This is a genomic window from Acidovorax sp. (genome assembly GCF_046314175.1).
In the GTDB taxonomy this organism is placed as follows: Bacteria; Pseudomonadota; Gammaproteobacteria; order Burkholderiales; family Burkholderiaceae_C; genus Acidovorax.
This window is the reverse complement of the sequence record NZ_JBKBXG010000045.1, coordinates 1-43,709: the sequence shown is the minus strand read 5'-3', so window position 1 is coordinate 43,709 and position 43,709 is coordinate 1. Positions and strand designations below refer to the sequence as shown.

36 protein-coding genes and 1 pseudogene are annotated in these 43,709 nt (G+C 65.2%); 22 read left to right on the top strand and 15 right to left on the bottom strand.

The features are described from left to right. The 11 genes and pseudogenes from ACK4OE_RS14310 to ACK4OE_RS14260 all read left to right on the top strand — a co-directional run. A pseudogene (locus ACK4OE_RS14310) lies at positions 1-554 on the top strand (acetyl-CoA C-acyltransferase); the annotation flags it as partial. 48 nt (positions 555-602) lie between these two features. Further along, a complete protein-coding gene (locus tag ACK4OE_RS14305) occupies positions 603-1,811 on the top strand; it encodes an acyl-CoA dehydrogenase family protein (protein ID WP_409885475.1) in 1,209 nt (402 codons plus the stop codon). A gap of 182 nt (positions 1,812-1,993) precedes the next feature. After that, positions 1,994-3,127 (top strand): acyl-CoA dehydrogenase family protein, encoded by a 1,134-nt coding sequence (locus ACK4OE_RS14300; protein ID WP_409885474.1) that lies wholly within the window; start codon positions 1,994-1,996, stop codon positions 3,125-3,127. Positions 3,128-3,131: 4 nt separating this feature from the next. Beyond that, positions 3,132-3,968 carry an oxepin-CoA hydrolase, alternative type gene (locus ACK4OE_RS14295; RefSeq protein WP_409885478.1) on the top strand — a complete coding sequence of 279 codons (837 nt, stop codon included), beginning with the start codon at positions 3,132-3,134 and terminating at the stop codon, positions 3,966-3,968. Beyond that, entirely contained in the window at positions 3,965-5,212 is a 1,248-nt protein-coding gene (locus ACK4OE_RS14290; protein WP_409885473.1) for a CaiB/BaiF CoA transferase family protein, read from the top strand. The genes ACK4OE_RS14295 and ACK4OE_RS14290 overlap by 4 nt, the downstream gene beginning before the upstream one ends. 78 nt (positions 5,213-5,290) lie before the next feature. After that, positions 5,291-6,298, top strand: coding sequence for a Bug family tripartite tricarboxylate transporter substrate binding protein (locus ACK4OE_RS14285; RefSeq protein WP_409885472.1), 1,008 nt, complete (start codon positions 5,291-5,293; stop codon positions 6,296-6,298). A gap of 184 nt (positions 6,299-6,482) precedes the next feature. Then, complete coding sequence (locus ACK4OE_RS14280; protein ID WP_409885471.1) at positions 6,483-7,505, top strand: Bug family tripartite tricarboxylate transporter substrate binding protein; 1,023 nt, start codon at positions 6,483-6,485, stop codon at positions 7,503-7,505. Positions 7,506-7,513: 8 nt separating this feature from the next. Then, positions 7,514-9,115, top strand: a complete 1,602-nt coding sequence (locus ACK4OE_RS14275; protein ID WP_409885470.1) for a class I adenylate-forming enzyme family protein — start codon at positions 7,514-7,516, stop codon at positions 9,113-9,115. Between the two features lie 32 nt (positions 9,116-9,147). Continuing rightward, the gene (locus ACK4OE_RS14270; protein ID WP_409885469.1) at positions 9,148-9,897 is read left to right on the top strand and encodes an electron transfer flavoprotein subunit beta/FixA family protein; all 750 of its coding nucleotides are present in this window, start codon (positions 9,148-9,150) and stop codon (positions 9,895-9,897) included. A gap of 12 nt (positions 9,898-9,909) precedes the next feature. Next, the gene (locus tag ACK4OE_RS14265; RefSeq protein ID WP_409885468.1) at positions 9,910-10,842 is read left to right on the top strand and encodes an electron transfer flavoprotein subunit alpha/FixB family protein; all 933 of its coding nucleotides are present in this window, start codon (positions 9,910-9,912) and stop codon (positions 10,840-10,842) included. Positions 10,843-10,967: 125 nt separating this feature from the next. Next, complete coding sequence (locus tag ACK4OE_RS14260) at positions 10,968-11,951, top strand: tripartite tricarboxylate transporter substrate binding protein (protein WP_409885467.1); 984 nt, start codon at positions 10,968-10,970, stop codon at positions 11,949-11,951. Between the two features lie 50 nt (positions 11,952-12,001). On the opposite strand, the gene ACK4OE_RS14255 is transcribed toward ACK4OE_RS14260, so the two are convergent. Then, complete coding sequence (locus tag ACK4OE_RS14255) at positions 12,002-12,847, bottom strand: MurR/RpiR family transcriptional regulator (protein ID WP_409885466.1); 846 nt, start codon at positions 12,845-12,847, stop codon at positions 12,002-12,004. A gap of 169 nt (positions 12,848-13,016) precedes the next feature. Here ACK4OE_RS14255 and tal point away from each other — a divergent pair, with 169 nt between their 5' ends. Beyond that, the gene (tal, locus tag ACK4OE_RS14250) at positions 13,017-13,967 is read left to right on the top strand and encodes a transaldolase (protein ID WP_409885465.1); all 951 of its coding nucleotides are present in this window, start codon (positions 13,017-13,019) and stop codon (positions 13,965-13,967) included. A gap of 72 nt (positions 13,968-14,039) precedes the next feature. On the opposite strand, the gene ACK4OE_RS14245 is transcribed toward tal, so the two are convergent. The 4 genes from ACK4OE_RS14245 to ACK4OE_RS14230 are packed head-to-tail and all read right to left on the bottom strand — an operon-like array spanning position 14,040 to position 21,053. Continuing rightward, positions 14,040-15,344 carry an NAD(P)/FAD-dependent oxidoreductase gene (locus tag ACK4OE_RS14245; protein WP_409885464.1) on the bottom strand — a complete coding sequence of 435 codons (1,305 nt, stop codon included), beginning with the start codon at positions 15,342-15,344 and terminating at the stop codon, positions 14,040-14,042. Continuing rightward, the gene (locus tag ACK4OE_RS14240; protein WP_409885463.1) at positions 15,341-16,849 is read right to left on the bottom strand and encodes a TolC family protein; all 1,509 of its coding nucleotides are present in this window, start codon (positions 16,847-16,849) and stop codon (positions 15,341-15,343) included. Before ACK4OE_RS14240 ends, ACK4OE_RS14245 begins: the two co-directional genes overlap by 4 nt. Positions 16,850-16,860: 11 nt before the next feature. Further along, positions 16,861-19,923 (bottom strand): efflux RND transporter permease subunit, encoded by a 3,063-nt coding sequence (locus tag ACK4OE_RS14235; RefSeq protein ID WP_409885462.1) that lies wholly within the window; start codon positions 19,921-19,923, stop codon positions 16,861-16,863. Next, positions 19,920-21,053, bottom strand: coding sequence for an efflux RND transporter periplasmic adaptor subunit (locus ACK4OE_RS14230; RefSeq protein WP_409885461.1), 1,134 nt, complete (start codon positions 21,051-21,053; stop codon positions 19,920-19,922). The genes ACK4OE_RS14235 and ACK4OE_RS14230 overlap by 4 nt, the downstream gene beginning before the upstream one ends. A gap of 416 nt (positions 21,054-21,469) precedes the next feature. Here ACK4OE_RS14230 and ACK4OE_RS14225 point away from each other — a divergent pair, with 416 nt between their 5' ends. Beyond that, on the top strand, positions 21,470-22,555 hold the full coding sequence (locus tag ACK4OE_RS14225) for an AraC family transcriptional regulator (protein ID WP_409885460.1): 1,086 nt from the start codon (positions 21,470-21,472) through the stop codon (positions 22,553-22,555). 41 nt (positions 22,556-22,596) lie between these two features. Here ACK4OE_RS14225 and ACK4OE_RS14220 read toward each other — a convergent pair whose 3' ends face one another. Continuing rightward, positions 22,597-24,003 carry a sensor histidine kinase gene (locus ACK4OE_RS14220; RefSeq protein ID WP_409885459.1) on the bottom strand — a complete coding sequence of 469 codons (1,407 nt, stop codon included), beginning with the start codon at positions 24,001-24,003 and terminating at the stop codon, positions 22,597-22,599. Between the two features lie 42 nt (positions 24,004-24,045). After that, the gene (locus ACK4OE_RS14215) at positions 24,046-24,765 is read right to left on the bottom strand and encodes a response regulator transcription factor (protein ID WP_409885458.1); all 720 of its coding nucleotides are present in this window, start codon (positions 24,763-24,765) and stop codon (positions 24,046-24,048) included. 158 nt (positions 24,766-24,923) lie between these two features. On the opposite strand from ACK4OE_RS14215, the gene ACK4OE_RS14210 reads away from it, so the two are divergent. The 6 genes from ACK4OE_RS14210 to glk all read left to right on the top strand — a co-directional run bounded on the left by ACK4OE_RS14210 (position 24,924) and on the right by glk (position 31,497). Then, positions 24,924-26,174 (top strand): ABC transporter substrate-binding protein, encoded by a 1,251-nt coding sequence (locus ACK4OE_RS14210; protein ID WP_409885457.1) that lies wholly within the window; start codon positions 24,924-24,926, stop codon positions 26,172-26,174. 99 nt (positions 26,175-26,273) lie between these two features. Further along, positions 26,274-27,395, top strand: coding sequence for a carbohydrate porin (locus ACK4OE_RS14205; protein WP_409885477.1), 1,122 nt, complete (start codon positions 26,274-26,276; stop codon positions 27,393-27,395). A gap of 112 nt (positions 27,396-27,507) precedes the next feature. Next, positions 27,508-28,389, top strand: coding sequence for a carbohydrate ABC transporter permease (locus ACK4OE_RS14200; RefSeq protein ID WP_409885456.1), 882 nt, complete (start codon positions 27,508-27,510; stop codon positions 28,387-28,389). Then, on the top strand, positions 28,379-29,248 hold the full coding sequence (locus ACK4OE_RS14195; protein ID WP_409885455.1) for a carbohydrate ABC transporter permease: 870 nt from the start codon (positions 28,379-28,381) through the stop codon (positions 29,246-29,248). Before ACK4OE_RS14200 ends, ACK4OE_RS14195 begins: the two co-directional genes overlap by 11 nt. Positions 29,249-29,263: 15 nt before the next feature. Then, complete coding sequence (locus tag ACK4OE_RS14190; protein ID WP_409885454.1) at positions 29,264-30,328, top strand: ABC transporter ATP-binding protein; 1,065 nt, start codon at positions 29,264-29,266, stop codon at positions 30,326-30,328. Positions 30,329-30,528: 200 nt separating this feature from the next. Then, on the top strand, positions 30,529-31,497 hold the full coding sequence (gene glk / locus ACK4OE_RS14185; protein ID WP_409885453.1) for a glucokinase: 969 nt from the start codon (positions 30,529-30,531) through the stop codon (positions 31,495-31,497). Between the two features lie 51 nt (positions 31,498-31,548). Here the strand turns inward: glk and ACK4OE_RS14180 are convergent, their stop codons facing one another. The 5 genes from ACK4OE_RS14180 to zwf form a co-directional block, all read right to left on the bottom strand. Further along, a complete protein-coding gene (locus tag ACK4OE_RS14180; RefSeq protein ID WP_409885452.1) occupies positions 31,549-32,481 on the bottom strand; it encodes a carbon-nitrogen hydrolase family protein in 933 nt (310 codons plus the stop codon). Positions 32,482-32,488: 7 nt separating this feature from the next. Continuing rightward, positions 32,489-33,151, bottom strand: a complete 663-nt coding sequence (locus ACK4OE_RS14175; protein ID WP_409885451.1) for a GNAT family N-acetyltransferase — start codon at positions 33,149-33,151, stop codon at positions 32,489-32,491. 117 nt (positions 33,152-33,268) lie between these two features. Continuing rightward, positions 33,269-33,733, bottom strand: a complete 465-nt coding sequence (locus ACK4OE_RS14170; RefSeq protein WP_409885450.1) for a universal stress protein — start codon at positions 33,731-33,733, stop codon at positions 33,269-33,271. 83 nt (positions 33,734-33,816) lie between these two features. After that, the gene (locus tag ACK4OE_RS14165) at positions 33,817-34,272 is read right to left on the bottom strand and encodes a hypothetical protein (protein ID WP_409885449.1); all 456 of its coding nucleotides are present in this window, start codon (positions 34,270-34,272) and stop codon (positions 33,817-33,819) included. Between the two features lie 59 nt (positions 34,273-34,331). Further along, positions 34,332-35,786 (bottom strand): glucose-6-phosphate dehydrogenase, encoded by a 1,455-nt coding sequence (zwf, locus tag ACK4OE_RS14160; protein WP_409885448.1) that lies wholly within the window; start codon positions 35,784-35,786, stop codon positions 34,332-34,334. 197 nt (positions 35,787-35,983) lie between these two features. On the opposite strand from zwf, the gene pgi reads away from it, so the two are divergent. Next, positions 35,984-37,543, top strand: coding sequence for a glucose-6-phosphate isomerase (pgi, locus tag ACK4OE_RS14155; protein WP_409885447.1), 1,560 nt, complete (start codon positions 35,984-35,986; stop codon positions 37,541-37,543). A gap of 97 nt (positions 37,544-37,640) precedes the next feature. Here the strand turns inward: pgi and ACK4OE_RS14150 are convergent, their stop codons facing one another. Then, a complete protein-coding gene (locus tag ACK4OE_RS14150) occupies positions 37,641-38,552 on the bottom strand; it encodes an SMP-30/gluconolactonase/LRE family protein (RefSeq protein ID WP_409885446.1) in 912 nt (303 codons plus the stop codon). 101 nt (positions 38,553-38,653) lie between these two features. Between ACK4OE_RS14150 and edd the strand changes: the two genes are divergently transcribed. Next, on the top strand, positions 38,654-40,423 hold the full coding sequence (gene edd / locus ACK4OE_RS14145; RefSeq protein ID WP_409885445.1) for a phosphogluconate dehydratase: 1,770 nt from the start codon (positions 38,654-38,656) through the stop codon (positions 40,421-40,423). Between the two features lie 38 nt (positions 40,424-40,461). Next, the gene (gene eda, locus ACK4OE_RS14140) at positions 40,462-41,091 is read left to right on the top strand and encodes a bifunctional 4-hydroxy-2-oxoglutarate aldolase/2-dehydro-3-deoxy-phosphogluconate aldolase (protein WP_409885444.1); all 630 of its coding nucleotides are present in this window, start codon (positions 40,462-40,464) and stop codon (positions 41,089-41,091) included. A gap of 178 nt (positions 41,092-41,269) precedes the next feature. Here the strand turns inward: eda and ACK4OE_RS14135 are convergent, their stop codons facing one another. Together ACK4OE_RS14135 and groEL are read right to left on the bottom strand one after the other, a co-directional pair. Then, on the bottom strand, positions 41,270-41,632 hold the full coding sequence (locus ACK4OE_RS14135) for a hypothetical protein (RefSeq protein WP_409885476.1): 363 nt from the start codon (positions 41,630-41,632) through the stop codon (positions 41,270-41,272). Positions 41,633-42,573: 941 nt separating this feature from the next. Then, a partial coding sequence (gene groEL, locus ACK4OE_RS14130; RefSeq protein WP_409885443.1) for a chaperonin GroEL occupies positions 42,574-43,709 on the bottom strand: 1,136 nt, incomplete at its 5' end.

Here is a 43,709-nt window from a genome sequence, read left to right as displayed (position 1 = left end):
GCGAAGTGACGGCCACGCACGACAACTGCAATCGCGCCAGCACCACGCTGGAAGGCCTTGCCAAGCTGGAGCCGGTGAAAGGTCCGGGCCAGTTCATCACCGCAGGCAACGCCTCGCAGCTCTCCGACGGCTCCAGCGCCTGCGTGCTCATGGAAGCGAAAGAAGCCGAGCGCCGGGGCCTGCAGCCCCTGGGCGCGTTCCGTGGCTTTGCGGTGGCCGGTTGCGAGCCCGACGAAATGGGCATTGGCCCCGTGTTTGCCGTGCCCAAGCTGCTGGCGCGCCACGGCCTCACGGTACAGGACATTGACCTGTGGGAGATGAACGAAGCCTTTGCCTCGCAGGCCCTGTACTGCCAGCGCCGCCTGGGCATTCCGTCCGAGCGGCTGAACGTGAACGGCGGAGCGATTGCCATTGGCCACCCCTTCGGCATGACCGGCGCGCGCCTGGTAGGCCACCTGCTGCTCGAAGGCCGCCGCCGCAAGGCCAAGTACGGCGTGGTGACCATGTGCATTGCCGGCGGCATGGGTGCGGCAGGCCTGTTTGAAATTTATTGAACCCAGGCCAAGCCACGCGACCGAACCCTGAACTGCAAGCGACCCGATATGGACCTGAATTTCACCCCCCAAGAAGAAGCCTTCCGCGCCGAGGTGCAGGCTTTCCTGAAAGCCAAGCTGCCCGAGCGCATCGCCACCAAGGTGAAGGCCGGGCAGCGCCTGACCAAGGCGGATCAGGACGAATGGCACGCCATCCTCAACGAACGCGGCTGGTTGGCCAACCACTGGCCCGAGGCCTACGGCGGCCCCGGCTGGGGCGCGGTCGAAAAGTTCATCTTCGACACCGAATGCGCGCTGGCCGGTGGCCCGCGCATCGTGCCCTTTGGCGTGAACATGCTGGGCCCGGTGCTCATCAAGTTTGGCAACGAGGCGCAAAAAAAATACTGGTTGCCGCGCATCCTGAGCGGCGAGGACTGGTGGTGCCAGGGCTACTCCGAACCCGGCGCGGGCTCGGACCTGGCCTCGGTCAAGACCACGGCAGTGCGAGTCACTGACGAAACAGGCGACCACTACATCGTCAACGGCCAGAAAACCTGGACCACCCAGGGCCAGCACGCCAACATGATCTTCTGCCTGGTGCGCACCGACCGCGAAGCCAAGGCCCAGTCGGGCATCAGCTTCTTGCTGGTGGACATGAACTCGCCCGGCGTGGAACTGCGCCCCATCCGCACGCTCGATGGCGACAAGGAAGTCAACGAGGTGTTCTTTACTGACGTGAAAGTGCCCGTGGAAAACCTGGTGGGCGAGGAAAACAAGGGCTGGACGTATGCCAAGTACCTGCTGACCTACGAGCGCACCGGCATCGCAGGCGTGGGCTTTTGCATTGCTGCGCTGGCCAAGCTCCAGGTGATCGCCGCCAAGGTGATGAAAAACGGCAAGCCGCTGGACCAGGACCCGCTGTTTGCCGCACGCATGGCCCAGGTCGAGATCGACCTGGAGAACATGAAGACCACCAACCTGCGCGTGATTGCCGCCGTGGCCGGTGGCGGCGTGCCGGGGGCCGAAAGCTCCATGCTCAAGATTCGCGGCACCGAGATCCGCCAGGAGATCCTGTCGCTCATCCGCCGCGCGATGGGCCCCTACGCGCTGCCCTTCATCGAAGAAGCGCAGTACGAAGGCTACGCCGACGAACCCGTGGGACCGAAGGAGGCCGCCACAGCCGCGGCCAACTACTTCAACTACCGCAAGCTGTCGATCTTCGGCGGCTCCAATGAAATCCAGAAGAACATCATTTCCAAGATGATTCTCGGCCTGTAGCAGTGAACAACCCCCTGAGCCGCTGCGCGTCTTCCCCCTTCTCTCGGCTTCGCCGGGAAGGGGGACACCGCCAGCGCGGCGGGGCGGCCCTTGCGCGGCGGCCGCTGGCCTGGGCGGCGCCAGTCGCGTCCACCCTGTACCTTGGCGAGCCGGCCAACAACTGATTCCAGAGGAACGTGGAAATGAATTTTGAACACACCGAAGACCGCCGCATGCTGGCGGACACCCTGAACCGCTTCGTGGCCGAACAATACGGCATTGAAAAACGCAACCACATCGCCTACGGCGACACCGGCATGGACCTGGCGCTGTGGGCGCGGTTTGCCGAGCTGGGCGCGATTGGCGCGCTGTTCCCCGAAGCCGATAGTGGCTTTGGCGGCGCGGGCTTTGACGTGGCCGTGGTGTTTGAGGCCCTGGGCGCAGGCCTGGTGGCCGAGCCGTTTGTGGGTGCGTTGATGGTGGGCCGTGCCCTGGGCCTGGCCGGCAGCGCTGCGCAAAAGGAGCACATCGCCAGCATCATCGACGGCAGCACCGTGGTGACCCTGGCGCACGAGGAGCCCGGCGCGCACTATGCGCTGAGCCGTGTCACCACCCGCGCCGTGCGCAATGCAGACGGCTGGCTGCTGACTGGCCACAAGGCCTTGGTGTTGCATGGCGACCAGGCCCAGCTGCTGCTGGTGAGCGCCCGCACCTCCGGCGCGGAAGATGACGAAGAGGGCATCTCGCTGTTTTTGGTACCGGCCGATGCCGCAGGCCTGAAGCGCCGTGGCATGGGGCGCATCGACGGCGGCCGCGTGGCCGAAGTCACGCTGCAGAACGTGCAGGTGGGCGCTGGTGCGCTGCTGGGCGCTGAAGGGCAGGGCTTTGCCGCGCTGGAGCACGCCGTGGGCTGGGGCATTCTGGCCGTGTGTGCCGAGGCGCTGGGCGCGATGGACGTTGCCAAGAAGCACACGCTCGAATACCTGCAGACGCGCAAGCAGTTTGGCGTGCCGATCGGCAGCTTCCAGGCCCTGCAGCACCGCATGGCCGATTTGCTGCTGGAAGTGGAGCAGGCCCGCTCGGCGGTCATCAACGCAGCGGCTGCGATGGACAGCACCGACCGCGCCGAGCGCGAGCGTGCGCTGTCCGCCGCCAAAGTCACTATGGGCCGCATCGGCGCGCTGGTGGCTGAAGAAAGCATCCAGCTGCACGGCGGCATTGGCATGACGTGGGAGCTGCCGCTGTCGCACTACGCCAAGCGCCTGGTCATGGTGGACCACCAGTTTGGCGACGAAGACCATCACCTTGCGCGGTTCATCGCGCTCGGTAGGGGTTGAGGCCATGGAGCAGTCGCTGCCTCTGCTGCAACGCCGTGAGGGCGCGGTGCTCGTGCTCTCTAACAACAACCCGGCTGCGCGCAATGCGCTGTCGCCCGCGTTCTACGCGGCGCTGACCGCAGCCCTGGCGCAGGCCGAGGCCGACCCCACCGTGGGCGCCATCGTGCTCACGGGCGAGGGCGGGTACTTTTGCGCGGGCGGCGACCTGCGCCAGCTGGCCAAGCGGCGTGAGCTGCCGGTGCAAGAGCGCCGCGCCAAGCTCGAAGGCCTGCACGACCTGATCCGCACGGTGCGGTACTGCCGCAAGCCGGTGATTGCTGCGGTGGAGGGCGCTGCGGCCGGTGCCGGGCTGTCGTTGGCGCTGGCCTGCGACATGCTGGTGGCCGCGCGCAATGCCGTTTTCTCGGTGGCATATGTGAAAGTGGGGCTTACGCCCGACGGCGGCGCCACGGCCTTCCTGGCCGAGTTCGTATCGCGTCAGGTGCTGACCGAGCTGTGCCTCACGGGCGAACGCATCTCCGGCGAGCGGCTCTATGCGCTGGGCCCCGTCAACCGTCTGGCTGAGCCGGGTGAGGCCCTGGCGCAGGCGGTGGCCCTGGCCGCGCTGGTGGCCACCGGGCCTGACACGGCCATGGCGAACATCAAGGCCCTGTGCCGCAGCGCCTATGCGCAGCCGCTCGCAGATCAGCTGGAGCTGGAAGCGCAGCTGATGGTGCAGTCGCAGGCCACCGAAGAATCCCGCGAAGGCATTGGTGCGTTCCTTGAAAAACGCCCGGCCGATTTCGCGCGCCTGCGCCAGGTCAAAGCATCTGGCGCAGGTAATCGAGACACTCAGCAATGACCACTACAAACCTCTATCCACCGCTGCCCGAGGGCATGGACTTTCCGCTCGAAGGCGTGCGCGTTCTCGATCTGTCGCGCGTGTTTGCCGGGCCGCTGTGCGGCCAGGTGCTGGCCGACTTTGGCGCCGACGTCATCAAGGTGGAGCACCCCGGCCGGGGCGACGACACCCGCGACTGGGGCATGCGCGTCGGCAAGACCGAGACCACCTACTACAACAGCATGAACCGCAATAAGCGGTCCATCACGGTGGACTTGCAGACGCCCGAAGGCGTGAAGATCATCCGCGACCTGCTGCCGCAGTGCGACGTGGTGGTTCAGAACTTCAAGACCGGCGGTGCTGAAAAGCTGGGCCTGGGTTATGAGCAGCTCAAGGCGATCAAGCCCGATCTCATCTATTGCTCGGTGGCGGGCTACGACAGCTCGGGCCCCGAGGCCAAGCGGCCCGGATATGACCTGGTGATCCAGGCCGAGGCAGGACTGATGGCCATCAACGGTGAGGCCAGCCAGCCGCCCCTGAAGTTTGGCGTGGCTGCGGTGGACATGATGACCGGCATGTATGCCGCCCAGGCTGTGCTGGCGGCGCTGTTTCGCCGATGCAAAACAGGCAAGGGCCGCCACATCGAGATGGCGTTGTACGACTGCGGCCTGATGATCACCGGCTACTACGGGCTCGACGCCATGCTGCTGGGCCACGACCCGCAGCGCTACGGTAACGCCCACCCTTCCATCGTGCCGTACGGCATGTACGACGCGGCCGATGGCCCGCTCATCATTGCCGTGGGCAACAACGCGCAGTTCGACAAGTTCTGCCGCCAGGTCATCGAGCGCCCCGACATCGTCGAAGACCCGCGCTTTGCCACCAATGTGGAGCGCGCCAAGAACCGGCTGGTGCTGAGCCCGATGCTCAAGGAACTCATTGCTGGCTTTGCGCGGGATGTGCTTCTGGAGCGCCTGGCCGCAGCTGGCATCCCGTGCGGCCGCGTGGCCGGCCTGCACGAGGCGCTGACCAGCGAGCGCACGCGCCGCGGCGGCCTGCTGCAAGAGATGCCGCACCCCGTGGCGGGCACGACGCATGTGTTTGCGCCGCCCTACCGGATGGACGGCCAGCGCCTGCCGATTCGCAACGCACCGCCCACGCTGGGCGCCGCCACCCGTGACGTGCTGCAGCAGCTGCTGCAACTGCCCGAGGCAGAACTGCAGGCGCTGCGCGACAAGGGCGTGCTCACGCTGCCACCGCTCTAAGTACTATAAAAATAATAGCTGTAGGCGCTTGTTAGATAAGCGCTGGAGCCAATTTTCAACCTCAACTAGGAGACAAGCATGAACTTCAACCACATTCCCCGCCGTCGCATGTTGCAAGGCCTGGCCGCCTTGGGCAGCACGGGCCTGCTGGGCTCGGCCCTGGCGCAGACGGGCAAGGAAGCCTGGCCCAGCAAGCCCATCAAGCTGATCGTGCCCTACCAGGCCGGGGGCGCCACCGACATCACCGCCCGCACGCTGGGCGAGAAGCTCTCGGCCCGCCTGGGCCAGCCCGTGCTGGTGGAGAACCGTGGCGGCGCTGGCGGCGTGACCGGCACCGACCAGGCGCTCAAGTCGCCGGCCGACGGTTACACGCTGCTGGTGTCGCTGGGCACCACGATGCTGATCAACCAGTACCTGTACGAGCGCCTGCCGTACCAGCCGGAAAAGGACCAGGCTCTCATCACGCAGATCGCTCTGGCGCCGGTGGTGCTGCTGGTGCACCCGCAGTTGCCCGTCAACAACGCTTCCGAACTGATGGCCTACATCGACCGCAACAAGGGCAAGATTGCCTACGGCTCGTGGGGCATGGGCTCGTATGCCCACCTGGCCGGCGCATGGCTGTCCGACAAGCACAAGGCCGACATGAACCATGTGGCCTACCGGGGCGAGGCTCCCATGCTGCAAGATCTGGTGGGCGGGCAGTTGCAAATGGCGTTTGCCAGCCTGCAGTCGGCCCGGCCGTACATCGACTCGGGCCGCCTCAAGCCGCTGGCCGTGACCGGAACCCAGCGCATGGACGCGCTGCCCAAGCTGGCCACCATGACCGAGCAGGGCATCAAGGACGAGGTGTTCCAGGTCACCGGCTGGCTGGGCATGAGCGCCCCTGCCAAGACGCCGCCCGAAGTCGTGGCCCGCCTGGGGGCCGAGCTGAAAGCCATCATTGCCATGCCCGACGTGCGTGAGCGGATCCAGCAGATGGGCTTCATCCCCGTGGGCAGCAGCCCCGAGCAGTTTGCCGTTCAGTTCAAAAAGGACGCGCCCGTGTGGGAGCGGGTGGTGAAGGTGTCTGGGGCGAAATTAGATTGACACCCCCCTGAGCCGCTTTGCGGCTTCACCCCCGCTCTCGCAACGCTGCGCATTGCGGGCAGGGGGACGCAGCCAGCGCGGCGGGGCGGCCCTTGCGCGGCTGCTCTCGCTTCGGCCGCGCCAGTTTCTGACGGCGTGGGCCTACGCAGCGCTAAAGATCACTGAAAGACAAGACGTTTCGGCCATGAACAAACCATTCCTTTTCCCTGCTGCTTTCTCCCGCCGCGCCGTGCTGTCCGCAGTTGCTGCAGTGTCGGTCATCGTCCTGCTGGGCACGGCCCCGGCACATGCCCAGGCCTGGCCCAGCAAGCCCATCAAGCCCATCAAGCTGGTGGTGCCCTTTCCGCCGGGCGGCCCCACCGACACCGCCTCGCGCATCGTGGGCCAGAAGCTGGCTGAGCGCCTGAAGCAGCCCGTGGTGGTGGAAAACCGCGCGGGTGCGTCGGGCTCGATTGCTGCGCTGCAGATCGCCAAGACGCCCGGCGACGGTTACACGCTGATGATGCTGGCCACGCCCACGCTGCTGGCGCCGCACCTGTACAAGAAGGCCGGCTACGACACCACCAAGGACTTGATGTCGGTGGCCACCGTGTACGACTTGCCCATCGTGGTAGTGGTCAACCCTGCGCAGATGCCCTCGGTGACCGACCTCCAGAAGCTCATCACCCACGCCAAGGCGCAGCCAGGCCGGCTCAACTACACCTCCTCGGGCGTGGGCAGCTTTGGTCACCTGAGCATGGAACTGCTCAAGCAGCTGGGCCAGTTCGAGATGGAGCACATCCCCTACAGGGGCGGCGTGCCCGCCATCACCGACACGCTGGGTGGCCAGGTGCCCATGATGTATGCCGACCTGGTGGCGGCGCTTCCCCACATCCAGACCGGCAAGCTGCGCGCCATTGCCGTGGGCTCGCCGCAGCGCGTGGGCGTGATCCCCAATGTGCCCACCATTGCGGAGCAGGGCTTCAAGGGCTTTGATGCCGTGTCGTGGGGCGGCCTGATGGCCCCGCCCGGCACACCCAAAGAGGTGGTTGATCGCATCAGCAAAGAGGTCAAGGCCATCCTTGCTGACAAGGAGGTGCAGGACAAACTGCTCAACGCTGGTGCCATTGCCAACTACCAGTCCCCCGACCAGATGGCCAAGCGCGTGATGGGCGACTACACCAAGTGGGGCAAAGTGATCAGCGACAAGGGCATCATCTTCGAGTAAGTTGTGCCATGACCAGCACCGCCATTCCCGCTTTTTCTGCCGCTCCCGCCGCTTCCGTCGCTGTCGCTCCTTTCCCGCCGTTCCGGCTCGTCTCTGACCTTCTGCGCGAAAACGCGCAGCTGCGCCCCCATGCCAGCGCGCTGACCGACGACGACACTGCGCTGCACTGGGCGGCGCTGGACGCGCTGGTGGACCGCGTGGCGGCTTCGCTGCAGCAGGGCGGCCTGCAGGCGGGCGATGTGGTAGCCGTGTGTGCCGCATCGTCCGTGCGCTATGCCGCCGTGTACCTGGGCGCGCTGCGCACTGGTGTGGTGGTGGCGCCGCTGGCCCCATCGGTCACGCCGGATGCCATGGCCTCGATGCTGGGCGACGCCCAGGCGCGCGTGCTGTTTGCCGATGCGCAGGGCAGGGCGGCGGTGCCGCCTGCGGTGATGGAAGGCGCCGGTGCGCTGCCCCTCGTGGCGCTGGACGACACTGGCGCGGGCACGCCGTGGAGCGAGTGGCTTGCCCCTGAAGGCGCGGCGCCGCAGCCGGTGGACGTGGGGCCCGAACACCCGTTCAACATCATTTATTCCTCTGGCACCACCGGCAACCCCAAGGGCATCGTGCAGTCGCACGGCATGCGCTGGGCGCATCTGGTGCGCGGCCTGGCGCAGGGCTACGGCCCGGACAGCGTCACGCTGCTGGCCACGCCGCTGTATTCCAACACCACGCTGGTGTCGTTCTTTCCCGGCCTGTGCTGGGGCGGCAGCGTGCGGTTGATGCCGAAGTTTGACGCGCTGCGCTACCTGCAGACTGCGCAGCAGATCCGCGCCACGCATTCCATGCTGGTGCCGGTGCAGTACCAGCGCATCATGGCGCTGCCGCAGTTTGGTGAATTCGACCTGTCGTCCTTTCGCGCCAAGTTCTGCACCAGCGCGCCGTTCCGTGCCGAGCTCAAGGCCGACATCCTGGCGCGCTGGCCGGGCGCGCTGTACGAGTTCTACGGCATGACCGAAGGCGGCGGCACGTGCATCCTGGCCGCGCACGATCACCCCAACAAGCTGCACACCGTGGGCCAGCCCGCGTCCACCAGCGACATCCGCCTGATCGACGAAGACGGCAACGAACTGCCGCCCGGTGCCACGGGCGAGGTGGTGGGCCATTCGCCCGGCATGATGACCGGCTACCACCGCCAGCCCGACAAGACGCGAGAGGCCGAATGGTTTGACGCCACCGGCAAACGCTTCATCCGCACCGGCGATGTGGGGCGGTTCGACGAACAGGGCTTTCTGACCCTGCTGGACCGCCGCAAGGACATGGTGATCAGCGGCGGCTTCAATATCTACCCCAGCGACCTTGAGGCCGAGCTGCGCAAGCACCCGGCCGTGGAGGACGTGGCCGTGACCGGTGTGCCCTCTGAGCAGTGGGGCGAGACACCGGTGGCCTTTGTGTGCCGCCGGCCCGGCGCCCCCGACGATGCCGCCCAGATCATGGGCTGGTACAACGCCCGCGCGGGCAAGACGCAGCGGCTGGCCGCGCTGCATTTCATCGATGAGCTGCCGCGCAGCGCGATTGGCAAGGTGCTCAAGCGAGAACTGCGCGACCTGCACCGCACACTGTCACAGTGACCGATTCCCTGTTTTTTCAGAAAGACCCAACCATGAAAGTTCTCGTTCCCGTCAAACGCGTGGTGGACTACAACGTGAAGGTCCGCGTCAAATCGGACAACACGGGTGTGGACATCGCCAACGTGAAGATGAGCATGAACCCCTTTGACGAAATCGCCGTCGAAGAGGCCGTGCGCCTGAAAGAAAGAGGCCTGGTGACCGAAGTCATCGCAGTGTCCTGCGGCGTAACGCAGTGCCAGGAAACCCTGCGCACCGCCATGGCCATTGGCGCCGACCGCGCCATCCTGGTGGAAACCGACGTCGAACTGCAGCCCCTGGCTGTGGCCAAGATATTGAAGGCCCTGGTGGACAAAGAGCAGCCCGGCCTCGTGATCCTGGGCAAACAAGCCATCGACGACGACGCCAACCAGACCGGCCAGATGCTGGCTGCATTGGCCGACCTGCCGCAAGCCACGTTCGCCAACAAGGTAGAACTCTCGGCGGACAAGGTCAGCGTGACCCGCGAAGTGGACGGCGGCCTGGAAACCCTGCAGCTGTCGCTGCCTGCCGTCATCACCACCGACCTGCGCCTGAACGAGCCCCGCTACGTCACCTTGCCCAACATCATGAAGGCCAAGAAAAAGCAGCTCGACATCGTCAAGCCCGAAGACCTTGGCGTGGATGTGGCTCCACGCCTCAAGACCCTGAAGGTCACCGAGCCCGCCAAGCGCGGCGCAGGCATCAAGGTGGCTGACGTGGCCGCCCTGGTCGAAAAACTCAAGAACGAAGCCAAAGTCATCTAAGGAGCACAAGAAATGACCGTACTCGTTATTGCCGAACACAACAACGCCACCCTCAAAGGTGCCACCTTCAACACCGTGACCGCCGCAGTGGCATGCGGTGGCGACGTGCACGTGCTGGTCGCTGGCCACAACGCGGGTGCCGCCGCACAAGCAGCCGCCCAGATCTCCGGTGTCGCCAAAGTCATCCACGCCGACGCCCCCGGCCTGGAACACGGCCTGGCAGAAAACGTGGCTGCCCAAGTGCTGGCCATGGCCTCCAGCTACAGCCACATCCTGTTCCCCGCCACCGCCAGCGGCCGCAACGTCGCCCCCCGCGTGGCCGCCAAGCTGGACGTGGCGCAGGTCAGCGACATCACCAAAGTGATTTCTGCCGATACCTTCGAGCGCCCCATCTACGCCGGCAACGCCATTGCCACCGTACAAAGCACCGACAGCGTGAAGATCATCACCGTGCGTGCCACCGGCTTTGATGCCGCAGCCGCCACCGGAGGCAGCGCACAAGTTGAAACCGCAGCCGCCACCGCCGACGACGGCAAGAGCCAATTCATGGGCAGCGAAATCGCCAAGAGCGACCGCCCCGAGCTGACCGCCGCCAAGATCATCGTCTCCGGTGGACGCGCTTTGGGCAGCAAAGAAAAGTTCGACGAAGTCATGACCCCGCTGGCCGATAAGCTCGGTGCCGCCCTGGGCGCCAGCCGCGCCGCAGTGGACGCAGGCTACGCCCCCAACGACTGGCAAGTGGGCCAGACCGGCAAGATCGTGGCGCCGCAGCTGTATGTGGCAGCCGGTATCTCGGGTGCCATCCAGCATCTGGCCGGCATGAAGGACTCCAAGGTGATCGTGGCGATCAACAAGGACCCTGAGGCACCGATCTTCAGCGTGGCCGACTATGGGCTGGAAGCGGATCTGTTTGCGGCTGTTCCAGAACTGGTCAAGGCGCTCTGACCCATCGACGTTTGCCACCAGCGACCCGCCTTCACATGCTGGGTGCTACTAAAAAATAGCTGCAGGCGCTTCTCCAAAAAGCGCTGCAGCTATTTTTCATTCATAACCACACAGGAGACAAAACCATGAATGCCACTTTTTCCCGCCGCCGCATTGTTCAGGCTACCGGCGCAGCACTGGCCACTGCCGCGCTGCCCGCACTGGCGCAAACTGCCTGGCCGAGCAAGCCGATCAAGATCATCGTGCCCTACACGGCAGGCGGCTTTACCGACCAGATGGCGCGCCTGCTGCAGGTGGGCCTGCAAAAGGCGCTGGGCCAGCCCATCGTGATCGAGAACAGGGCGGGTGCCAACAGCATCATCGGCGTGGACGCCGTGGCCAAGGCGACTCCAGACGGGCACACCTTTGGCGTGGTGATTGCAGCCTATGCCGCCAACACCAGCCTGTACCCCAAGCTGCCCTACGACCCGCGCAAGGATCTGGTGGGCGTGTCGCTCATGGGGGTGTCGCCGCTGCTGGCGGCGGTGCCCAACAACGCGCCGTTCAAGAACACGAAGGAGCTGGTCGCCTATGCCAAGGCCAACCCGGGCAAGATCAGCTTCGGCTCATCGGGCACGGGCTCGGCTGCGCACCTCACCAGCGAGTTGATGAAGGCGCTCACGCAGACCTACATGGTGCACATTCCTTACCGCGGCGCGGCACCGGCGTTCACCGACCTGCTGGGCGGCCAGATCCAGCTGTTCTTTGATGCCCCCACCGGCCTGATCCAGGCCGGCAAGTCGGGCCGCGTGCGCCTGATTGGCGTCTCGGGCGAAAAGCGCCTGCCCGCCGTGCCCGATGTGCCCACGTTCATCGAGCAGGGCATCCCCGGCCTGGTCGGCAGCACCTGGGCCAGCATGATTGCACCGGCAGGCACGCCGCGCGATATCGTCAAGCGCATGTCGGACGCCGTCAACGCCATCATCCAGAGTGAAGAGACGAAAGCCAAGCTCGACGCCATGGGCACCTTCCCCGAAGGCACCACGCCCGAGGCCTGCGACGCCTTCATCGAGGCCGAGACGGCGAAATGGGGCAAGGTGATCAAGAACGCGGGCGTGACGCTGGACTGACCGGACCCGGGCTGTAGCGAACGGGGGCCTGCACAGCCCCCGGCATGCGCTTACGCGTAGCGCTTGGCCCGCAGGTTTTCTTTCATCTGCTGCAGGATGGGCTGCAGCGAGCTGCCGATGCGCAGCGCCACGCAGGTGGCCAGCACGTCAATGATGAGCAGGTGCATGAGCCGCGACACCATGGGGCTGTACCGGTCGTAGCCCTCGGGGTGGTCGGCGGCCAGGTGGATCTGGCAGGTGCTGGCCAGGGGCGAACCGCTGGCGGTGATGGCGATTGTTGTGGCGCCGTTTTTGCGGGCTATGTCGGCGGCGTCCATCAGGTCGCGGGTGCGGCCCGAGTTGGAGATGATCACCGCGCAGTCGCCTGGGCCGAGCAAGGTGGCGCTCATCACTTGCATGTGGCCGTCGCTGGTGGCAATGGACGTGACGCCCAGGCGAAAGAACTTGTGCTGCGCGTCCTGCGCCACGATGCCTGAATTGCCCACGCCGTAAAACTCGATGCGTTTGCCGGTCTTCCAGGTAGAGGCAATCGCCTCCGCCGCGCGTTCGATGGCGACCGTGCTGGCCGCGTTGCGGTACTGCAAAAAGGCAGCCACCGCGTTGTCTACCACCTTTACCAGCACGTCGCCGGTCTTGTCGTCCGCGTCCACACTGCGGTGGATGAACGGCACGCCCTCGCTGACGCTGCCCGCGAGCTTGAGCTTGAAATCCGCCAGACCGTCATAGCCGATGCTGCGGCAAAAGCGCACCACCGTGGGTTTGCTCACATGCGCGCGCTCGGCCAGTTCGCGCACAGGCAGGCGCGCAAAGGCTCGGGGGTCGGCCAGCACCAGTTTGGCAACGCGCTGCTCCGCGGGGGCCAGGGACGTGAGCGAGGCAGTGATGCGGTCGAGCATGTCAGTTCCACAGAAAACGAAAACGAGGTAACTCCAATGTAACTCGGTTTCATGTTCTGAGTGCCCGCAGTAACAAGCCGTCTACACTTGCGGGCTGCGGTGGCCGCGCTGTCAGTGAACCTTTTCGGCGTGGCCTGCTTGTCCACTGTTCTCCCATGAGACTTATGCCATGAATCAGCTCGACGCCCTCAAACAGTTCACCACCGTGGTTGCCGACACCGGCGACTTCAAGCAACTGGCGCAGTTCCAGCCCCAGGACGCCACCACCAACCCCTCGCTGATCCTGAAGGCCGTGCAAAAGCCTGAGTACGCGCCGCTGCTGCAGGACGCGGTCGCCCAGTTCAAGGGCCGCCCGATGGACGAGATCATTGACCGCCTGCTGGTCCGCTTCGGCCGCGAAATCCTGGCCACCATCCCGGGCCGCGTGTCCACCGAAGTCGATGCGCGCCTGAGCTTTGACACCAGCGCCACGGTGACGCGCGCGGAACGCATCATCGAGCTGTACCAGGCCGAGGGCATCCACATCGACCGCGTGCTGATCAAGATCGCGGCCACGTGGGAAGGCATCAAGGCGGCTGAAAAGCTCGAGCGCAAGGGCATTCACACCAACCTCACGTTGCTGTTCTCGTTCGCCCAGGCCGTGGCCTGCGGAGATGCCAAGGTGCAACTGATCTCGCCCTTTGTAGGGCGCATTTACGACTGGCACAAGAAGCAGGCCGGTGCGCAGTGGGACGAGGCCGCGCGGTCTGGCGCCAATGACCCGGGCGTGCTGTCGGTGACGCAGATTTACAACCACTACAAGCGGTTTGGCATTGCGACCGAGGTGATGGGTGCGAGCTTTCGGAATGTGGGGCAGATCACGGCTCTTGCAGGCTGCGACCTGTTGACGATTGCGCCGGAGTTGCTGGCGCAGCTGGCGGCGAGTGATGCGCCGTTGCAGCGGGCGTTGAACGCCGATGCAGCGAAGGGGATGGATTTGCCTGCTGTGAACTATGACGAGGCGGGGTTCCGGTTTGCGCTGAATGAGGATGCGATGGCGACGGAGAAGTTGGCGGAAGGGATTCGGGCTTTTGCGGTGGATGCGGTCAAGCTGGAAAAGCTGATTCTGGCGCAGGGATGAAGTAAAAAATGGCCCCAGCGCTTATTGGTAAAACTCTGGCAGCTATAAAAATGATAGTGCATGCTGGACTCCTCAACCCAGCCGTATCCCCGGATGCGTCCAGCTGTTGAGGCCTTCGGTGGCCCAGAGCAGCCCGGTCTTGCCCAAGCCGTGCAGGCTGCGCTGGTAGTTGCGGTAGACCAGTTCGTGGCCCAGGCGGGCCATTGTGCCGCCCAAGAATTGCCCCGGCAGCAGCCCCGCCTTACCCACCGTGCCGTAGGCGCCGTAGCGGCCCAGTGACACCAGCCCGCCCAGGTCGCGGTACGCAAAGGCGGGCAGTGCGCCGCCTTGCAGCCAGTCGGGCAGGTGGTGCGCCAGGTGTGTGGCTTGCTGCACCGCCACCTGGGCGCTGGCGGGTAAAGGGCGTGGCTGGTCGGGCAGCGTGAGGGTGCTGCAGTCGCCCAGCGCAAAGATGTGCTCTTCGTCCACGCAGCGCAGCGTGGCGTCAATCAGCAACTGGTGGCTGGTGTTGGTGCGCAGGCCCCCCAGGCGCGACAGCACCTCGGGTGCCTTGATGCCTGCGGCCCACACTGTCATGTCGTTGGTGGCCAGCGGGGTGTCGGCCGTCACCATGCCCTGCGCCTGCGCGGCTTGCACGCGGGTGCCGGTGCGGATGGTGAAGCCCAGCTTTTCCAGCACCCGGTGGCTGGACTCGGACACGCGCTCCGGGAAGGCGGCGAGGATGCGCGGCGCGCTTTCGTAGAGCGTCAGACGCAGGCGTTCGCGCAAGGATGGGTCGCCAAAATGCGCGGCCATTTCCATCAGGTGGCTCAGTTCTGCGGCCAGCTCGACTCCGGTGGCGCCTGCGCCCACGATGTCGATGGTCACGGCCTCGTCCTGCAGCGCGCCGCGAAATAGTTGCCAGCGCAGGCGGTGGTTGAAGGATTCGGCCTGGGCCTGGCTGTCGATGAAGTGGCAGTGCGCCTGCACGCCAGGCACGCCAAAGTCGTTGGCCCCGCTGCCCAGGGCCAGCACCAGCACGTCGTAGGGCAGCTCGCGCGGCCCGACCACGGGGCGGTCGCCCGCCGATGGCAGTTCGGCCAGGTGCAGCACGCGGCGGTTGCGGCTCAGCCCGCACAGCTCGCCGGGCTCGTAGGCAAAGCCTTGGGCGCGGGCCTGGGCCAGCAGGCTGACTTTGTGCTGGTGCACATCGCGCGTGCCAGCCGCAATGGTGTGCAGCATGGGCTTCCAGAGGTGGGTGAGGCTGCGGTCGATCAGGGTGACCTGGGCGCGGCCTTTGCGCCCCAGTTGCTGGCCCAGCCGGGTGGCCAGCAGCAGCCCGGCGGTGCCGCCGCCGACGATGACGATGCGGGGGCAAGGGGAGAACCGGTGTGTCATGGCGTTGGGGGCTGGGTGGCTGCGGGGCGCGTAGAGCCAGCGTCGTCGGGCTGCCAGGCGGCCAGGGCCAGTTGCACGCGGGCGTAGGCCTGCAGGGCATCGGCTTGCTGGGCCATGGTGCTGCGGCGTGCCTGCAGCCACTGGGCCTGGTGTTGCAGGGCTTCGGTAGGGGGCTCCAGGCCGGTGTCAAAGCGCTTTTGCGCGTGCTGTGCGGCACGTTGGGCTGCGCCTTCGGCCTGCGTGGCGTGTTGCCAGGCGGTGCGGGCGGCGCCCCATTGGCGCAGGGCCGATTCGCTGTCGGCCAGGGCCTGCAGCACGGTCTGCTCCAACTGGTGCCAGGCCACTTCGTCACCCGCCTTGGCGGCGGCGGCGCGGGCGCGGTTGCGGCCCGCGTCCAGCCAGTCCCACTGCAGTGCGGGGCCCACGGCGTAGCGCACTGCGCTGGCCTGGCCCAGGGCGCCAAAGGGGGCGTTCAGGCCCGCGCTCAGGTTCAGGCTCAGACGGGGCAGGTGGGCGCGGTCGGCCAGCACGGTTTCACCCAGCGCAGCGCGCAGTTGGGCGTCGGCCCGCGCCACATCGGGGCGGCGCGCCAGCAGGTCGGTGGGTTGCACCACGCCGCTGGTGTCGGGCACAGCGGGCAGTGCGCTGCTGGGGTTGGCCTGGGGCGCCAGCAGGGCTTGCCAGGTGCTATCCCCTTCGGCGGTGGTGGGGGCGCGGCCTGCCAGCACGGCCATGGCGGCGCGGGTGCCGTGCAGTGCGGCCTGGGTCTGGGCGATGGTGGCCAGGGCCTGTTCGCGCTGGGCCTGGGCGGCCAGGGCTTCGCGTCGGTCGGCCAGGCCTGCGCGCTCACGGGCTTGCAGCAGGGTGTGGCGGCGTTGCAGCACGTCGCTTTCTTCGTGCAGCCGGGCCAGGTCGTGCTGGTACAGGCGCAGCAGCACGTAGTGGCGCACCACCTCGGCCTGCAGCAGGGCTTCGGCACTGTGGGCGGTGGCAGCAGCGGCATCGGCCTGACGCTGGGCCACGGCGCTGGCGGTGCCCACGCGGCCAAACAGGTCGATCTCCCACGACACCATTTGGGCGATGGTGCCCAGGCGTTGCTGGGGTGGACGCTCCAGGCCTTGGTTGTACGGATCCACCTCGGCCAGCGAAGGGCGCTGGGCCTGGGCTTGGGCGCTCAGGCTGCCTTGGGGCAGGGCATTGCGCTCGGCCAGCCCGGCCAGGGCGCGGGCTTGGCGCACGGCGGCCACGGCGGCCTGGCGGTCCTGGTTGTGCTGCATGGCGGTCTGCACCAGGGTGTTGAGCTGCTCGTCTTGCAGGGCATGCCACCAGTGGCGGCTGGGGGTGCCGGTGGCCAGGCCCAGGGCGGCGGAGGCGGGCAGAGCGGTGCCGTGGCGTTCAGTGGCGGGGCCGATGGCGCTGGGTGGCGCCACGCTGGCGCAGCCGGTGAGTGCCAGGGCCAGCAGCCCGGCCAGGGCGGTGCGGCGGTGGAGAAGGGGGGCGCGCATGAGGTTCTCCTTCAGGCTTTAGTGGGTTGCACGCGGTAGGCGGCGGCATACAGGGCCGGGATCAGGCCCAGGGTGATCAGCGTGCCCAGGGCGAGGCCGCCCATCATCACGACGGCCAGGCTGGTCCAGACCGCGCCGCCAAACAGCCACAGCGGCACCAGGCCCAAGATGCAGACCATCTTGGTCATGACGATGGGGCGCAGGCGCTTGGAAGCGGCGTCTTCAATGGCTTCGGCGGCGGGCATGCCGCTGCGGCGGGCTTCTTCAATGGCGTCGAGCAACAGCACCGCGTTGTTCACGATGATGCCGGCCAGCGCCAGCAGGCCCAGCGTGCCCACAAAGGTGAGCGTGGTGCCGGTGGCGATCAGCGCCAGGGCCGCGCCGATGGATACGAACGGAATGCTGGCCAGCACGATGAGGCTCTTGCGCACGCTTTCAAACTGCCACACGAACAGGATGAACATGGCCACTACGCACACGGGCAGCAGTTGCGCAATGGCGCCGTTGGCGCTGGCACTTTCCTCGATTTCGCCGCCCAGGGCCACGCGCACGCTGCCGGTGGCGTTGCCGGGGTCTTGCAGTTGCTGCAGGGTGCTTTTCACGCTGTTGGCCACGCCTTGCGCGGTCATGTTCGGGTGCTTGGCTGTGACGGTGATGGCGCGCTCCTGGTTGTAGCGCTGGATCACCGAGGGCTGCGGCGTCAGTTGCACCGTGGCCACCTGGCCCAGCGGCACGCTGCCGCTGCCGTCGGCCTTCTGAATAGGCAGTGCGGGCAGTTGCTCGATGCGGGTGCGCCAGGCGGCATCGCCGCGCAGCACGATGGGCAGCACCGTGTCGCCCTCGCGGAAGTGCGAGATGGTGGCGCCCGAGAGCACCTGGTCCAGGCTGCGCGCGATGTCGCTGCTGCTCACGCCAGCGGCTTGTGCCTTGACCTGATCGATGCGCACATCCAGCTGCTGGATGAAGCGCTCGGCGTCGTTGTGCACTTCGCCGATGCCGGGGGTGGCGCGCAGGGCGGCCTCCAGTGCCTCGGCGGCGGCGTAGTGGCTCTTGCCGTCGCTGGCCGTGATGCGGAACACGGCGGTGCCCGCGTCGGATGAGCCCATCGAGAAGCGCTTGGGGTCCAGGCGCAGCTCCGGGAACCTTTGGCCCAGGCCGGTGCGCAGGCTTTCGATGGCGGCAGCGTGCGTCACTTCCGGTGCCAGGGTGAGCACGGCATATGCCCGGTGGGCAGCAGGTGTGGGCGGGTTCAGCGCCAGGATGAAGCGGGGGCCACCATCGCCCATGTACAACGCGGCACTAGCGATTTCGGGGAAGACCTTCTTGTCGGCCAGCGCGCGGCTGATGGCGGCGGTGGTCTCCAGCGTGTGGCGCGGGCTGGCGTCCGGGGCCAGCTCGATGGCCATTTGCAACTGGCGCCGTTCCGATGCAGGCATCAGCTCAGACGGCACTTTGGTGAACAGCCACCCGGCGGCCACCAGCAGGGCCACCATGGCGCTGATGTACAGGGTCTTGTGGCCCAGCACCCAGCGCACCTTGCCCCGGTACCAGGCAGTCAGCGACTCCACGGCGCGTGCGGTGCGGCTGAGCTCGGCATGGTGCTTGGCAAAGTACTGGCACAGCAGGGGCGTGACGGTGACGGCCAGCACCAGCGACAGCAGCAGCGCAATCGCCATCACGATGCCCATGCTGCGCAGGTATTCGCCCGTTTCGGTCTTGGAGAGCACCAGCGGCATAAAGGTCAGGATGATGGCCAGCGAGGACACCAACAGCGGCACCAGCATCGTGCGCCCGGCTTCGGCGGCGGCTTGGTCGCGCGGCTCGCCCAGGGCCAGGCGGCGTTCCATGTCCTCGGCCACCACGATGGCGTTGTCCACAAACAGGCCGAGCGCAATGATGATGGCGCCCACCGAGATGATGTGCAGGTCGATGTTCAGCAGCTTCATGATGGCCAGGGTGCCCAGCACTGTGGTGGGCACGATGGCCCCCACGATCAGCCCGGTGCGCAGGCCCAGGAACAGCACCACCACCGCCATCACGATGAGGGTGGTCTCCAGAAACACCTGGCCGACCTGCGTGAGCTGCTTGGTCACGATCTGTGCCTGGTCGGTGATGGGCACCAGGCCCATGCCCACGGGCAGTTGGCTTTCGAGGTGTTGCACCTGCGCACGCAGGTTCTTGGCAAAGCTCACCACGTTCAGGCTCGGGTCCATCGACACCGCAATCACGGCCGCAGGCGTGCCATCCACAAACGCGCCGGACAGCGGCGGGTCTTGCGGCGTGCGCTCGATGCGCGCAATGTTCTTGAGCAACACCGTGCCGCCCTGGGGCAGCGCAATCGGGGTGGTACCCAGGTCAGCAGGGGTGCGGGCGTCGCCGCTCACGGTCAGCGAGATCTCGGTGCCAGCAATGTCCATGAAACCTGCAGCGGCCACCACGTTGCGCGAAGCCACGGAGCGTTCGACCGCGCTGGGGCTCAGGCCCTTGGCGGCCATGGCGGCCACGTCCAGCACGATCTGCACCTGCTCGTCGCGCACGCCGTGCAGCGACACGCGCTCCACGCCGGGCACCTTGAGCAGGTCGTCGCGCATTTTGCGGGCGTACTGGCGCAGTTCACCGGCCTGGTAGTCGGGGCCGGTCAGGCCCAGGGTGAGCACGGCCACGCGGCCAAACTCGTCGTCCACCAGCGGGCCCAGCGTGCCAGCAGGCAACTGCGGCTGCAACTGGTTCATGCGGGTGCGCAGGCGCTGCCACACCTCGGGCAGGCGGGCGGGCGGCACGGCGGCATCCAGCTCCACATAGGTGAATGCAAAGCCGGGGCGCACCGTGGTTTTCACGCGCTTGACCTCGGGCAGCCCGAGGATGGACTCTTCGGTGGGGCGTGCAATCAGTTGCTCCACCCGTTCCACGTTGGCACCGGGCGCCATGCTCAGCACGGTGGCGGTGCGGATGGTGACAGGGGGTTCTTCGGTTGAGGGAAAGTCCAGCGCCAGCCACAGCCCTACCAGCACCAAGGCCAGCATGGTCAGCAGCGTGAAGCGCGGACGCGCCAGGGCAGCGGTAGAGAGGCTCATGGCTGGCTCCCGTGGGGGGCAACGGGCTGGATGGCCGTGCCGGGCTGCAAGTGGGTCGCGCCCGCCAGCACTACCCGGTCGGTGCTTGCCAAGCCTTGCGCCACATGCACCCAGTCGCCTTGGGTGCTGCCCAGGGTCACGTCCACCCGTTCGGTGGTCTTGCCATCTTGTGCTAGCCGCAGCACATGGCCCTGGCCCGCTTGTGCGCCGGGCACTACCGAGCGCAGTGGCACTAGCACCCCGGTGGGGGCAGCGGTGCTGGCGGTGTTGCCCACGGCGGTCGGGATGTGGATGGCCCAGGTCGAGCCGACCATGGCGTTGGCAGGTGCCGCCAGCGTGACACGCACCGTGCCGCCCGCGTCTTGGCGGCTGGCCACCCGCAGCACCCGGCTGGGCAGGGCTTGTGCCGACTGGAGATCGGCTTGGGCTGGGGTCAGGGTCACGACTTGCCCCACTTTCAATGGCAGCGTTGCGGGTGCGGTCAAAACCAGCTCGCGCCCCGTGCCGTCGATGTTCAACACGGGTGCACCGGGGCCGGCGGTTTGCCCGGCTTCCAGGTGCCGCACGCCTACCACGCCGCTGAACGGCGCACGCAACTGGGCCTGATCCAGAGACCATTGCGCCGTGCTTTCTTGCGCCTGGGCGGCCTTCAGTGCGGCCTCTGCAGCGGCCAGCTCGGCCTGCACTGCGGTCCACTCACCGGCCCCCGTGGCGCCCGCCTGGTGAGCCTGGCGCACCCTTTCGGCGCGCAGGGCCAGTTCTCCCGCCTGCGCCTTGGCGCGGGCCACCTCGCCTGCCGCTGTGGCCCGTTGGGCGCGCAGCGGTTGCTCGTCCAGCTGGGCCAGCACCTGGCCGCGCTGCACCGTGTCACCGGGCTCGACACCCACGCTTTGCACCCGGCCGCCCACGGCAAATGCCAGCTCGGCGCGTTGTGCCGCGCGGATCTCGCCCACCAGCAGGAGGCTACTCGCACCCGCATCGCGCACCGGCACCACCAGGGCAGGGCGGATTGCTTCGGGCTTGGCAGGTGGGGTGGCTGGGCTGCAACCCGCAGAGAGAACAAGAATACCCGCAGCCATCGCCCAGTACAGGGCTTGGCGCGGCAAGGGGGCAACGAGTGAAGACAACACGGTGGACCTCGGCAGGGATTGAAGTGCGTTGCGGTATCGCGATCCCTGGGGGGTGCGCTACCGGAGTAAACGGTGAACGCACTGTAGGTGGGGGTGGGTCTGTGGCGGGGGTCTTAGCTGGACAATAATGGGACTATTTCGGTCAATGGTCCGGTCATGGTCCTTATGGGGGCCGTCTGCAAGCGTTTACGGGATGTTGGGTGTCCCTCCTGCATTGGCATGGGGGTCTTATTCGGTCAATCGAGGGCCCCATTCGGTCAAATTTGCGCAGAAAGAATCAGTGTTTATATATAAAAATCAAATAAAATCAAAGACTTATTGGATTTTTTGAAGAGATGTCTAGGGTCATTCAGCATGACGAGAGGGACATTTCGGGTCATCATGGGAACCGCTTCGTTGTTTCCATTTCACTGCCCATGTCCGTCCCTTCCACTCCCGTGCCCACGCCCACCGCCGTGCCCGACGCGCACACGGTGGCCGATATCGTTCCCTTCACCGCGCGCGCCTTGCTGGGTTTGTTGGAGGACCGTGGGGTATCGCTGGAGCGCCTGTGCCTGGGGCTTGGATTCACCCACACCGACTTGCTTGACCGGCACCTGCTGCTGTCCCACCAGCAGGTGCGCAGCCTCATCCTGCGGGCCCAGGCCCTCACGCGCGACCCAGCCTTGGGGCTGGCCTGCGGCGCACGGCAGACGCCCGTGTCCTGGGGGCTGATGGGGCTGGCCATGCTGACGTGCGAGACCTTTGGCGAGGCCATTGAATACGGCATGGGGCAACAGGGGGCCGGTGGGGCCATGCTGCACAACGTGTTCGAGGTGCGGGGGCGCGAGGCGCATCTGGACGTGATGCCGCGTCTTTTCGATCTGGAGATCGAGGGCTTTTTGGTGGAAGACAACTTTGCCGGGGCGGTGGCCGTCAGCCGCTACCTGGTGGGGACTGAATTTGCGCCGGTTCGCATGGATTTCGCCTTTTCGCGGCCAGCGCATGAGGAGGCCTATCGCCGTTTCTTTCGCTGCCCCGTGCGCTTTGATGCGGGCATGAACCGGATGACCATCGAGTCCCACTGGCTCGGCGCGCGCCTGCCGGGCTATGACCGCATCACCTGCGGGCTGGTGCGGGAGCAGCTCAACACCCTGCTGCACAAGCCGATTGGCCGCAACGACCTGGTGGAGTCATTGGCCAACCGCCTGCGGGTGGGGGTCGACGAGCGCACCCCGCAGCGCGAGCTGGCGCACATGGTCAACGTGAGTGAGCGCACCTTGCGCCGCAGGCTGGAGGCCCAGTCCGTGAGCTACCGGGCGCTGCGCGACGAAACCCGCTTCGAGCGCGCCCGGGACCTGCTGGCCCGCACCTCCATGACCATGGCCCAGGTGGCCGACGCTGTGGGCTATTCAGATGCGCGGGCGTTTCGGCGGGCGTTCAAGCGCTGGTCGGGGCAACTGCCAACGGACTACCGCGCGACAACCGCCGCCCCTGCCCCAGCCATGCCCAGCGTGCCTTGAGCGCCGGGCGGGGCAGCGCCCCTGTGTCGTCCTGGTGAACACTAGGCCTTGCCAGCCTGCACCGGCAGCCGCAGGCCCACCCGCAGGCCGCGCATTCCGCTGGCTTCGGCCAAGGTGTTGCCGCCATGCCGCAGCGCAATCTCCTCCACGATCGACAGGCCCAGCCCACACCCACCCGCCTTGTCCGACCCGCGCCAAAAGCGCGCAAACAGGTCTCCCAGGTGCTCGGCGGGCACGCCGGGGCCGTCGTCTTCCACCACCAGCTGGGCCCAGTGGCCGCGCTCCTCGCGGCGCACGCGCACCGTCACGGTGGCGCCGGGGCCTGCGTAGTGCAGGGCGTTGTCGATGAGGTTGTTGAGCGCCTCGCGCAGCAGCAGCGGGTGCCCTTGCACTTGCAAGCTGTCGTCGCCCTCGTAGCCCAGGTCCATGCCCTGAGCCAGGGCGCGGGCCGCCCATTCGCGCGCCACCTCGCGCGCCAGGGCGGCGAGGTCGGTGGGCTGCATTTCCACGTTCGATTCGGATCGCGCCAGCTGCAGCAGCTGGTGCAACAGGTGGGCACTGCGCTGTGCGGCTGACAGCACCTTCTGCAGCCGCTCCTGCACGGCGGGCTCGTGGCTTTCGTGCAGGGCCAGTTCGGTCTGGCCGATCAAGCCCGCCAGCGGGGTGCGCAGCTGGTGCGCCGCGTCGTTGAGAAAACGCTTTTCCTTTTGCTGGCCGCGCGCCACGGTCTCCAGCAAGCGGTTGATGGTGCTGGCCAGTGAGTGCACCTCCTGCGGGGCCTCTGTCAGCTCAATGGGCGGCAGGGGGGTGGAGCCCGCCTTGGGCCGTGCGCCCGCCCGCTCGATCTGCGCCTCCAGCCGCTTCAGGGGCTGCAGGCCGCGCAGCACGCCCGCATACACCACGGCGCTCAGCGCCAGGCCCATCAGCCCCATGGGGAACACCATTTGCTCCAGCAGCTCTTGGGCAATGCGCTCGCGCACCGTCAGGCTTTGCGCCACCTGCACACGCAGGGTCTGGCGGGTTTGGGGCGTGCCGTAGTCCACATCCAGCAGGGCCACACGCACCGGGCGGTCATCCACGCGGGCGTGGTACAGGTAGGGGTCGCCCACGCGCACCTCCACCGGCGGTGGTGGGGGCAGCTGGGCATTGCCCAGTAAAAAGCGGCCGGGCGGCGACGACACCATGTACGTGATGCGGTCGGCCGGGTCTTGCTCCAGGATGTCTTGCGCGGCTTTGGGAAAGTCCACCAGCAGCCCGTCGCCAATCGGCTTGATCTGCCGCGCCAGCGCGCGCACCGACTGGGTCAGCGTCTGGTCGATGCCCTTTTCTCCGTTTTGCAGCGCAATACGCCACGCCAGAAAACCGCCCGACAGCCACAGCACCAGCTGGGGCAGCAGCAGCCACAGCAGCAGCTTGCGTTGAAGGGAAACGCCGGGGACGTGGCGCATCTCAGTACAGTGCGGAAGGCGCGCTGCGCCCCAGAGGAGCGTTCATGGTTTTTCCAGCATGTAGCCCAGGCCCCGGATGTTGCGGATGGCCAGGTTCGACAGGTCCAGCTTTTTGCGCAGGCGGTGCACGTACACCTCCAGCGCGTTGGAGTTGAGCGGCGGCGCGGCGGTTTGCCCTGGCTCGGGCGGGCTGGCGCGCCAGGCGGCCAGCACGTCGTCGCGGGTGACGACTTCGCCGCAGCGGTTGACCAGCAGCTCCAGCAGTTCCCATTCGCGCTGCGTCAGGTCCAGCGGCTCGCCGTTCAGGGCGGCGGTCTGGCTGGCGTGGTCCAGCAGCAAGGGCCCCAGTGCCGTGCTGGGCCCGCCCGCTGCACTGCTGGCCTGGGTGAAGGCGGGTTGCCGCGCCCGGCGCAGCATGGCCTGCAGGCGGGCCTGCAGTTCCTGCATGTTGAAGGGCTTGGTGATGTAGTCGTCGGCCCCGGCGTTCAGGCCGCGCACACGGTCTTCCACGCCGTCGCGTGCGGTGAGAATCAACACCGGCAGCCCGGCAATGTGCGCGCGCGCCCAGGTCAGCAGGTCCATGCCGTCGGCACCGGGCAGGCCCAGGTCCAAAATGATTCCGTCTACCGCCTGGGTCTGCAAAAGGGCGGTGGCCTCGGCCACGCTGGAGGCCGTGCAGACACCGAACTGCAGTTGCTGAAGCTGCCCGGTCAGGGCGTCCAGCAGCAGTGCATCGTCTTCAACTATCAGTATCGTGGCCATGCGATTGAGCATAACAAAGCACTTTGAGTGGCAGCGCAGCGACGCTCAGGGAAAGCACCGATAAGACAATTAATTATTGTAATTAAAGTACCGACTGCGCTGAACGGCAGCGGGTTCACGGTGCACAACCGGATTCATAACATCGAGGAGACAAGGGTATGTGGAAGATGACAAAGATCGCCGCGTTGGCGGTGGGCCTGGCGGCAGCGGTGTCGGCCAGCGCGGGGGAGGTCGAGGTCCTGCACTACTGGACGTCGGGCGGCGAGGCCAAGTCGGCCGCCGAGCTCAAGAAGATCATGCAATCCAAGGGCCATACCTGGCGCGACTTTGCCGTGGCCGGTGGCGGTGGCGACAGCGCTATGACCGTGCTCAAAAGCCGCGTGATCTCGGGCAACCCGCCTTCGGCTGCGCAGGTCAAGGGCCCGGCCATTCAGGAATGGGCTGCCGAAGGAGTTCTGGCCAACGTGGACGCGCTGGCCAAGTCCGAAAAGTGGGACGACGTGCTGCCCAAGGTGGTTGCCGACGTGATGAAGTACAAGGGCAACTACGTGGCCGCACCGGTCAACGTGCACCGCGTGAACTGGATCTGGGCCAGCTCGGACGCGCTCAAAAAAGCGGGCGTGGCCGCCATGCCCAAGACCTGGGATGAGTTCTTTGCCGCCGCCGACAAGCTCAAGGCTGCAGGCCTGATCCCGGTAGCGCACGGGGGCCAGAACTGGCAGGACTTCACCACCTTTGAATCGGTGGTGCTGGGTGTGGGCGGCGCCAAGTTTTACCAGGACGCCCTGGTCAAGCTGGACGACAAGGCGCTGACCAGCGACACCATGAAGAAGTCGCTGGAGACCTTCCGCCGCATCAAGACCTACACCGACCCTGGCGCCCCCGGCCGCGACTGGAACTTGGCCACGGCCATGCTCATCCAGGGCAAGGCAGGCTTTCAGCTGATGGGCGACTGGGCCAAGGGCGAGTTCATTGCCGCGGGCAAGGCGCCGGGCAAAGACTTCATGTGCGCCGCAGCGCCGGGCACGGCCAACGCGTTCACCTTCAATGTGGACTCGTTCATTTTGTTCAAGCTCAAGGATGCCGCCGCGCAGAAGGCGCAGGGCGACCTGGCCAGCGCCATCATGAGCCCGGGTTTCCAGGAGGTGTTCAACCTCAACAAGGGCTCCATCCCTGTGCGCACGGGCCAGCCCATGGATAAGTTTGACGACTGCGCCAAGCTGTCCAGCAAAGACTTTGCCGACACTGCCAAGAGCGGTGGCCTGGTGCCCAGCGTGGCCCATGGCATGGCGATTGCGCCTGCTACCGAAGGTGCCATCAAGGATGTCGTCAGCCAGTTCTGGAACGACGACAAGGTGAGCGTTGCGGACGCGATGAAGAAGATCGCGACTGCCGCCAAGACCAAGTAAGCCCAATAAACCAACACCACTGAGGGATTCATCATGAAGACAAGAAACCGCCTCACGGCGGTGGCTTTGGCCGCCGCATGCGCGAATGGTGCCTTTGCTATGGAAGTAGCAGGCTTTGAGTTCAACGGTTACTCGCGGGGCGGCCCGGTGTTCAACCATTCCGACGGCGTCAAGGGCAACCTGACGCTCGGCGGTGAACTGCAGAAATTCCGCCTCGGCAACGAGGGCGACAACGGCATCGAAGTCAACTTTGCACGCGGCTTTGAGACCAACGGCATCAAGTGGAAGGTGAACTACATGCCCGCCAAGTGGGGCAGTGGCGACATCAGTACCGAACAGGCGTTTGTGGAAATGAGCGGCTTCTCGTTCTCGCCCGAAGCCAAGTTCTGGGTCGGCCAGCGCCGCCTGCGGATTCAGGACGTGCACATCGTCGATTACTTCCTGCTCAACTATGGCGACAACATCGGCGCTGGTGTGACCGATGTGCCGGTTGGCGGCATGAAGCTGGGTGTGGGCGTGTTCACCGGCGACAAGTTTGACGGCGGCCTGCCGAACAACGTGAAGGCGCATCGCATCAACGCCGATCTGTCCGAAATCAACACCAACCCCGGCGGCAAGTTGCGGGTGCTGCTGACGGCTGTGGGTGGCAAGGGTCAGGTCAATGGCGGTTCGGGTTCGGGCATATCGCTGATGCACACGCAAAAGGAATTCCTGCTGCCCAGCATCACCAACACCGTGTACCTGCAAACATCGCGGGGCCATGCGCGCATCGACGGTGAGTTCGAGTCCATCGAAGGCACCCGCGCAGGCAAACGCGCCACCCGCATTGCTGACTCCATCAACTGGCAAAGCGGCCGCTTTGGTGGCCAGGCGCTCATTGGTTACCAGACCAACAAGGCCGACCTGACCGGTGTGGAGACCAAGGACTTCTCGTTGGGCGGCCGCGGCTCGTACGCCTTCACGCAGAACTTCAAGGGCCTGGTGGAGCTGTCCACCACTACCCGCAAGGGCAACACGGGCCCGGACCAGCGCCTGTCCAAGGTGACGCTGGCGGGCGCACTGGCTCTGTCAGAGGACTTCTGGTCCCGTCCCGAGTTGCGTCTGTACGTGACCAAGGCTAACTGGAACCAGGCGGCTGCCGTGGCCAATGCGGCCACGTTTGGCGCCAACGGGAAGACCTCGCGCACGCTGGTGGGCGTGCAGTACGAGGTGTGGTGGTAAGGGAGAGAGTGAGTTAGCGAGTTAGTGATCCAGAGGTTACTTTGTTCTTTGGGGGGCGCTCCGCGCCCCCCTTTTTTTCGATACAGGCATATGCCAAAAATTTTCCGCAACCATGAGCAAAAACACCCTTGAAACATGGTTGCCCAAGCTGGTGGTAGCACCGGCCTTTGTGCTGGGCTTCGCGTTCATCTACGGCCTCATGGTCTGGAACGGCGTGCTCAGCCTGACGGTGTCCCGCATGCTGCCCAACTACGAATGGGCGGGCCTGGCGCAATATGAACGCCTGTGGGAGATGGACCGCTGGTGGGTGGCCCTTAAAAACCTGGGCATCTTCGGCGTGGGCTACGTGGGCGGCTCGCTCGCCATTGGCGTGGTGCTGGCCGTGTTGCTGGACCAGAAGATCCGCGCTGAGGGTGCGTTGCGCACCATTTACCTCTACCCCATGGCCCTGTCGTTTGTGGTGACGGGCACGGCGTGGAAATGGCTGCTCAACCCCGGCATGGGGATTGAAAAAATGGTGCGCGACTGGGGCTTTGAGCGCTTCAGTTTTGATTGGCTGGTGGACACCGACATGGCGATCTACTGCGTGGTGATCGCAGGCATCTGGCAGAGCGCAGGCTTTGCCATGGCGCTGTTCCTGGCAGGCCTGCGTGGCATTGACGACAGCATCATCAAGGCGGCGCAGGTCGATGGAGCGTCGCTGCCGCGCATTTACTGGCGCATCGTGCTGCCAGCACTCCGGCCCGTGTTCTTTTCCACGCTCATGGTGCTGTCGCACCTGGCGATCAAGAGCTTTGACCTGGTGATGGCGCTCACGGCCGGTGGCCCGGGTTTTGCCACCGATGTGCCCGCCACCTTCATGTACACCATGTCGTTCTCGCGCGGCCAGATCGGTCTGGGTGCGGCCAGCGCCACCATGATGCTGGCCACCGTGGCGGCCCTGGTGATTCCTTACCTTTACAGCGAACTGCGGAGCAAACCCCATGACCGCTAAGCCCTCTATCTTTCCGTCTGTGGGGCGCTGGCTGCTGTACGGCGTGCTGGCGTTGGCCACGGCGTTTTTTCTGCTGCCGCTGTACGCCATGCTGGTCACGTCGTTCAAGGACGCCGAAGAGATTCGCACCACGTCACTGTTGGCCTTGCCCGGAGGGCTGAATTGGTCGGCTTGGGGCACCGCATGGTCCAGTGCCTGCACGGGGGTGGACTGCAACGGCCTGCGCCCATTCTTCTGGAACTCGGTCGCCATGACGGTGCCGGCCGTGCTCCTGTCCACCGTGTGGGGCGCGCTCAACGGCTATGTGCTCAGCCTATGGAAGTTTCGTGGCAGCGACGTGCTGTTTGGCCTGCTGCTGTTTGGTGTGTTCATGCCCTTTCAGGTGGTGCTGCTGCCCATGAGCCAGGTGCTGGGCTGGCTGGGGCTGTCCAGTTCGATCACCGGGCTGGTGCTAGTGCACTGCCTGGCGGGCCTGGCGGGCACCACGCTGTTCTTTCGCAACTACTACGCGGCCATCCCCAAGGAGCTGGTGAACGCCGCGCGCATGGATGGCGCCAGCTTCTTCCAGATCTTCTGGCGCATCGTGCTGCCGCTGTCCACACCCATTGTCATGGTCACGCTGATCTGGCAGTTCACCGCGATCTGGAACGACTTTCTGTTTGGCGTGGTGTTCTCGGGCACCGAGTCCAAGCCCATCACCGTGGGCCTGAACAACCTGGCCAACACCAGCAGCAGTGTGAAGGCCTACAACGTGGACATGGCCGCTGCGATCATCGCCGGGCTTCCGACCATGGTGATCTACGTACTGGCCGGCAAATTTTTTGTGCGCGGGCTGACGGCCGGCGCCGTCAAGGGATAAAGAGGTTAAGCAATCATGGCGTCATCACTCGACATTGCAGGCATCAACAAGCGCTTTGGCAAGGGCGACAAGAGCGTGGAGGTGCTGCGCAAGATCGACATCCACGTGGCCCCGGGCGAGTTCCTGATCCTGGTGGGCCCCTCGGGCTGCGGCAAATCGACGCTGCTCAACATCATCGCGGGGCTTGATGAACCCACCGAGGGTGAGGTCCGCATCGCTGGCAAGAACGTGGTGGGCATGCCCCCGCGCGACCGTGACATTGCCATGGTGTTTCAGAGCTATGCGCTGTACCCCACCCTGAGCGTGGCCGACAACATCGGCTTTGCGCTGGAGATGCGCAAGATGCCCAAGCCCGAGCGCAAGAAACGCATCGACGAAGTGGCCGCCATGCTGCAGATCACGCACCTGCTGGACCGCCGGCCCAGCCAACTGTCGGGCGGCCAGCGCCAGCGCGTGGCCATGGGGCGGGCGCTGGCGCGCCAGCCGCAGCTCTTTTTGTTTGACGAGCCGCTGTCCAACCTGGACGCCAAGCTGCGCGTGGAGATGCGTGCCGAGATCAAGCGCCTGCACCAGGCCAGCGGCATCACCAGCGTCTACGTGACGCACGACCAGGTCGAGGCCATGACGCTCGGGTCACGCATTGCGGTGATGAAGGGCGGCGTGGTGCAGCAACTGGGCACGCCCGACGAGATATATAACCGCCCGGCCAACACCTACGTGGCCACGTTCATCGGCTCGCCCACCATGAACCTGCTGCGGGGCACGCAAGCGACTGGGTACTTCGCTGTTCAAGGTGCCTCGCTCGACCTGGCGGCGCCACTGGCCTCCGCCGAAGTCATGCTGGGCGTGCGGCCAGAGCACCTGGTGATGCAGGACAGCGCACCGTGGCGCGGCACCGTGAGCGTGGTCGAGCCCACCGGCCCCGACACTTACGTGATGGTGGACACCGCCGCAGGCACCGTCACTCTGCGTACCGATGCCCAAACCCGCGCGCAGCCGGGCGATCAGGTGGGCCTGACGGTGGCACCAGCCCATGCGCACTGGTTCGACGCCAAGTCCGAAGAGCGATTGGCAGGCTGACCGGTTCGGCCCCCCGGCCGCTGGGTAGCCACGCGAAGGGGCTTTGGTCTTTGCCTGAACAGGAAATTCAGGTAAAAATAGGCTTTAGCGCTTATCCATCATGCGCGAGTAGCTATAGAAATAATAGCGATTGCGATCCGCCGGCCGCCATCTGCCGCAGGGCAGTGGGGCGTATGACCTTTGGTCTCCATCCTTTTCCTATGCACCCTCAGCGCCTCCTCGCCGACATCGGCGGCACCAACATCCGCCTGGCCTGGCAGAACGAGCCGGGCGGCCCTTTGAACGACACGCGCGTTTTGCCTTGCGCACAGTTCCCCACTGTGGACGCCGCGCTGTCGGCGTACCTGAAAGAAGTGGGTGTGCCCACCCCGCGCGAGGCGGCGTTCGGCATTGCCAACCCCGTCACGGGCGACGCCATCCGCATGACCAACCACAGCTGGAGCTTTTCGCAACGCGCAGTGCGCGAGGCGTTCGGTTTTGAGCGCCTGGTGGTCATCAACGACTTCACTGCGCTGGCGCTGGCATTGCCCCTGCTGACGCCCGACCTGCTGCGGCCCGTGGGTGGCGGCGAGGCCGTCCCGGGCGCTGCGATTGCGCTGCTGGGCCCAGGCACGGGTCTGGGTGTGTCGGGTCTGGTCTTCCCGCCCGGGTCCAGCAACGGCGTGCCCTTGTCGGGCGAGGGCGGGCATGTGTCACTGGCGGCGCAGACGCAGCGCGAGTTCGACGTGATCGCCATCTTGCAGGAGCGCTACGGCCATGTGTCGGCTGAGCGCGCTGTCTCGGGCGCAGGGCTGGTGGACCTGTACCACGCGCTGCGCAGGCTGGCCCAGCGCGGCGGCAAGGAGATCAGCTCGGCCGCCCAGGTGACTGAGCTTGCGCTGCAGTCCAATGACGCACTGGCCCTGGAGGCGCTGGACCTGTTCTGCGGCTTTCTGGGCAGCGTGGCGGGCAACCTGGCTCTTACCCTGGGCGCGCGCGGTGGCGTGTTCATTGGTGGCGGCATGGTGCCGCGCCTGGGCACGTGGTTCGATAAATCGTCGTTCCGCACGCGGTTCGAATCCAAGGGGCGTTTTCAGCCCTACCTCGCATCCATCCCGTGCTGGGTCATCGACCCCAGCGCCACGCCTGCGCTGTATGGCGCATCGCGGGCGCTGGACATTGCGGGATAGACGCAACCTGACTGAGCCCGGCGTCACCCGACCCGGGCCCAGCACGTCCGCTCAATTCGCAGCCGTGTAGGTCGGAACGACGCTCACCATATTGGCGTACACATCCTTGCGCTTGTCGTACAGCGGGATGGTGGTGCCGTTGACGCGGTTGGCCACCAGCTTGGCCAGGTCCACGTCGGCGATGACGATCTGTTCCATGTTGGGCACGCCTTCGGCGGCAATGCCGTCGCGTGCGAACGGGAAGTCGGATGGCGTGATGATGGCTGCTTGCCCGTAGTGCAACCCCAGGCCCTCCACCGCCAGGTTGCCTACCGTGCCCGTGACGGCCACATACACCTGGTTTTCGATGGCGCGCGCGTGGCAGCAGTACCGAACGCGCCAGAAGCCCTGGCGGTCATCCGTGCACGACGGCACAAAGATGATGTCGGCGCCTTGTTCGCACACCATGCGCGACAGCTCGGGGAACTCGATGTCGTAGCAGATCAGGATCGCAATACGGCCATGAGGCGTGTCAAACACGGTCAGCTGGTGGCCCGGGTCGCCCTTCCACTTTTCTTTTTCCCAGCGGGTCAGGTGGATCTTGTCCTGCGTGAACACCTTGCCCTGCGGGCTGAACAGGTAGGCCGTGTTGAGCAACTTGCCGTTGGACAGCGTGGGGTGGCTGCCGCCGATGATGTGCACGCCCCAGCGCTTGGCCAGGTCGGTGAAGAGCTCGATGTAGCGGTCGGTGAACTCGTCCATCCGGCGCACCGCCGTGCGCAGGTCGGACGTGTCCATGAAGGACAGCAACTGCGTGGTGAAGATCTCGGGGAACATCACGAACTGCGGCTTGTAGTCGCCCGCCGCTTTCATGACAAAGCGGACCTGGTTCTCGAACCCCGCCCAGTCGTCGATGGAGCGCAGCAGGTATTGCACCGCCGCGATGCGGACGATGCCCTGGCTGGGGCTGAAAACGGGGTGCATGTCTTGTGCTTGAACTGTCATGAATGTCCTAGGGGCTGGCAGCGATGGCCGATTGCAGGGCCGTCGGGCGAGACGGGTCGTAGTCCGGGTTGATCCACACGATCAGAGCCGCCTGGCCGCACGATTCATGGTCTTGCGGCAGGTAGTCTTTCATGATCCCACAGTAGCGAAAATCCTCGCGCAGCTGAAAGCTCAGCACCGGGTCCGTGAAGTCGCCCCACAGCACCTTTTTGGCGTATTGCTCGGCCGTCATGTCTTTGGAATGCGGCAAATAGCCCGGCAGCCGTCCACACGCAATGATGCGACGCAGGTTCAGGGTTTTGCACAGCTGGCGGCGGCCTTCGTACAGGTAGTGCCCAATCTGCAGCCCGCGCATTTCGGGGTCCACAAAAACCTCGGCACCGTACAGCGTCAGACCCTGGGGGTTGTGCGTGCTGAAGGTGCCTTTGGCGGTGATTTCCTGCCAGGTGTGCTCGTCCGACCATTCGTTCCACAGGATCACCAGCGAGCTGGCGCAGCCCACCACCCGACCGTCGATTTCGGCCATCAGCTGGCCTTCGGGAAACATGTTGAGCTGTTCTTCCAGGTGGTCCCGCCGCCAGGGGTCGATGGCGGGGTAGACGCGCTCCTGCAGTTTCAGGAGTTCATCGATGTCGCTGTGGAGCGTGGTTCTTATCAGCAGGTCGTCCATGGGGTGCCAGATGTGTTGGCCAGTGGTGTGAAAAAGGGTGGGCACTGTGGTGCGCAACTGGGCAGTGTGGCGCAAAGCTGCTGCGCAGGCGGATGGAGGGCTTTACCGCCCCGGCAGTCACGCGCCCGCAGGGCAGATCATGACGGGCACTGGAGACCGGGAGATCAAGCCGGGAATGATGTTGCCCGTGAGCAGCCGCACCACCGCATTGCTGCCCGGCGCCGCCACTACGACCAGGTCGCAGCCATGCGTGGCGGTGGCCTCTGCCACGTAGTCGGCAGACGCATCGCCCGGGGCCATGGCGCACGCGCTGTCCACCCCGGCGGCACGGGCCGCGTCTTCGGCCGCTTTCAGCAGGTCAGACGCCGTCGATTGCGTTTGTTGTTCAAACTGCTCGGCCGTGTGTGCGGCAAACGCCGCCATGCCGCCTCCCGGCATGTCGACCATGGGAAACGCGTAGGCCGGGGGCACATACAGATAGATCACCTGGGCGGCGTGTACCCGGGCAATTTCAATGCCGGTGTGGATGGCGGCCTGGGCGGGCGGGTGCTCATCCACCAGAACCATGATTTTTTGGAACATGTGCTTCCCTTTCTGCTGTGACATGGGGCGGTGCGGCATGGCGGGGTTGCATGCGCACACGTCTGCTGAGGGTTACGCGCTGTTCACAGCACTTTTCCTCTCTCTCCCGTCACTGCTCGGGCTTCAAGCGACTGGAGGTGCTGGCTGTCCGAGAGGTGAAACAACACGGAGTAGCCTCGTGCTGAGGTGCGTTTGAACTGAAGCCAATAGTTGCACTGATAGATGCGCGCATTGACCGCTTCACAAGAGGACTCCATGCCTCTGCTGATTTCCTTGATTTCTTGCAGACTGGAGCCAAGGGGTATCTTGCGCAAGAAGCCAGAGACAACCTTTTCGCTGTCCAACTTGTCGAGATCAACAGAAGCTGGGAATGATGTTCCTTCAGCTTCTAGCTGCAGGTAGATCACGAAATTCCAGTCGGTAGGAATGCATCCACAGGCAGATTTCCATCCTTCAGGGCCTGACGGACCGAAGAAGGCGAGTGCTCCGATGAACGGAATGCTCAGGAGGAAGGGGAGAAACTTTCGTTTCTTGGGCATGGCGGTGACTCTGTGTGGTCTGAGAGCAGATGGGGCCTCCCAAGGCTACCACCTGCCCATCACATCTCCTCGCTCCAGCAATACCCATCCCGCGCAATCATTGCGCTGGCCGAACTGGGGCCCCAGCTGCCCGCAGCATACGGGCGTGGCCCCACGGGGTCGTTCTTCCAATGCTGCAGGATGGGCTCCACCCAGCGCCAGGCTTCTTCTTGTTCATCGCTGCGCACAAACAGGTTCAGGCGGCCCGCAATCACATCGAGCAGCAGGCGTTCGTAGGCGCCCACGCGTTCGGTGCCAAAGCGCTGGTCGAAGTCCAGGTTCAGGTGCACCTGCGACAGCGCGGGCTCCGTCTGGTGCTGGGCGGCGCCCTGAGCCAGCAGGTGCAGCTCCAGCCCGTCCTTGGGCTGCAGGTTGATCACCAAGCGGTTGGCGGCACCGGCAGGGGTCTTGAAGATGGGGTGCGGCACCGGGCGGAAGTTGACGGCGATGTGTGCATCCCGCCCCGCCAGCCGCTTGCCGGTGCGGATGTAGAACGGCACACCGGCCCAGCGCCAGTTGGAGATCTCGGTGCGCAGCGCCACAAAGGTTTCGGTGGTGCTGCCGGGGGCCACGCCTTTTTCTTGCAGGTAGCCGGGTACCGGGGTGCCGTGCACGTTGCCCGCCGCGTACTGCCCGCGAATCACGTGCTGGCCAATGGTCTCCATGCTCCAGGGCTTGAGCGACTGCAGCACCTTGAGCTTTTCGTCGCGGATGGCGTTGGCACTGGAGTTGATCGGCGGCTCCATGCCAATCGCACACAGCAGTTGCAGCGCGTGGTTCTGCACCATGTCGCGCAGGGCGCCGGTCTGGTCATAAAACGCGCCGCGTGTTTCCACGCCCAGTTCTTCGGCAATGGTGATCTGGATGTTGGCAATGGTTTCGCGCCGCCACAGGGGCTCGAACAGTGCGTTGCCAAAGCGCATGGCAAACAGGTTCTGCACCGATGGTTTGCCCAGGTAGTGGTCGATGCGAAAGACCTGTTCTTCCTTGAGCACGCGGCGCAGCGTGTCGTTGATGGCCTGGTTGGATTGGAGGTCGTGGCCCAGCGGCTTTTCCAGCACCACGCGGGTGGTGGGGCCGTTCAGGCCCACGGCCGCGATCTGCTCGCACACGTTGGTGAACAGGCTGGGCGCGGTGGCCACATACATCACCACCGAGTCGGCGCCGCGTTCGTGCAGCATGGCGGCCAGCTTGGTGTAGTCCTCGGTTTTGGACAGGTCCATGCGCAGGTAGTGCAGCAGCGCGCCAAAACGCTCGAACTCGTCCGGAGTGGGGCGCTTGGCCAGCTCCACGCTGTCAAACCGCGCCTTGATCAGGCTGCGGTATTGTTCATGGCTGAGCTCGTCGCGTGCCACCGCAATGATGCGCCCCCCCTGGGGCAGCGTTCCATGCCGGAACGCCTGGAACAACGCCGGCATGAGCTTGCGCCAGGCCAGATCACCTGTTCCACCAAACAGGACAAGGTCAAAACTCATGGGGTCTCCGTATCAGGGTGTTGTTGTGCACGTTTGAGGCTAGAAATTGTAATCTCGTTACATCGATTTGTGCGATCTGTGTGTAGGTCTATGGCTTGCAAACGTTTTTTCACACTTTGCATGCGACAGAGTACCAAGATGTTTTTGTAATCAAGTTACCATTTCAGCCGCGTTGACCACTTCCTTCGACTGAACCCATGTCCCTCCGTTGCGACCAAACCCCCGAATGGCCTTTGCTGCAGGCCCATTTTTCGAACGGCGCCAGCCAGCAGGATCTGCGGGAGTCCTTCGCGCAGGACGCGCAGCGGTTTGAGCATTTCAGCCAGTCAGCCCCGCATGTGTTTGCCGACCTCTCCAAAAACCTGTGGAGCCGCGACACCGAGGCGTTGCTACTGGACATGGCCCGCCACAGCGGCCTGGAGCAACACCGCGATGCCATGCTGGGCGGCCAGCCCATCAACACCACCGAAGGCCGCGCGGTGCTGCACACCCTGCTGCGCCGCCCCGCGGGCTTGGGGCTGCCGGGCGATGAACGCACGATGGCCGCCGACCTGGTGCGGGTGCATGCCACGCTGGATGCCATGCTGGCCTATGCCGACACGGTGCGCGCGGACGAGTCCATCACCGACGTGGTCAACATCGGCATCGGCGGGTCGGACCTGGGCCCGCACATGGCCGTGCTGGCGCTCGAAGAGTTTCGCGCGCCGGGCAAGCGGTTTCATTTCGTATCCAACGTGGACGGGCACGAGCTGCACACCACGCTGCGCATGCTGCGGCCTGAGAACACGCTGTTCCTCGTCGCGTCCAAGACCTTCACCACCGCAGAAACCATGACCAACGCCCGATCGGCGCTGGCGTGGTTTGCTGACAACGGCGGCACCGATGTGGCGCGCCACTTTGCGGCGCTCACCACCAATGTGGATGCCGCAAAGACGCTGGGCATCGCCACTACTTTCGGATTCTGGGATTGGGTGGGCGGGCGCTATTCGCTGTGGTCGGCCATTGGCCTGCCGATTGCGATGGCGATTGGCTCGGCGGGCTTTAGGGACCTACTGGCCGGAGCGCACGCCATGGACGAGCACTTTCGCACCGCCCCCTTGGCGCAGAACCTGCCCGTGCGCCTGGGCCTGCTGGACGTCTGGTACCGCAACTTCCATGGCTTTACCAGCCGCTGCATCGCGCCCTACCACGCGGCGCTGGGCCGCCTGCCGGCCTATCTGCAGCAGCTGGAGATGGAAAGCAACGGCAAGCGCGTGGGGCTGGACGGCCAACCGCTGCCCTATGCCACGTCACCCGTGCTGTGGGGCGAGCCAGGCACCAACGGCCAACACGCTTTCTTTCAGATGCTGCACCAGGGCACCGACGTGCTGCCGCTGGAGCTGATCGCCGTGCGCCAGCCCACGCACCCGCTCAAGGGCCACCACAACAAGCTGCTGGCCAACGCGCTGGCGCAGGCCCAGGCGCTGATGGTGGGTAAGGTGAGCGCCGACGACGGGCACCGTCACTTTCCGGGCAACCGGCCCAGCACCTTCTTGCTGCTGGATGCGCTCACCCCTGCATCGCTCGGCGCGCTGATTGCGCTGCAAGAGCACCGCGTTTTCGTCAGTGGCAGTCTGTGGGGCATCAATAGCTTTGACCAGTGGGGCGTGGAGCTGGGCAAAGTGCTGGCCAGGGACATCGAGGCTCGGCTGGGCTCGGGTGACGCCACTGGGCTGGATGGATCCACCGCAGGGCTGTTGAAGCGGCTGCGTGGATAGATGAGACTTCAAAATAGATAGCTGCTAGCGCTTATGGGATAAGCGCTAGAGGCACTTTTAAGCCATATTTTCCAAGTGGCGCTGGCCGGGCACCAAGTCAACGCGTCAGCCGAAAGAAGTTCACCGGCAAGCCCGGTGTGGTGACCCGCGCGCTGAACAGCGAGCCGGCAGGTATGGCGGCGGTCTGTTCGTGCTCAGGCCGCCCGGCGCGGGCCGACGTGACGTACAGCGTGCGCAAATCTTCGCCCCCCAAACACACCATCGTGGGGCAGGTCACTGGTGTGGCAATGCGCTGCAGCACAGCGCCGGATGGCGACAGTTGCAGCACGCAGCCGCCTTCGTACATCGCCACCCAGTAGTTGCCGTCCACATCCACTGCTGCGCCATCGGGGCGGCCACCGTAGGGCTGGCCGTCCACCTTGTGGTCAAACTGCATCCAGGGCTGGCGGTGGGCGATGGCACCCGTGGGCACGTCGAAGTCAAACCGGTCAATCCGGTGCTCGGGCGTGTTGGACCAGTACATGAACCGGTCGTCCGGGCTGAAAGCCAGGCCGTTGGCCGTGAAGTTGTCGCCCGCCATGTAGCGCACGGAGTAGCCGCCGTCGGTAGCGGCCAGGCACCACAGCGCTGCGTCGGGTGCGGTGCGCGGCGTGATCACCGACCCGGCCCAGAACCGGCCTGCGGTGTCACAGCGGCCATCGTTCAGACGCAGCATCTGGGTGTTGTGCTGGTCAGCAGGCAACAGTGCCAGGCAGGTCAGTGCGCCTGTGGTGGTGTTCAGCAGATAGAAGCCATCTCGTAACCCAATTACCAATTGACCGCTTGGCGCGGGGGCGCAGCAACCGGGTTCGCTGGGCATTTTCCAATGCCGGTGCTGCCCCGTGGCGGGTGTCCAGGCATTTACAGCAAAGCCCTGAATGTCACACCAGTAGAGGCAGTTTTCCTCGGGGTGCCAGAAGGGCGATTCGCCCAGTTCGGACGGTGGCAAGGGCAGGGTTTGCAGAGTCATGGGTTGAAGTGAAATGGTTATCGAGTTACATTCTAGGGCACTCAAATTGTGGCCCCGTATCCGACCCGGGTTCGAGGGCCCACCCACCGATGGAGCATCCCATGCATTCAGTTGTAGCGCGCGTGACGGCCCGCATCACGCAGCGCAGTGCCGACACCCGCGCTGCTTATCTTGCTGGCATCGACGACATGCTGGCCCGCAAACCCACCCAGGACCGCATGGGCTGCGCCAACCTGGCCCACGCCTATGCCGCGCTGCCCAGTGCTGACAAGTTCAAGATCACCGTCGAAAAGGCGCCCAACATTGGCGTGGTGACGGCCTACAACGACATGCTGTCGGCCCACCAGCCGTACCAGAGCTACCCCGCCATCCTGCGCGACGAAGCCGCACAAAACGGCGCCACGGTGCAGGTCGCAGGCGGCGTGCCCGCCATGTGCGACGGCGTCACGCAGGGCACGCCTGGCATGGAGCTGTCGCTGTTCTCCCGCGATGCCATTGCCATGGCCACTGCGGTAGCGCTGTCCCACGATGTGTTCGATGGCGCGCTGCTGCTGGGCGTGTGCGACAAGATCGTGCCCGGCCTACTCATTGGCGCGCTGCACTACGGGCACCTGCCCTGCGTGTTTGTGCCTGCAGGCCCCATGGGCACCGGGCTGCCCAACAAGGACAAAGCCAAGGTGCGCGAGCAGTACGCGCAAGGCCTGGTGGGGCGTGATGAGTTGCTCAAGGCAGAATCGGCCGCGTACCACAGCCCTGGCACCTGCACCTTTTACGGCACCGCCAACAGCAACCAGATGCTGCTCGAAGCCATGGGCCTGCATGTGCCCGGCGCGGCCTTTGCGCCGCCCGGCACCGAAGAGCGCGAAGCCTTCACGCGCCAAGCCGTGCGCACGGTGCTCGACATTGGCAAGCGCGGATCGCGCTTCACGCCCATTGGTCATGTGGTGGACGAGCGCTGCATTGTCAACGCCATGGTGGCCTTGTTGGCCACGGGTGGGTCCACCAACCACCTGATCCACTGGGTGGCCATTGCGCGCAGTGCGGGCATTCTGATTGACTGGTCAGACTTTGACGAGCTGTCATCCGCCGTGCCGCTGCTGGCCCGCGTGTACCCCAATGGCGACGCCGACGTGAACCAGTTCCAGGCCGCAGGCGGCCCTGCGTGGATCTTGCGCGAGCTGCTGTCCGGCGGCTTCATGCACCCCGATGTGATGAGCGTGAACGCGGGCGGCATTGCCGCAGGCGGGCAGGGCGCTCCCACCGTGTCGGGCGACGACACCGTGCTGCGGCCGGTCACCCAGCCTTTCTCGCCCACCGGCGGACTGCGCCTGCTGCAAGGGCGTCTGGGTCGCGCGGTGATCAAGGTCTCGGCCGTGCCCGAAGACCGCCACATCATCGAAGCGCCTGCGCGCGTGTTCGATTCGCAAGAGGCCCTGCTCGCCGCCTTCAGCGCAGGCGAGGTGCAGCAGGACATGGTGGCCGTGGTGCGCTTTCAGGGCCCGCAGGCCAATGGCATGCCCGAACTGCACAAGCTCACCCCACCGCTGGCCGTGCTGCAGAACCAGGGGTTCAAGGTGGCGCTGGTGACCGACGGGCGCATGAGCGGCGCATCGGGCAAGGTGCCTGCGGCCATCCACGTGACGCCCGAGGCGCTGGCCGGTGGCCCGCTGGCCAAGGTGCTCGATGGCGACATCGTGCGTGTGGACGCTGTGGCCGGCACGCTGGATGTGCTGGTTGATGAAGCCACCTGGGCCGCCCGCCCCGTGGCGCCCTACACCGCACCCCCCGCGGCCGGCTTTGGCCGCGAACTGTTTACCAACTTTCGCCGCCATGCAGGCGGTGCCGAACAGGGCGCCTGCACCTGGCTGTAGGCAGGGCGCTCGGCACATCACTAATTAGGAGCAATTGAATGAACCCTCTCGATATCGCCAGCCACGGCCCCGTCATCCCCGTCATCGTGATCGACCGCGTGGAAGACGCGTTGCCCCTGGCTGAGGCCCTGCTGGCCGGTGGTGTGAAGGTGCTGGAGGTCACGCTGCGCACCGCTGCGGGCCTGCCCGCCATTGAAGCGATTGCGTGCCAGTTGCCTGAAGCGGTGGTGGGTGTCGGTACAGTGCTCAACGCCGACGACGCCCGCCGCGCCAGTGAGGCGGGTGCGCGTTTTGCAGTGAGCCCTGGCTACACGTCCGAGGTCGGCCATGCATGCAAGGCGCTGAATCTGCCTTTGCTGCCCGGTGTCGCCACGTCGAGCGAAATCATGGCTGCCCTGGCCGATGGTTTCTCGTTTCTCAAGCTCTTCCCGGCCGAGGCCGTGGGCGGCATGCCACTGCTCAAGTCCTGGGCCAGCCCGTTTGGTCAGGTCAGCTTTTGCCCCACCGGGGGCATCACCAACGCCACGGCCCCCAACTACCTGGCGCTGCCCAATGTGCGCTGCGTGGGTGGATCGTGGCTGACGCCCGCCGACGCGGTGCGGTCCGGCGACTGGGCGCGCATCACCGAGCTGGCGCGGGCCGCGCAGGCGTTGCGCAAGGTGGGGTGACTGGTTAGTTAAGCATCAAATTGGCCGTTAGCGCTTATCTGGTAAGCGCTAGTAGCTATTAAAAAGATAGTTTTTGAGGCTTGTTCTCAAAACAAAACCCGCAGGCCGTGAGGTCTGCGGGCTTATTTTTTTGGGGGCTGCGATCAGGGCAGCGTTGGGCCCCAAGGGCGGGGTCGGCTCACACCTTCAGCGAGCGCTCAATGTCCGTCAACTTGTAGCGTGCCAGAGCCAGATTGCCCTTGGCCTTGTCCAGCACCAGGTACAGAAACAGACCGAGGTTGTTGGGCACCAGGCGAATCAGGTGGTATTGGTCTCCCAGAGTGATCAGAATGTCCTCGATGCCACGGCGCAGGCCCAGCGCCTCCATCGTCTTGATCTTCGCGCGCACCACTTCGGTGTTGCCGGCTGCAGCCAGGTCCAGGTTCATTCCGCCGCCCGCTTGCGCAAGGCACATGCCGCTGCGGTAGTCGACCAGTGCCACTGCGGTTGCGCCATCAATGGTCATCGCGGAATCCATGCATTGCTTCAGGTTGGAGCTCATATCGTTTGTTTCGTTGGGGTTTCGGGTTTGCTGAAGGGCCAGGTCATCCATGACACTCAGCTTGCTCAGCTGCTCCATCAGAATGAACCACAGGGTTTGGGGGTTGCTGTCGGGCAGCTGGTAGACGTGGGTGCGTGCCATCTGCGCGGGCGGGGCGGCCTTGAAGATCGACTCTTCCATCACTGCGTTGGGCATCAGAAACGCCCAGACCACTGCAGGGTTGTGCGGCGCTAGCCATTCGAGCGTGGAACGCACCAGATTCACCGAACCCGGGCCCACCAGCAGGATGACAGCAGCGCTTTGCGGTGACGGCAAGCGCAGCTCCTTGGCGTTGGCAGGGCGAAGCCAGTCCACCAGCGGCGCCACGGTGGCGTCTGCCAGCGGAATCTGCAGCCAGGGGCCCGGCCCAGAGGTGTTGGCAACGCCCAGTTGCGCCAGGGAGTGAAGACCCAACCGAGCGGTCAGGTCGAGAACGGTGACAGTAGGAGGTGTGAGCGCCATGGAAGTCTGAGGGAGAAAAAGGCTCCTCGACGGGGCGCTATGGAAAGGCCGTCAGCCAACCCCTTCAGATGCTGAAGGGGTAGGAGCGCGGCGAAGTGTATCCAGATATGACGGGGCGGGTGTTTGCTGCTGCAATGCCTGATAAAAGTAAGATGGCTTATTAATTGTTATGAAGCGTTAACTGCAGATATCGCCTATACGCATCACGAAATATCAGTTTGTGTCATCCCCAAGTGCCATCTGAGCGGCGCGCCTTTCAACTTGGGTGGCCGACATCCTGGTGGCCAAAGAGCCGGTGCGGTACGCCGTCTGCTCCCTTGCCTGAAGCCCAATGGCCGCCCGCCCAACCAATAAAAAACCCCGCAGGCCTTGCAGCCTGCGGGGTTTGTTTTTTGGCGTTACCGGGTGGGCTTGCAGCCTGCCCGGTACGGGCCGGGCAATTACATGCCCATGCCGCCCATGCCACCCATGCCGCCCATGTCAGGCATGCCGCCGCCAGCGCCGGCTTCATCCTTGGGGGCGTCAGCCACCATGCACTCAGTCGTCAGCAGCAGCGAGGCCACAGACGCTGCGTTTTGCAGGGCCGTGCGGGTGACCTTCGTGGGGTCCAGAATGCCCAGTTCGAGCATGTCGCCGTAGCTGTCGTTGGCAGCGTTGAAGCCGAAGTTGCCCTTGCCGGCCAACACAGCGTTCACCACCACCGAGGCTTCGCCGCCGGCGTTGTTCACGATTTCGCGCAGAGGCGCTTCGATGGCCTTCAGCACCAGGGCAATGCCGTGGTCCTGGTCAGCGTTGTCACCCTTGATGGAGGTGCCAACCGCTTGCTTGGCACGCAGCAGAGCCACGCCGCCGCCAGCCACAACGCCTTCTTCCACAGCTGCGCGCGTTGCGTGCAGTGCGTCTTCCACGCGGGCCTTCTTTTCCTTCATTTCGACTTCGGTGGCAGCGCCGACCTTGATCACGGCCACGCCGCCGGCCAGCTTGGCTACGCGCTCTTGCAGCTTTTCGCGGTCGTAGTCGGACGTGGCTTCTTCGATCTGCACGCGCACTTGCTTGACGCGGGCTTCGATGTCAGCAGCAGCGCCAGCGCCGTCGATGATGATGGTGTTTTCCTTGCCCACTTCGATGCGCTTGGCTTGACCCAGGTCGGCCAAAGTCACCTTTTCGAGCGTCAGGCCCACTTCTTCAGCGATGACCTTGCCGCCCGTCAGGATGGCGATGTCTTCCAGCATGGCCTTGCGACGGTCGCCAAAGCCTGGAGCCTTGACAGCCACAACCTTCAGGATGCCGCGGATCGTGTTCACGACCAAAGTAGCAAGGGCTTCGCCTTCGACTTCTTCGGCAATGATCAGCAGGGGACGGCCAGCCTTGGCAACTTGCTCCAGCGTGGGCAGCAGGTCGCGGATGTTGCTGATCTTCTTGTCGAACAGCAGCACGAAGGGGTTGTCCAGAATGGCGGATTGCTTTTCTGGGTTGTTGATGAAGTAGGGCGACAGGTAGCCGCGGTCAAACTGCATGCCTTCCACGACGTCCAGTTCGCTGTCCAGCGACTTGCCGTCTTCCACGGTGATCACGC

What these genes read in the sequence shown, in the direction of transcription:
- ACK4OE_RS14305 (WP_409885475.1), top strand. Translation starts at nt 603, where the DNA reads ATGGACCTGAATTTCACCCCCCAAGAAGAAGCCTTCCGCGCCGAGGTG.
- ACK4OE_RS14300 (WP_409885474.1), top strand. Translation starts at nt 1,994, where the DNA reads ATGAATTTTGAACACACCGAAGACCGCCGCATGCTGGCGGACACCCTG.
- ACK4OE_RS14295 (WP_409885478.1), top strand. Translation starts at nt 3,132, where the DNA reads ATGGAGCAGTCGCTGCCTCTGCTGCAACGCCGTGAGGGCGCGGTGCTC.
- ACK4OE_RS14290 (WP_409885473.1), top strand. Translation starts at nt 3,965, where the DNA reads ATGACCACTACAAACCTCTATCCACCGCTGCCCGAGGGCATGGACTTT.
- ACK4OE_RS14285 (WP_409885472.1), top strand. Translation starts at nt 5,291, where the DNA reads ATGAACTTCAACCACATTCCCCGCCGTCGCATGTTGCAAGGCCTGGCC.
- ACK4OE_RS14280 (WP_409885471.1), top strand. Translation starts at nt 6,483, where the DNA reads ATGAACAAACCATTCCTTTTCCCTGCTGCTTTCTCCCGCCGCGCCGTG.
- ACK4OE_RS14275 (WP_409885470.1), top strand. Translation starts at nt 7,514, where the DNA reads ATGACCAGCACCGCCATTCCCGCTTTTTCTGCCGCTCCCGCCGCTTCC.
- ACK4OE_RS14270 (WP_409885469.1), top strand. Translation starts at nt 9,148, where the DNA reads ATGAAAGTTCTCGTTCCCGTCAAACGCGTGGTGGACTACAACGTGAAG.
- ACK4OE_RS14265 (WP_409885468.1), top strand. Translation starts at nt 9,910, where the DNA reads ATGACCGTACTCGTTATTGCCGAACACAACAACGCCACCCTCAAAGGT.
- ACK4OE_RS14260 (WP_409885467.1), top strand. Translation starts at nt 10,968, where the DNA reads ATGAATGCCACTTTTTCCCGCCGCCGCATTGTTCAGGCTACCGGCGCA.
- ACK4OE_RS14255 (WP_409885466.1), bottom strand. Translation starts at nt 12,847, where the DNA reads ATGCTCGACCGCATCACTGCCTCGCTCACGTCCCTGGCCCCCGCGGAG.
- tal (WP_409885465.1), top strand. Translation starts at nt 13,017, where the DNA reads ATGAATCAGCTCGACGCCCTCAAACAGTTCACCACCGTGGTTGCCGAC.
- ACK4OE_RS14245 (WP_409885464.1), bottom strand. Translation starts at nt 15,344, where the DNA reads ATGACACACCGGTTCTCCCCTTGCCCCCGCATCGTCATCGTCGGCGGC.
- ACK4OE_RS14240 (WP_409885463.1), bottom strand. Translation starts at nt 16,849, where the DNA reads ATGCGCGCCCCCCTTCTCCACCGCCGCACCGCCCTGGCCGGGCTGCTG.
- ACK4OE_RS14235 (WP_409885462.1), bottom strand. Translation starts at nt 19,923, where the DNA reads ATGAGCCTCTCTACCGCTGCCCTGGCGCGTCCGCGCTTCACGCTGCTG.
- ACK4OE_RS14225 (WP_409885460.1), top strand. Translation starts at nt 21,470, where the DNA reads ATGTCCGTCCCTTCCACTCCCGTGCCCACGCCCACCGCCGTGCCCGAC.
- ACK4OE_RS14220 (WP_409885459.1), bottom strand. Translation starts at nt 24,003, where the DNA reads ATGCGCCACGTCCCCGGCGTTTCCCTTCAACGCAAGCTGCTGCTGTGG.
- ACK4OE_RS14215 (WP_409885458.1), bottom strand. Translation starts at nt 24,765, where the DNA reads ATGGCCACGATACTGATAGTTGAAGACGATGCACTGCTGCTGGACGCC.
- ACK4OE_RS14210 (WP_409885457.1), top strand. Translation starts at nt 24,924, where the DNA reads ATGTGGAAGATGACAAAGATCGCCGCGTTGGCGGTGGGCCTGGCGGCA.
- ACK4OE_RS14205 (WP_409885477.1), top strand. Translation starts at nt 26,274, where the DNA reads ATGGAAGTAGCAGGCTTTGAGTTCAACGGTTACTCGCGGGGCGGCCCG.
- ACK4OE_RS14200 (WP_409885456.1), top strand. Translation starts at nt 27,508, where the DNA reads ATGAGCAAAAACACCCTTGAAACATGGTTGCCCAAGCTGGTGGTAGCA.
- ACK4OE_RS14195 (WP_409885455.1), top strand. Translation starts at nt 28,379, where the DNA reads ATGACCGCTAAGCCCTCTATCTTTCCGTCTGTGGGGCGCTGGCTGCTG.
- ACK4OE_RS14190 (WP_409885454.1), top strand. Translation starts at nt 29,264, where the DNA reads ATGGCGTCATCACTCGACATTGCAGGCATCAACAAGCGCTTTGGCAAG.
- glk (WP_409885453.1), top strand. Translation starts at nt 30,529, where the DNA reads ATGCACCCTCAGCGCCTCCTCGCCGACATCGGCGGCACCAACATCCGC.
- ACK4OE_RS14180 (WP_409885452.1), bottom strand. Translation starts at nt 32,481, where the DNA reads ATGACAGTTCAAGCACAAGACATGCACCCCGTTTTCAGCCCCAGCCAG.
- ACK4OE_RS14175 (WP_409885451.1), bottom strand. Translation starts at nt 33,151, where the DNA reads ATGGACGACCTGCTGATAAGAACCACGCTCCACAGCGACATCGATGAA.
- ACK4OE_RS14170 (WP_409885450.1), bottom strand. Translation starts at nt 33,733, where the DNA reads ATGTTCCAAAAAATCATGGTTCTGGTGGATGAGCACCCGCCCGCCCAG.
- ACK4OE_RS14165 (WP_409885449.1), bottom strand. Translation starts at nt 34,272, where the DNA reads ATGCCCAAGAAACGAAAGTTTCTCCCCTTCCTCCTGAGCATTCCGTTC.
- zwf (WP_409885448.1), bottom strand. Translation starts at nt 35,786, where the DNA reads ATGAGTTTTGACCTTGTCCTGTTTGGTGGAACAGGTGATCTGGCCTGG.
- pgi (WP_409885447.1), top strand. Translation starts at nt 35,984, where the DNA reads ATGTCCCTCCGTTGCGACCAAACCCCCGAATGGCCTTTGCTGCAGGCC.
- ACK4OE_RS14150 (WP_409885446.1), bottom strand. Translation starts at nt 38,552, where the DNA reads ATGACTCTGCAAACCCTGCCCTTGCCACCGTCCGAACTGGGCGAATCG.
- edd (WP_409885445.1), top strand. Translation starts at nt 38,654, where the DNA reads ATGCATTCAGTTGTAGCGCGCGTGACGGCCCGCATCACGCAGCGCAGT.
- eda (WP_409885444.1), top strand. Translation starts at nt 40,462, where the DNA reads ATGAACCCTCTCGATATCGCCAGCCACGGCCCCGTCATCCCCGTCATC.
- ACK4OE_RS14135 (WP_409885476.1), bottom strand. Translation starts at nt 41,632, where the DNA reads ATGAGCTCCAACCTGAAGCAATGCATGGATTCCGCGATGACCATTGAT.